A 55,857-nucleotide genomic window follows, 5' to 3' on the forward strand; every position below is an offset into this window, starting at 1 on the left:
CGGCCTCCGACTCCTCACCCACCGGCCGGTCGAGCTCTGCCCCGGCGTCCTCCCCGGCGGCCACGGAGGATGCCGGGGGCCCCGAGCCGGTGGCCCCACCCGCACAGGACGGCCCCACGCTGCGCCGGGGTGACCACGGCCCGGAGGTGGCCGAGCTGCAACGCCGGCTCCAGGAGGTCTGGATGTTCCGCGGCCCCGCCGACTCGGACTTCACGGACCGGGTCGAGCGGGCCGTCAGCGGCTTCCAGTCCTCGATGTACGTCCAGGGCGACCCGAAGGGGGTCTACGGACCCAGCACCCGACGCGCACTGGAGGCGGTCACCACAGGTCAGGGACGCGACTGACCCGCGCCGGGCGACCGCTGCGGGCGGGGATTCGCTTTCCTGGACGGGTTTTTGTATCGTGATGGAACAAAGTGGCCCCCAAACGCACTCCCTGACCGGCGGGCGGGGGCCGCTTGATCTCTTTCCCGCGGCGCCCGCCTTTTCGCGCCTCGCCCCGTCCGACCGCGTTGCCCGCCCGATCGCGTCGCACGCCTCCCCGCGTCGGCGCCTCCCGCGCAATTCGCTTCCCCGCTCTGGAGCCCGCCCATGCCGGCCACCGTCCTCACCGCCCGCGCCCTCCTGCTCGACATGGACGGCACCCTGGTGAATTCCGATGCCGTCGTGGAGCGCTGCTGGCGGCGCTGGGCACTGCGGCACGGTCTGGACCCGGAGGCAGCGCTCAAGGTGGTCCACGGCCGGCAGGGGTACGCCACGATGGCGGTGCTCCTCCCGGACCGCCCGGTGGAGCAGAACCACGCGGACAACCGGGTGATGCTCGCCGAGGAGACCGCCGACACCGAAGGCGTCGTCCCGATCGGTGGCGCCGGCGCCTTCATGGACGCGATCACCGCTCTCCCGCACGCCCTGGTCACGTCGGCCGACCGCGCACTGGCCGAGGCCCGGATGACCGCGGCGGAGCTGCGGATGCCCGACCTGCGGATCACCGCCGAGAGCGTGGGCGCCAGCAAGCCGGACCCGGAGGGCTTCCTCAAGGGTGCGGCCGGACTGGGCTTCGACCCGGCGGACTGCGTCGTCTTCGAGGACTCCGAGGCGGGCATCGCGGCGGGCCGGGCAGCGGGCATGCGCGTCGTGGGCGTGGGCCCGCGCGCGGCCGCGCTCGCCCCGGACGCGCACGTCGCGGACCTGACACAGATCCGGGTCGAGGCGGCGACGGACGGCTCGATCCTGCTGCACATCAACGCCTGACCCAGCCGCTTCCGCGCCCCCTCGGCTCAGCGCCCGGCAGCGGCCGCCGCACCGCGGCGCCCGGTGACGGGCGCGTCCGCCGCCTCGCGGTGGAGCCTCCCCCGCGCCACCAGTTCCAGCACGGTGGCGACGGCCGCCGCCTGTACGGCCATCAGCGCCACCAGCACGAACAGCTGTACGGCACCTGCCTGCACCGGTGAGGCGCCGCCCAGCAGCATGCCGACGAAGGCCCCGGGCAGCGTGACGAGTCCCACCGTCCTGGTCTGGTCGAGCCCCGGCAACAGCGCGTCGGACGCCGCCGGCCGGGCGATCTCCAGCCGCGCGTCACGGTCCGGGAAGCCGAGCGCCATCGCCGCCTCCACCTCCCCGTGCCGGGTCGCCAGTTCGTCGAGCGCCCGACGTCCGCCGAGCACGGTCGCGGTCAGGGCGCCCCCGATGAGGATGCCGGTCACCGGGATCAACGCGATGCCCCGGACCGGCACCAGCCCGGTGAGCAGCAGCACCGCGACCACCGGCACCACCCCCGCCCCGATCGGCAGGGCGACCCATCGCCACGTGCGGTTATCCGTGACGCGGTGACCCGCGGTCCATACCGCGACGCCGAACATCAACGCGATGAACGCGAAGGTCGGCGCGAAGGCGTGCACCACCCAGCCGATGAGCGAGGAGACCGCGGCGAGCTGGGCCGCCGCCCGCAGCCCGGCGAGCACGATCTGTCGCGACCGGCCGAGCGAGGCGAATGCGGCGATGCCCGCGGCCGCCGCGAGCAGCAGGGCGAGGACTATCCCGAGCGTGATGTTGACCGGTAGCAGCACGCCGCCACCTTAGGACGGCCGCGAGCACCGCTCAGTCGCACACCGGGCCTTTCGGACCCCGGGGTTGGCACGCCCCCAACTCGCATCTTTCCGGCCGAAACTGCCGCCGCATCAGTCGCGCACGCCCGCGCACACACTTCCGCACGCCCCCGCACACCGAGCCCCTTCGTCAGACCCCTTGATGTGACGTGCCCATGTCGCCACTCTGTTACCTGGCGCCCACCCCACGGAAACCTGGCGCCGCCACGATGGCCGGGCCGTTTCGGACGACCCGTTCAATATCCCCCCACATCAAGGGAGTTCGCATGTCAGGTGTCTACGCGCGTCGCATAGCCGTCCTCGCCGCCTCTGCCGCCCTCGCCGCAACCACCGGCCTCCTCACCGCCCCCAGCGCCCAGGCGGCCATGCCCACCCCGGTCGCCGCCTCCACGGCGCGCACCTATCTGAGCCAGCTGACCGTGCAGGCGGAAGGTTCCTCCAGCGGATACAGCCGGGACAAGTTCCCGCACTGGATCACGCAGTCGGGTGCCTGCGACACCCGCGAGGTCGTCCTGGAGCGCGACGGCACGAACGTCACACAGGACTCCAGTTGCGCCGCCGTCAGCGGGAGTTGGTACTCGGAGTACGACGGCGCCACCTGGACCGCCTCATCCGACGTGGACATCGACCACATGGTCCCGCTGGCGGAGGCCTGGCGGTCCGGCGCATCCAGCTGGACCAACGACCAACGTCAGGCGTACGCGAACGACCTGACCCGCCCCCAGCTCATCGCGGTCACCGACAACGTCAACCAGTCCAAGGGCGACAAGGACCCGGCGAAGTGGCTCCCCTCGCGCGCCGCCTACCAGTGCACGTACGCACGCGCCTGGGTGCACGTGAAGCACTACTACGACCTGACCGTCGACTCGGCCGAGAAGAGCGCACTGCAGTCCGTGCTGAACGGCTGCTGAACGATCACTGAACGGCGGCCGGGCCTTCCCAGGCCCGGCCGCCGCGGTCTCACCGGGCGCCTCGCTCTCACCGCGCTCACCGCTCCCACGAACGCCTGGCCCTCACCGGACGGTACGGAGTCCCTTATTCCGAGGGCGATTTCTGGTCGATCACATGCCGACGGCGATCACATAGGGCCCCGGATTCCGTTCGGCCGGCCGGGAACAACCTCGTACGCACCCAGCGGAAACGCGTGTGGCTCAACAGCCCCGGATGTTCAGCTGGTGAGCAGGGGACTTCCGGTCACCTCTTGTTAACTCCCGCACAGCCGTGTCATAAATCAGCCGCCGGTGGCGCACACGGCTGGTCTCCGGCTCAGAACGACAGCGGGAAGGTAGCCGTCAAGGACAACAGCAGTGACGGGGACCCGGTGAAGGCGGAGTACTACCGGATCAGCAACGTGGGGACGAAGAAGACCCTGTGGAACCACTCCGGCCCCGGCACCACCTCGTACTCGGCCGACGGCGGGACCATCTACGAGTTCAAGGTCTGTGACGAGAACTACGGCGCGCCGGACGACTGCTCGGGCTGGAAGTTCCCGTAGGCGGAAACCCCGATCCACCACTGCCGCACCAGTCCGGCCGGGCTGGTGCGGCTCCCCCTTTTTCCCAAGACAAGAGGCACGTTTCTGTGGACCGGAAAGACCTGTCAGGGCTTCACGTCAGCGACCTGCGCTACCAGGTCGGCGGGCGGACCCTCCTCGACGGCGTGGAGCTGTCCGTGTCCCGGGGCGAGTCCGTCGCCGTGACCGGCCCGAGCGGGTCGGGCAAGTCGACCCTCCTCATGTGCATTCTGGGCCTGATAAAACCGCAGGCAGGCACCGTGACCGCAGCCGGCAAGGACATCACGGGGCTCGGATCCGCGCGGCTCGCCAAGGCGCGCCGGGAGACGCTGAGCATGGTGTTCCAGTTCGGCGAACTCCTCCCCGAACTGAGCCCCGTGGAGAACGTCGCCCTGCCGGTCCTGCTCGACGGAGGACGTCACAACGACGCGTACCGGCGGGCGGAGGAACTCCTCGCCGAACTCGGGGTCCCCACCGGCTCCACCCCCACCGGGATGCTCTCCGGCGGCGAGCGCCAGCGAACCGCCGTCGCCCGCGCCCTGATCACCGAGCCCGCCGTCCTGCTCGCCGACGAACCGACCGGCGCCCTCGACCCGGAAGCCAAGGAGTCGGTCGCCGCCCACCTGTTCACCGCGGCCCGCGACCGGGGCTGCGCCCTGCTGCTCGTCACCCATGACCTCTCGGTGGCCGACCGTGCCGACCGGCGCCACGAACTGCGCGGCGGCATCCTGGCCGAAGCGCGGGCCCTGTGATGGGGAACCGAATCCGCACCGCGCCCACACTGCTCAGGATCGGCCTCGCGGCAGGCCGCTCCACGCCGGGTGACCGCTTGCGGTGGTGGGGCCTGTTCGGTGCCACGGCCGCCGTCGCCTTCGTCGTCCTGGCGACCGTGGCCACGGTCGCGACCTTCGACGGCCGGGAGGCCAGAGCGGACGCGAGGGGGCCGGTGGTCGCCTTCGGCGAGAACGCCCATGCCCGTCTGCTGTACCGGCAGGGCGGCGACTCCGTCGGCAGCAGGCCCGTCTCCCTCGTGTTCGTCCGGCCGCTCACCGCAGACGCTCCGGTGCCCGCCGGTGTGACCCGCTGGCCCAGGCCGGGCGAGGTCCTGCTCTCGCCCGAACTCATCCGTACCGGGGCCGGGGAGGGGATCCTGACCCGCTACGGAAGGTTCGCCGGCACCATCGGCGCGGAGGGCCTGGTCACTCCGTCCGAGCGGATCGCCTATGTCCGCGTACCGGATGAGTCGCCCACGAACGACCGCAGATGGTGGCCCGTAATCGCCTTCGGCGGCAACGGCGGAGCGACGGGAGAGATGGTCGATCAGCCGGCCGTGACCTCTCCCCTCCTCGCACTGTGGGCCCTGGCCGGGCTGCCCGCCCTCGCTCTGACCATCGTCGCCGCGCGGGTCGGCTCCCGCACCCGCGACCGGCGGAGCGGTCTGCTGCAGGCGCTGGGCGGTACCTGGCGCCACCGCATGATCGTCAACGTCGGCGAAGCGGCCGTCCCCGCCGCACTGGGCACGCTCACCGCACTCGTCCCGTACGCCGTCGCGTCCGCGCACAGCACACGCCTGGCACCCACCGGATACATCCTCGATCACCGCGATGTGGCGGGTGCCTGGCCCATGGCCGTAGCCGCGGCCGTGGCGTGCCTGCTGGTGGTACTGGCCCTCGTGGTGGGCACGCACCGCGTTCACCGGGACGGCACGTCCACCCGCCCCACCTCCTTCGGCGACCGCGTCCCCGCATGGCGCCCGGCCCTGTGCGGTGTCGGCGTCGCCCTGGTCCTGACGAGCCAGTACGTACCCCGCAAGGCGCAGCTCATCGTCTTCACCTCGGGAACCGTCGTGATGTGGGCCTTCCTCTCCTCCGTCGTGGCCCTCCTCACCCGCGGCCTGGGGTCCTGGATCGCCGACAGCGGGAAGCGGAAGGGCCATCCGGGCCGTCTGATCGGCGGACGGTGGACGCACGGGCACCCCGGCGTGATCGTCCGTCTCGCCCTGGCGATGGTGATCGGCATCGGCATCGTCGCCCAGATGCAGGTGTGGACCAGCAGGCTGGGAGTGCGCTCGAAGGCGGCCGTCGCCACGCACCAGCGGATCAAGGACACCGTGATCGAGGTGAATCCCAGCAGCATGACCGCAGGTCAGACGGACCGTTTTCGTTCCTCCCTGCCGGCCGGCTCGATTCTGCTGACCCGTACGTTCCATGATCCGGGATCACCCGGAGAACCGTGGGTCACGGTCGGAGGCACCTGCCGCGACCTGCGCGTGCTGCGCGTGGAGTGCCACGGCGAAACGGCGGCGCCGTCCGGAGGCAACGCCCAGGCGGAGGAAATGCGGCACTGGTACGGCGACTTCAGCTTCGTACCCACGCCCCGGGCCGGCGTGAAGGCGGACGGCACCCAGTCCTTCCTCGTCGTGACCCCCGCCGCCGGGCAGCTCGCCGCGGTGAAACGCGCCGCCTTCACCCTCCCCAACCCTGCTGTCCAGGTGACGGAACTGGGAGGGGGCTGGCTGGGGTCCTCGCGGTCCCGTCTGCCGAACTGGATTCAGCTGTTCGGCATCACGGGCATCCTCTTCGTCCTCCTGGCGGGGGCGGTGAGCGCGGCGGCGGAGTTCGTGCGGATCCGCCACGCTCTCGCCCCGCTGTCCGTCCTGACCGGCCACCGGCACGTGTTCCGCTCAGTGGCCTCGTGGCACCTCACCGTGCCCCTGCTCATCGCGACCGTCGTCACAGGCGTGGTGACCGCATGGCACTCGGTCTTCTTCATCGCCCTGGTGAAGGAAGGCTCCGTGTCCTGGACCGTCCTGGCAGCCGGCGTCTCGGTGTGTGCCGCGGTGTCCCTGACCGTCGGATTCCTCGGTGCACGCGCGGCAGCCCGCGAGGCGGAACGGTGGAAGCCCACCGCCGACTGAGGAGGCGTCCGCCGCCCGGAACCACCCCGAACTCCCCCGTCGTTCCGTACGGTACGAACCCGCCGTACGAATACCGCGTACGGAACCGTCCGTACGGAACGACGCGAGGAGCACCACATGGCTGCCGGGCTGCGCCTGGGACCACTACTGCGGCACGTCGACTGGGAGACCGCGTCCACCGCGACCGTCTGGGTCGAGGCGGACCGGCCGTGCGCGGCCGTGGTCCGGTGCGCGGACGGGGCCTCGGGCTCGTCCCGGACCTTCGCGGTCGCCGGACACCACTACGCCCTGGTGGTGGTGTCCGGTCTGACACCCGGCTCCACCACGGAGTACGAGGTGCTGCTCGACGACCGCCGGGTCTGGCCCCCCGATGACCACCGCTTCCCGCCGAGCACGATCACCGCCCCGCCGGTCGCCGGGAGCGGCGGGGGCGACGAGGAGGGCGCCGAAACCCCTTCGGTCCGGGTCGCGTTCGGATCCTGCCGCTGGGCGGCTCCGCCCGCGGGCGGTCACACGTCCGTCCGGTCCGATCCCGTCGGGCCGGACGCCCTGGACACGCTCGCGGCCCGCCTCGCAGCCGACCCCGACGCCCCACGCCCCGACGTGCTGCTGCTCCTGGGCGACCAGGTGTACGCGGACGAGACCTCGGAGGCGACCCGGCGCAGGCTCTCGGCGCGGCGTGATCTGGACGAGCCACCGGGCGCGGAGGTCGCCGACTACGACGAATACACCTGCCTGTACGACGAGTCGTGGCGCGACCCCGAGGTGCGCTGGCTGCTGTCGACGGTCCCCAGCTGCATGATCTTCGACGATCACGACGTCATCGACGACTGGAACACCAGCTCCGCCTGGCTCACCGAGATCCGCTCGAAGCCCTGGTGGCACGAGCGGATCGTCAGCGGACTGATGTCGTACTGGGTCTATCAGCACCTGGGCAACCTCTCCCCGGCCGAACTGGCGGCGGATCCGCTGTACACAGCGGTGCGCGAAGCCCCGGACGGCACCGAACCGCTCCGCCGGTTCGCGGCGGAGGCAGATGCTGACCCCACCCGTGACCGCTGGAGCTACCGGCGCATTTTCGGCCGAGTACGGCTTCTCATGGTGGACAGCCGCGCGGCCCGGACCCTCGACGAGCAGGAGCGGGCGATGCTCCATCCCGGGGAGGCGCGGTGGCTCCGCGAGGCGGCACTCTCCGGACGCGGTTCCTACGACCATCTCCTGATCGGCACCTCGCTGCCGTGGCTGCTGCCGCCCCTGATACACGACGCGGAGCAGTGGAGCTCCGCCCTGTGCCGGGGTGAACGGGGAGGGCCGGACGGCCGCTGGGCACGCGTCGGCGAGTATCTGCGGCAGCGCGCCGACCTGGAACATTGGGCCGCGTTCCCCGATTCGTTCGGGCAATTGGCTGAGCTGATACGGGAGGTGGGCAGCGGCCCGGATGCTCCGGCGACGGTATGCGTGCTGTCGGGCGATGTGCACCATGCGTACGTCGCGGAACCCGCCTGGCCGACCGCGGTCGCGGGCGGGGCCCCGGATGCCCGTGTCCTGCAACTGACCTGCTCTCCCGTGCACAACTCCGTCCCCGGCCCCGTCAAAGCAGGCTTCCGTTTCGGCTGGAGCCGGGCGGGGCGCCGGCTCGGACGGCTGCTGGCGCGGCACGGGCGCACCGGCACACCGCCGTTGCGGTGGCACAGGACGGGCGGTCCGTGGTTCGGCAATCAGTTGATGACCCTCACACTGCATGGCCGGAAAGCTGCGCTGTCATTGGTTCAGGCCAAGTCGAGGAAGACAGGGCCCCAGCTGGAGACCGTGTTCGATCGCGCATTGACCGACGGTGGACCGTCCAGTTTCAGCCAGTCAACTAAACGTTGAACTTGCAAGTATTGGTGAGGTTTGCCTAACCTGTGGCGCCCAGTCGGTTCACGTCCCCACCAGACCGAAGGAGCCCTCCCCCCATGTACACACGCCTCAACCGGGCCCAGCCCCATGCCCTCGCGCTCTTCCGAATCGTCGTAGGCCTGCTCTTCGCCTGCCACGGTGCCGCCTCGGTCTTCGGCGTCCTGGGCGGTGCCATGGGCGGCGGATCGATACCCGCCGGCACCTGGCCCGGCTGGTACGCGGCGGTCATCCAGCTCGTCGGCGGCAGCCTCGTGATGCTGGGCCTGGGCACCCGGATCGCCGCCTTCGTCTCCTCCGGCTCCATGGCGTACGCCTACTTCAAGGTCCACCAGCCCGAGGCGCTCTTCCCGCTGCAGAACGGCGGCGAGCCCTCGGCCGTCTTCTGCTGGGTGTTCCTGCTGCTCGTCTTCACCGGCCCCGGCTCCCTGGCCCTGGACCGGCTGTTCACGTCCCGCTCGGCCGCCCAGGACGTAGAGGAGGAACGCACCCCCGAGCCGGCGTCTCCGATCGCCGCCTGACCCGTAAGAACCCCGTACGAACCCGGTAAGAACCCCGTACGGACCCCGTGCGGACCCCGTGCGGACCCCGCACGTGGTTCGTACGGACCCCGTCCGAACCGATGCGCCCGCGCCGACCGGGCTCGTCGTGCCACCTCGCGTACTCCGGGCATCCGCTCCCCGGTGTACGCGAGGTGGTCTCAAAGCCCACACAAGTGACCCACGAGCCTCATGTGACATACCCGTGGGGTGCCCAACATCACGCATATATATGGATCTCCAGGTGAACGGCAGGCGTACGCTGTACAGCTGGCCCTGCCGCTCCTGCCGCTCCCCTGCGACGTCGCGGCGTTGTCACGAATCGGGGAGTAGAAGGTGCTTGAGAGTGTGGGTGCGCTGACCGGCAGCCCATGGATCTACGCGGTGGTCGCCCTCTCGGTGCTTCTGGATGTCTTCCTCCCCGTACTGCCCAGCGGTGTCCTCGTGATCACGGCCGCCACGGCAGCCGCCGCGGGCACGACGACCGTGGCCGCCGACGCGGCGGGCGCCGCCCGTCAGGTCACCCAGGTCCCCTCGCTCCTGGCCCTGATCCTCTGCGCGGCCAGCGCCTCCGTGCTCGGCGATCTCGTGGCGTACCGGCTGGCCTGGCGCGGTGGCGCACGCCTGGACCGGGCCATCGCCCGCTCCCGCCGCCTCACCTCGGCGCAGGAACGTCTCGGCGCGGCCCTGAGCCGCGGCGGCGGCGTCCTCGTCGTCATCGCCCGCTTCGCCCCGGCCGGCCGCTCGGTCGTCTCGCTGGGCGCGGGCGCCTCGCACCGCAAGGTGAAGGAATTCCTGCCGTGGTCCGCCGTGGCCGGTGTGGCCTGGGCCGGTTACAGCGTGGGGCTCGGCTACTTCGGCGCACAGTGGCTCGGCGCGAGCTGGCTCGGCACGGCGATCTCGGTGCTCGCGCTGTTCGTCGCCGGCGCCTTCGCCGCACTGCTGATGCGGCGCCCCGCTGCCGCGGCCGCCGCAGCCGCCGCCGCAGCCCCGGCCACGGTCCCTACGGCGTCCTGACACCTCCCCGCACTTCCAGACCGTCCAGCAGCCTGGCGGTCGACGCGGCGATCTCGTCGACGGCACGGTCGAAGACTTCCCTGTTGTGCGCGGCCGGGGCACGGAAGCCGGACACCTTGCGCACGAACTGCAGGGCGGCGGCGCGGATGTCCTCCTCGGTGGCCTCTTCCGGGAGGGCGGGCGGGCGAAGGGTCTTGATACTGCGGCACATATCTCAAGTGTGGACCGTGCCACTGACAACGTCCCGGCCACCGGACCGGGACATCGCAGGACCGCCGACGCGTGCCGGACGCCGCCTTCGAGCGACCGACGCCCGGCGGACGCCACTCCGACCGGCCGGCGGCCGTCGGACCTCGTCTTGAAGCGACCGACGGCCGTCAGGCGACCGTCTTCGAGGGACCGGCGACCCTCAGGCCCCCGTCTTAAGCGACCGACGGCGTCAGGCGACCGCCTACAAGGGACCGGCGGCCCTCAGACGACCGCCTTCGAACGATCCGTGCACAGGGCCCAGATCACGAAGGTGTCGATGGCGAGGGAGACGATCGCCCAGACCGGCTGGTAGGGAAGCCACATGAAGTTGGCGATCATGTTGAGCGCCGCCAGCACCACGCCGATTCCGCGGGCCCAGCCGTTGCCCTTGAGGATTCCCCAGCCGACGACGACGAGGACGACACCGAGGGCGAGGTGGATCCAGCCCCAGGCCGTGACGTCGAACTTGAAGACGTAGTCGTTGATCCGCGTGTAGACCTCGTCGGAGGCGATCCCGGCGATGCCCTTGATCGCCCCCATGACGCCGTCGACCATGAGCAGGACCCCGGCGAACATGACCCCGCCCGCGGCCCACGGGCTGATGTCCGGGTCAGCCGCACGCGACTGGGAGGGGCCCGAGGGGCCCGGCGGGGGCGCTGACTGTGCCATGGGAACTCCTCGGCAGGTGGGACTGCGCATCAGGCCGGCAGGTGGAACTGCACGTCGGACCCGCAGGTGGACTGAACGGTCGGACCCGCAGGTGGAACTGCACAGTCGGGCCGACAGGTGGAACTGCACGTCAGACCGACTCTGCTCGGCACCCTCCGGCGCGGCCACTTGGGCGCAGCCGAACGGGTGAGGCGGCGCCGGCCCCGGCAGCCGCGCCGCCCACGGAAATCCGTTTGGCACGGGCACCCGCCGGACAGCATCCTTTCCGGTCGGAGGTGGTGACGATGACCGACGTCGTACTGAGGCTCACGGCCCGCGATCTGTTCCCCGGCGACCTGGAGTCCTGCGGGTGGTCCGGCTCCCCGCTCCACGTGGAGAACATCGCGGGCCAGCTGGAAAGGGCCCGGCGCGGCGAGGTGGACTACCTGGCGGTGTGTCCCCCGTCCGGTGTCCCCGTGGCGATCGGCGGAGTCGACTACCGCGCCCAGGAGGGCGCGGGCACGCTGTGGCAACTGGCGGTGCACCCCTCGCTCCAGTCCTGCGGGATCGGCACGTTCCTCATCACCGCCGCCGAACAGCGGATCACCTCCCGCGGCCTGCGAAGGGCGGAACTCGGCGTGGAGGAGGAGAACCCGCGCGCCCGCGCCCTGTACGAGCGCCTGGGGTACGTGGCGTACGGCCAAGAGCCTGACGCCTGGGACGAGTTGGCCCCGGACGGCTCGCTCCGCCGCCACGAGACGATCTGCGTACTGATGGCCCGGGACCTCGACGCATCCCCGTCGGCCGGACAGGCGACGAGGCACCACCCGGGCTCGGCCTCATGATCGAGACGGAGCGGCTCGCCTTGCGACCGCTTGCGACCTCGGACGTCGACGCCTTCGTCGATCTGCACGCGGATCCGCAGGTCAGCCGGTTCGTCGGGACCTACTCCCGTCAGCAGGCGCTGGAACGGCTGACCCTGATCGAGCGGCAGTGGGCCGAGCGCGGTCACGGCCTGTGCGCCGTGGAGCTCCGGGCGAGCGGCGAGTTCATCGGCCGGTCCGGTCTGCAGTACTGGCAGCAGTTCGACGAGGTCGAGCTCGGATGGACGTTCCGGGCCGAGCACTGGGGACGCGGATACGCCACCGAGGCGGCCCGGGCCTGCCTGACCTGGGGCTTCGCCACGCTCGACGCCGACTACTTCACCGCGCTCATCCGTCCGGGCAACACGCCGTCGGTGAAGGTGGCCGAGCGCCTCGGCTTCTCTCCGCGGCGCCAGGACGAGCTGAACGGCAACCCCGTCACGGTGTACGCGCTGGACCGCCCCGCCGCCGCCGAAGGGTGACAACCGGCCGGCGGCATTCAGCGTGTGTCCCGGACGTCCAGCGACGGACACACGACTGGCGGCGGACGGGCCGGGCAGACAGAGGGCGGAAGGCAACGGACGGCGGAAGGTGGAAGACAGCAGCATGTCGCTCCCGCCGGAGCAGCCCGGCGCCGGCGGCCGACAACGACACGGACACCAGCACTGGCACTGGCACCGGCACCAGCACTGGCACTGGCACTGGCACTGGCACTGGCACAACCGAACGCCCCCTGAGGAGTTGAGATGCAGCATCGCGGGACACCCGGTCGCCCGAGCGCGCGCTGACGTTGCAGGTCGTGATCGACCCGTCATCGCGTGCTGCCTCCGACTCCGTACGAAGCCGCGGCACAGCGAGCCCTTCTCGCCCGATGCGCCGGTGCACCTCATCGTGCACCGGCCGGCGAGCGTTGTCCGCCGCAGCCCAAAGGGGTCCCCGTGCCACCCATCCTTCCCACCCGCGCCTCCGGACGTGCCAGGACCATCCGGTGAAGGCGGCGGACGACGGCTCCCGGACTCCGCCTGACCTGTGGCGGGACGCCGACTTCCGGCGACTCTGGGCGGGCCAGACCGCCTCCCAGTTCGGCGAGCAGGCGGGACAGGTGATCCTGCCGCTCGTCGCCGTGGTGTCCCTGGACGCGGGACCCGGTCAACTCGGCGCCCTGCGTGCGGCGGAACAGGCGCCGATCCTGCTGCTCTCGCTCTTCGCGGGCGCCTGGGTGGACCGCAGACGCTCCCGCTCGGTGATGGTGGTGGCGGACTGCGGCCGGGCGCTGACGATGGGGGCGGTGGCGGTCGCGTACCTCCTCGGCGTCCTCGGGCTCCCCGCGCTGCTCGTGGCGGCTCTGCTCGTCGGCGCACTGAGTGTGTTCTTCGACGTGGCGTACCAGGCGTCGCTCGTACGGCTGGTGGAGCGCGGCCGACTGGCGCAGGGCAACAGCGCGTTGGAGGGCAGCCGATCAGCGGCGCGCATCGGCGGCCCGGCCCTTGGCGGCACGCTGGTGTCGCTGTTCTCGGCGACGGCAGCCACCCTCACCGGTGCGTTCTTCTTCGCGCTGTCGTCCGTCGCGATCTGCCGGATCCGCAAGCGCGAACCGCTCCCCACACACCCCGACGGCCCCACCCGTATCTGGCGTCAGATCCACGAAGGCCTGCATTTCGTCGCGAGCAACCCCTCCTTGCGCGCGGTGGGCCTGGCCTCGGCGCTCTACCAGTTCTCCTTCGCCGCCCTGATGACCGTCTACCTGCTCTACCTCCCCCGCGAACTGCACCTCTCGGGCACAGCCGTCGGACTGGCGCTCGCGGCGGCGGGTCCGGGGGCGGTGGTGGGCTCACTGCTGTCGGCGAGGCTGCCTGAGCGTCTCGGATACGGCCGGGTGCTGGTGTCGGCGGCGATGCTGGCCGACGGCATGATGCTCGGCGTACCGGCACTGCACGGCTCCGGAACGGCCACGCTCCCCGCGCTCATGGGGCTGAACTTCCTCTTCGGGACGTTCAGTCAGCTGGTCAATGTAACGGTGATGGCCGTACGGCAGGCCGTCACCCCCGTCCGGATACAGGGCCGGGTCGTGGCGACGATCAATTTCGCCGGTATGGGACTGACGCCGCTCGGCTCGTTGCTCGGCGGCCTGCTGGCCGGGGCCTGGGGCCTGCGAACAAGCCTCCTGGTGACCGCCGTCGCCCTGGCCCTGTCCCCGGTGTTCATGGCCCTGTCTCCGCTGGCGCGCCTGGGGAGGTCCCTGCCGGCCGGTCTGCACGACTGAGCGGTGGTCACAGCCGGTTGATCCGGTACAGATCACGTACGCAGGCATTGGCCAGGGTGGCGGCGAGGATGACGCCCGAGCACACCAGCAGAATGTGCTGGCTGGTCCAGTGCTTCGAGGCCACCGCCACCAGCAGATACGCGATCGGGATCGCGATGCGCTCACCCACCGCGTTGAAGGCACCGAGACGCCCCAACTCCGCGTCGGGTACGTGCTGTTGCATGATCGTGGACCAGGCCACGATCGCGACATCCATCCCGACCCCCGCGACAGCGGCAGCGGCCAGTACGCAGACGAGGGGCAGCTCCAGCCCGAGAGCGGCCAGGGGCAGCATGATGCCCGAACTGGTCACCACACAGATCAGCATCAACCGCCGCGGCTTCCAGACCAGACAGACGAACGTACCGACCAACAGCCCTGCGGCAAAAGCGCCTTGCACCAGCCCCCAGGAGCGCGCACCCGCGTAGCTGTCCGCCGCGACCAGCGGCCCGAGCAGCTGGTATCCACCGAGCCATGCCGCGACAACCGCCGTTCCGGCCACGGTGTAACTCCACAGCCAGGTCCGCGAACGGAAGCCGGCCCAGCCGTCCCGCAGCTCACCCACCACGCCGCCGCCGGAGGAGACGGAACCGGCGAGCCGCAGCCCGAGCAGAAGGAGGGCCGCCACGGCGAACGTGGCAGCATCCCACCCGAGCGCCCAGGCAGGCCCCGCCAGCGCCACGACGAACCCGCCCACCACCGGCCCGATGATCTTCACCGCGTTCCCGGGCACCCGGACCAGCGCATTGGCCTGCTGAAGATGCTCCTTCGGCACGAGCCGAGACGCGATCCCCTGGGCGGCAGGCGCGATGAACGCGGCCGACACCCCGGAGAGACACGCACAGACGCTGATCGCGAGTGTCGTCGCCGCACCCACCGCCACCAGCACGGCAACGGCCGCCTGCGCCAGCCCGGCACCGAGGTTCCCGAGGAACAGGATCCGGCTGCGGGACATCCGGTCCGCAAGGACGCCGCCGAGCAGGAGGAAGACCAGGGTCGGCACGGTGTTCGCCGCGAGCACGATCCCGAGCGACTGCGCACCCCCGCCGCGCCCGATCACGGCGAACGCGAGAGCCACTGGCGCCATCGCCGAGCCAGTCGCCGACACGAGATGGGCCAGCAGGAACCGCCGGAAGACGGGTATCCGCAGGGGCGACGCGACGCGAGCCCCAGGCTCCGGCGGAGTGGTGGCGGTGGCGGTGGGGAGGGGACTGTCCATGAAACTCCTGCCGTCGCAGCGCCGGTGAATCCGGGCCGACCGGCGTACTCGGGAACGGGATGACGGCCAGGGGATTGTTGGACGGACCGGCCGCCCGGCCGCCCGGTCGACCAGCCGACCGCCCTCGGCTGACGTGTCGACCGCCGAGTCCGCCGGGTCCGCCGAGTCCGCCGAGTCCGCCGGGTCCGCTGAGTCCGCTGAGTCCGCCGGGTCCGCTGAGTCCGCTGAGTCCGCCGGGTCCGCCGGGTCCGCCGATCGGATCGATCCACAGATCACCCACCCGGCCCGTCTCCGGCAAGGAGTACCGCGAGACTCACAACAGGACAGCCGAGCAGGACCGCCAGCACCCGACGCTGCCGCTCCGTCAGGGAAGAGGGGACCGTGAGGAAGACCGCCACATCCGCATCGGTCCGGGCACAGAGCTCGGCCGCTTCGCGGACCTTCCCGTAACTCATGAGAGTCCGCGAGGAGTAGGGCAGGCCCATCTTCTCGGCCCCACCGCCCGAAACACCCCTCCGTTGCACGATCCGCCCCACGACCCGGCCGCCGAGCGCGGTCACATCGGCGACCGCAGAATCCATGAGGTCGGCGAAGTCCTTCTGCTTGGCGGAGAAGTAGCCGACGACCACCACATCGGCACCCGCGACTGCCGGAGATCCGGTATCCCCCGAGACCGAGCGGCCACGAGCTGCCTGCGCGGACCCCGCCCCGGAAGCGGGACGCGGTTCCTGGCTGCGCCCGCGCATGCGACTGCGTCTGCCGTGCTGATGCATGCCCCACAGGCTAAGCGTCTGCCTCCGACGGCGATAAGAGATATCCCGCTGCCCGCCACCGAACAATGGCCACCGAACAAAGTCCACCGGCCAAAAGCCACCAGCCGCAGGCCACCAAACGCAGGGCCCCAAACGCAGGGGCACCAAACGCAGCCGGGCGGAGCTACCGCCGGTCAGAATGGCCCGGTGAAGAAGGAGATCCCCCTGCCCGGCGGCCGTATCACCCAGGGCGTCGTGCGGGTCGGAGACACGGTCCGGCGCCCCGTCGGCGCATCCTCGGCGTTTGCCGCCGCACTGCTCGAACACCTGAAGACCCAGGGCTTCACCGGCGCCCCGCACCACCTGGGCCACGACAGTGCGGGCCGCGATGTCCTCACGTACGTTCCCGGCTGGGTGCCGGCCCGGTTCCAACGGTGGACCGACCCGCAAGTGGTGGCGGCCGGAGCCTTGTTACGGGGACTGCACGACGCCACCCGCTCCAGCGCACTGGCCGGAGCACACCAGGTGGTGTGCCACCACGATCCGGGCCCCAACAACACGGTGTTCCGCGAGGACCTCCCCGTCGCCTTCATCGACTTCGACACCGCCGCCCCGGGCGACCCGCTCGAAGACCTCGGCTACATGGCCTGGACATGGTGCATCACGTCCAAGCCCGATGCCCCGCACGCCGCCGCACAGGCCGCCCAGGTGCGAGTTCTCGCCGACGCCTACGGGCTCCCGGACCAGGCGCGTGCGGGCCTCCTCGACGCGGTCCTCGCCCGTCAGGCCGGCAACGCCGGCTGGTGGCACGCGCAACGGCACGCACCGGGACCCAGGATCGCCACGGTGGATCAGATCGCCGAACGAGTCGCCTGGTCCCACCGCGAGCACACATTCACAGCCGCCCACCGCCCGGAGTTCATGGCAGCTCTGCGCTGAGCCGCCCACCGTCGGCCCGCAGCAGGCTCCGCAGCACGCAGACGACTCTCCCGGGTTCGCTGACGAACGGCGAGTGACTCGTGTCCCAGGTCAGCACGGTGGAACAACGCCTGCTCATCGCCAGTTGCACACCGGGATCGACCGCACGGTCCCGAGTGCAGACGACGTAGGTGGAGGGCGTGCTCCGCCACGCTTGACGCAGCGGCACACCACGGCCGCACCCGGGCCCCTGCACCCGCAGCAGGGACGCCGCCCAGGCCGCGCGCTCACCGGAGGCATCGCCGTAGAACACCGCCACGGCGAGCGCCGGATCCACATGCGTGGCGCCGCGCGCTTCCCCACCCCCTCCCCCGTTCCTCACGACCGCGGAGACGAGGAGGTCGGTCGAACCGCCGAGCGAGGCAGCACTCTCACCTTCCGCTGGCACGAACGCAGCCAGATACACCAGGTGCCCCACGCCCGTCAGACCGGTGATGACCGAGCCGCCGTAGGAGTGGCCCAGAACCAACGGCGGCTCGCTCATGGAGTCGACGACCGCCTGCACGGCTTCGGTATCGGCATGAAGCGACCCGCGATGCAGCTCAGGCACGGAGACTTCGACTCCGGCAGCTCGCAACGCCCCCGAGACCAGATCGAAGTGGCGCGGTTCGTGGTAGAGACCGTGCACCAGAACCACGCTGTTCATGAGGATCCCCGGGCGCGGGACCATCCACGCGCACGCCCGTCGCGCACTGGGCTGTCGCGCACTGGGCTGAGGAGCACTCGGCTATCGCGCACTCTCGGTGAACCGTACGGACCAGGCGTAACCGCTGAGGTTGTCGTGCGAAACGCGCCGGACCTCTCTGACCTGGCATCCGTCATGCGCGTACTTATGGGCGAACCGGTCGAGGCGCTGCGCGTCGGTCAGATCTTCCATGGACAGTGGCGCTCCGACTACAAGGTCTTCGTGAAGGACTGGATCCGGCGCATCGACGTCCGCGCAGGCCGGGCAGTGGTGCGTTTTCGGTAGGGCCATGGGCCCAGTGTGCTCCCTACTCGGCCGACCTGACGCCACGAGCCGGATCGGCAGCTCGGCAGGGCGCCGTCGCCCGGCTTTCAGTTTCCCGATGCGCGCAGCTGTTCTCTGAGGCGCGAAGCATCCGCGGCGGGCGTTTCTCCGTAGAGGAGCCGGTAGTCGCGAGAGAAGTGGGGGGCGCTCCGGTAGCCGACCGCGGAGGCGGCCTGCACTGCGGACTCTCCGAACACGACCATACGGTGGCGGGCCTCACCGAGCCGAAGGCGCTTGAGGTACTGCATGGGAGTCATGGACGTCGCCTCCCTGAACCGCCTGAACAGCGTCGCTTGGCTGGTCCGGACCGCCGCGGCGAGCGTGCTCATCGACCATGGTTCGGCCATCCGGTCCGTGAGGAGGCGCACGACGCGTGGTGCGACGGGGTCGTGGTCGTCGACCGCGGTGAGGACCCTGGGCGCCTGATCCGTCTGCAGGAGACGAAGGACGATCTCCCGTGCGACCAACGGGCCGAGGATCGGGATGTGTTCGGGTTCGTCGAGCAGGGCGACCAGGCGGGCGAACGCGTCGGCCAGGGCGGGTGACCATCTGCCGAGTCGATCCACCGCCTGCGACGGACGATCGCCGCGCGGCATCGCGGCGGCGACTTCCGCGACGAGGGCCGGAGCGAGTTCCCACCTGGCCGCCAGAAAACCGCGCTGCCCGTCCGCCTCCACGACACCGGAGACGACAGGGAGATCGACCGGCGTGATGATGAACCGGTCGCTGCCCCAGACCTGGTCGTCGTCGCCGACGATTGAGCGCTTCCGTCCGGCGAGGACGACCGACAAGGACGGTGTGTAGCGCTGGTACCCGAGCCCGGTCGGGGCGGTGACGTGGCTGAGCCGAAGCCCGAGCTTTTCCGCCCGTGCCCGGTCTTCCGTACGCCGCAACACAACATCGGCCGCACGGTCGAGGGCTTGGGCAGTCGCTTCGTCCATATGGCCATCCAACCTCATCCCGTCCGACAGGGCCCTGCGCGATCCGGCAAGGGAATGACCGTTTCAGGCAAGAGAAACGATGACCTGGAGTACGAGCATGGAGGCATGCGAACGAATGAAGAACTCCTCTCCTCCCTCCCCGCCGACAACGCGCTCGCCGGGCGCACAGCACTGGTCACCGGGTCATCGGGCGGGATCGGTGAGGCCATCGCCCGGGTCCTCGCCGCTTCCGGCGCCGAGGTCGTCGTCAGCGGCCGCGACACCGGTCGGGCACAAGGCGTCGTGACCGCGATCGGCAAGGCCGGTGGGCGGGCGCACGCCCTCACCGCAGACCTCGGCGCCGAACCGGCCGAGATCCGCGCCTTCGCCCAGCGGGCCGAGGACGCACTCGGCGGAACCGTCGACATCCTCGTCAACAATGCGGGCGTGTACCCCGGCTCCCGGAGCGAGACGGTCACCGACGACGAGATGCAGGCACTCTGGGCAACCAACATCCGCGCTCCTCACGTTCTCGTCGCGAGCCTCGCACCGCGCATGGCGGAACGCGGATCCGGCGTCATCGTGAACATCGGCTCATGGATGGCCCGTGTGGGCGTCCCGTACAAGGCTCTGTACCCGGCGACCAAGGCGGCGGTCGAGCAACTGACCCGGGCATGGGCGGCGGAGTACGGCACGCGCGGCGTCCGGGTGAACACCGTCGCGCCGGGCGCCACTGCCACGCGGGGCACCTCGAAGAGCGCGGATCAGCTCGCAGAAATGGCGAAGGGGACCCCCGCGGGCGCCCCCGTGCGCCCCATCGACATCGCATACGCGGTGCGGTATCTCGCTTCCGACGAAGCGCAGTTCATCCACGGGGCGACGCTCGACGTGGACGGCGGGATCGCGGCAACCCGGCTGCGATGACCCCTCGCCGGCCTCGTACCGCCGCCGGGACGCGTACCGAGTCGCGCCCGCAGGACAGAAACGGCGACGGCCGACCGGAGCGTTACCGAGACCCGCGCCCTGCTCACCCGTATACCCGGCGAAACCCAGCGGCCGGTCGCGCGATCACGCACGCCCGAGCGACCCGTCGAACACTCCGTAATGGAACTGTCACAGCCCTGCACGTCGCTCTCACCTGCGCTGCAATGCCCTCACGGCATTTCGTCCACCGGGAGAGACCATGAGCAACCCGTATCAGCCCGCCGGGCAGGGCCCGAGCCCGTACATCACCACCCCGCTTCCAAATGCGCGACCTCGCATGTTCGGCTCCACCCTCGCCAAGGTCGTCTGGATCCTGCTCCCGCTCGTGACGATCGGCATCGGTGCGGCGATCCCCTTCGTCGTCGCCACGGTCAAAGGGGTCATCAAGCCCTGGGTGGCCATCACTTACGTCGTCGTCGAGGTGGCCGTCCTCGGCATCGCTACGGCGGTGGATTCCGATGGCGACAACTCGTTCACAGGCCTGCTGCTCATCCTGTTGATCGCCACATCGGCCACGCACACAGCCCTCCTCGACAACGAGAAGGTGACCATCGGCAAGTAGCCTCAGCCGGAGGCAAACAGCACGTCCAACCTGCCGGCGCTACCGGGGATTCGGCACGTAGCCAAGACCAACCGGCCTCGGCACGCAGCCGAGGCCAACCGGCACCTCAGGCGGCCCGTCCCTCCGTACACCGGCAAGCAGCTCTGGCAGCTGCGGCGGCGGCCACAACGGCTCCGCGGCACCAGTCAGATCATCCGGCGTCCACCATCGCCGGCGCAGAATACTGTCTGCCGCATCAGCGGCAGCAAGGTCACCGGCCGGATCTCGGTGAGGAGCATGCGCGAGGAAAATGTGCTCATGCTGCCGGACGGGGACTCCGGCTCGGGTGAACCGTGCTCCCAGACGCAGAACACGGTACCGATTTCGACATCGACGCACCCGGTCTCCCCGCGCAACTCATGCTGAGCTGTCTACAGCGGCGTCTCACCCGGCTCCATGCCACCGCCCGGCATCGCCCAGTGGACACGGACCTCCTCGTTGTCATAGCGGAACACGAAAACCGCTCCGGCGGAGTCCAACACCGCGACTCCCGCCGCCTGTCTGGGTATCCGCATCGGCACACCCTGCCAGAGCGATCACACCCGAGCCGACGCAGACGCCGAAGGCCCCCAACCATGATCGGTTGGGGGCCTCTGCACTGGTGGGCGCGGGCAGTTTCGAACTGCCGACATCTGCTTTGAAAGCCTGGCAGCAGTCCCTAAATCGTTTGAGCTGGTCGAGAGGCACACGACGGCACTGCGCCCGACGCGTATGCCTGAGCCCTTACGCACTCCGATTGGCCGGGGCTGACCGCTCGTTCTGGCACGGATCTGGCACGCAGGCCCCCGCTGGCCCATGCAAGGATCGCAAGCATGCTCACCATCGACGTCAGTTCTGTGACCGACGAGCGCGGACTCCATGCAGCACTCGCGCGGGCACTGCACTTCCCTGGCTTCTACGGCATGAACTGGGCCGCATTCTGGGATGCGATCACCGGCCTGGTCGAGATCCCAGACCACCTGCGCTTCGTAGGCTGGGAACACCTGAGCAACCGTGTTCCGGGCGGGGCCACCATGCTGCGACAGGCGATAGACCGCTATCAGCAGCAGTACCGGCCGCAGTTCCTCGCCGAGTACACGTAGAGCACTGTAAGCCCCTCGATTCGAACCATCGGCGTGACGGTCACTGAGGTCTGTCGGCCTGCCCACGCGGGGGCTGGGGACCAGCAACGGTTGCTGATAGTCGCTGTGGTTGCGTACTTCTCTGCTGTACCGCTGGCCGTGGGGATGGACCAATACGGGATGGTGGAACTGTGAGTGCAGGCAGCCGCGGAGTGCTGGGGGCCGTGGGCTCGGCAGCCGATGGAGTCGAGCAACTACGCACCGGCCTGGTCGAGCCAGCCATCGCCCTCGGCTGGCAGGTAGCCGTGCCCCTGACGCCCACTGCCGGCCGATGGCTTAGGGCGAACGGCGAGTTGGAACTCCTGGAGACACTGACCGGCCTGCCCGTGCGGGATACACAACGCCTGCCGACTGAGCCTCGCCCACAGCGTGAGCTGATGCAGCGGATGGGCCACTCGTCTGTGCGCGCCGCGCTGATCTACCAACACCTGGTGAACGGCCGCGACCACGCGATCGCCGCTCACGTCGACGAGCAGATCAGAAAGGCCCGGCCAGCAGAGCCCGACGACGTATCTGGCACGTAAGTGGCACGACTCCCACTCCCTCGCCGGAATCACGGAGGAACGAACAAGGCCCAGGCTCTCGGCTTACCGCCGATGACCTGGGCCTTTTCTGTATGTCCTGCTGGTGGGCGCGGGCAGTTTCGAACTGCCGACATCTGCTTTGTAAGAGCAGCGCTCTACCCCTGAGCTACGCACCCGTGGATGAGGCAACAGCGTACATGGACTACGGCCCCTGGTCACAAACGGTTGCCGGCCCCAGCAGCCGGGGTGGGCGGGGGTGTGTGGGAGGCGGGGGATATCCCTACCCCGCATACGGTAGCCGTCCCGATTCCGCCGGGAGTCGGTGCCCGCATACCTTGAGCGAGAGCGCAGAGCAGTGAAGCGACCGGCGCACGACCTGGGGGAACGATCACCGTGGCATTCCGAACCGGCACCCGCACCCGCACCCGAAGCCGCACACTCGTCGCGACCGGCGGGGCGCTGATTGCCGCCGTCGTTCTTACGGGCTGCGGCAGTACGGACGCCGATGACGCACCCGTCGAGCACAAGGCGTTCGCCTTCAGCGGGAAGAAGCTGACCATCGATACGGACAACACGAGTCTGGAGCTCGTGCCTGCCGATGTGAAGGAGGTCGAGGTGACCCGGCAGGTCGATGGGTGGGTGGTGCTCGGGAGCGGGCCCGAGGCCCGGTGGAAGCTGGAGGGCGACACGCTGACGCTGAAGGTGAAGTGCGATGCCATGATCAGTAACTGCGCGTCCAGGCACCAGGTGAAGGTGCCGCGCGGGGTGGCGGTCACCGCGCGGGGGGACAACGGGAAGATCGAGGCGTCCGGGTTCGACACCCCGCTCGTCCTGCGATCCGACAACGGCAAGGTGACCGTGCGTGACTCCAGCGGGGCCCTGAAGCTGGGAAGCGACAACGGCGCCATCGTTGCCGAGGGGATCTCCGGTTCGTCCGTGACGGCCGACTCGAACAACGGGTCCGTGCGGCTCGGGTTCACTGCCGTACCGACGTTGGTGGACACCGTCAGTAACAACGGGAAGGTCACCATCGAGCTGCCGGGTGACAGCACCACGTACGCGGTGAGTGCCAGGACCGACAACGGGAACACCTCGGTGGAGGTACCCCGCAGCGACGACAGTCCTCATGTGGTGAAGGCCCGGAGCAACAACGGGGAAGTCACAGTGCGAAGCGCGAACTAACCGGCCCGTGTGTTCGTCCTTACCTGGTGGGAGAATGTACCGGGCAGGGCGAATCGGCACGGGAGAGGGATGTGACGGCGACACACGCGAAGCCGCAGGCGAGAGCGGGTGCGAGTTCCGCCGTCAGAGACGTCCGAGATGTCCTCGTGCTGATGCTGCTGCCGGTGCCACTACTCGTCCGCGCGCTGCCGGCGGCCTTCGCCGGTGGCGGTACGCGGCGCTGGTTCGGCGGGCGCGGCGAGGGGCAGCGGGCCGAGGCGCAGGCGGCGAAGGATGCCGCCGCCGAGGCTTTCTACGAGCTGGACACGGCCCAGCGCGATCTGCAGATCTCGATAGAGACGATCACCGCGGTGGACAGCTCACCGGCCGCGCGCAAAGCCGTCGACGACTTCGCCGCCCTGGGGCGACGCATCGACGAGGCCAGTCACGCCTACATCACCGCCGTCGACGCGCACGATCTGGACCGCGACGATCTTGAGCCGTCGATCGCCACGCAGGCCAGGAGCCAGCTGTCCTCCGCCAAGGACGATCTCGTACGGGTCAAGGGCGAGCTGGACCGTTTCGCGGCCGGTCTGGGGCCGCTGCTGGGCAGTGCCGAGACCCAGCTCGCCCGGCTCGCGCCCGCTGTGGAGCGGGCGCGACAGGCGCTCCTGTCCGCGAGCAATGCTCTCGACAAGGTGCGGGAGTCCGGACTGCGAGCGGATGATCTCGCGGCGCGGCTCGCCGCCCTCGCCCCCGAGCTGACCAAGCTCAACCAGGGCGCCGGCCGGCACGGCGTGGCCGAGACCATCCAGCGCGCCGATCAGGTGCTCCGGGATGCGGAGGCCGTGCGGGCCGAAGCGGACCAGTTGCCCGAGCGGGCCGCCGAGATCGATCGTCGGCTGGTGTCGCTTCGTACGCGCGCTCAGGCTCTGACCACGCGGTCGGCTTCCGTCGAGCCCGTGCTCAGCGAGTTGCGGCGCCGGTTCTCCGCCGCGTGCTGGCAGGATCTTCAGCCGGTGCCCGAGCAGGCGGCGGTCAATGTGCGCCAGGCCGAGGAGAAGCTGAAGGAAGCCGTGAAGGCGCGTGACGAACAGCGCTGGGCCGATGCGACCTCCCGGCTGAGCACCGTACGGGCCCTGCTCAACGCCACGGACGAGGCGGTGTCCGCGGCCGGTGACCGGCTGCAGCGGCTTGACGCCGTCGCCAAGGACCCGCAGCAGGAGATCCAGCGGACCCGGTTCGCGATCCGGGACGCCCAGCGGCTGGCCATGGCCGGGCGCAACACCCCCGATCCGCGCCACGCCCGCCCCCTGGACGACGCGGTGGCCCGGCTCGACCAAGCCGTCACCGGTCTCGAAGGGCGTCATCCCGACTACTGGCACTTCCTGACCGTGACGGAAGGCGTACGGCAGAGCGCCTCTCGCGTCGTCTCCGAGATCCGCGGGGAACTGGGAGCCGGGACCTGATCAGTCCCCCTGAGCCTCGCCACTGAGCCTCCCCCGTGGGCCGCCCCCCCTGGCCTCCCCTTTGGGCCGTCCGCCTGTGCCCCCTCGGGCCGCCCCTTGGGGTGGTCTTCTTGTGCCGTCCCCTTGTGTCGTCCCCTTGATCCGTTCGTCCGGCGCTGACGTGCGCCTCGCCTCCCCCGGAGCCATCCTGGTATTACCCGAAGGAGGCCCACTCCATGGCCAGTCACGTACTGCGTCCCGCTCGAAGGCCGGCTGCTCACCGTAAGACCAAGGTCGCCCGGATCGATGAGCACCTGCCCGTCGACCACCGGCTCAGCCGCGTCTACCGGGGCGGGGCGGGGCTGATGGGTCTGGTCCTGCTCGCCTTCGGCATTCTCGGGCTGATCGACAAGATCGGCTTCTTCGACACCGGCGGCGACACCGTCGCCGGTCTCAGCACCAATGGCGCCCTCAGCGTCCTGTCCATCTGTGTGGGGCTGCTGCTCTTCGTCGGCATGATGGTCAGCGGCAACTTCGCCTCGACGCTCAACATGGTGCTGGGCATCCTCTTCATCCTCAGCGGATTCGTGAATCTCGCGCTGCTGGACACCGGGCTCAACTTCCTCGCGTTCAAGATCCAGAACGTGCTGTTCAGCTTCGTCGTCGGTCTGCTGCTGATGATGTTCGGGATGTACGGGCGGGTCAGTGGCGGGCTCCCCCACGACAATCCGTACTGGCGGAGCCGCCATCCCGAGGAAGCCGCGGACGAGGAGCGCCTCGAACGGCGACGGAGGCCGGTCGAAAGGATGCCCGTCGTGGTCCGGGCGTCCTCCACGCCGCCGTCCTCCACGCCCTCGGCCTCCGCTCCCCCGTCCTCCACACCTCGTCCTCGGAGCGCCAGGCTCAGGGCCTTTCTGGCCCGCGGCCGATAGCCTGAGCACATGCCTCGTTACGAGTACCGCTGCCGCTCCTGCGGACACACGTTCGAACTCCGTCGCCCGATGGCCCAGTCCTCGGCACCCGCCCCCTGCCCCGCCGGGCACGAGGACACCGTGAAGCTCCTCTCCACCGTCGCCGTCGCTGTGGGCGGCTCGGCGGGTTCCGCGCCCGCACCCGCGCCGTCGGACGGTGGAGGCGGTGGCGGTGGCTGCTGCGGTGGGGGCTGCTGCGGCTGAGCCGACGTCGGCGGGCCGCGCCCCACGGCCCGCGTTCGCTCGTTCGCTCGTTCGCTCGCTCGCTCGTCAATGCTTGCGCGAGGATCAGGAACGCTTGCGCCCGAGCGTCAGGAACGCTTGCGCGAAATCGTCAGGCCGTCCGAGACCGTGAGCAGCACGCTGTCCATCCGCGGGTCGGCGGACACGTGGTCGTTGAACTCCTTGATGGCCGCTGCTCCGCCGGTCGCCTGCGGCTCGGTCACGCGCCCGTGGAAGAGCACGTTGTCCGTGGCGATGACGCCGCCCTGGCGCATCCGGGGCACCAGTTCCTCCCAGTACGGGATGTAGTTGCCCTTGTCCGCGTCGAGGTAGGCGAAGTCGATGTGGGGTTCGGTGGGCATCGCGCGCAGTGTGTCCAGGGCCGGGGCGATCCGCAGCTCGATGCGGTCGGCGACGCCCGCCTTCTCCCAGGCCTCGCGACCGTAGGCCGTCCACTCCTCGGAGACGTCGCAGGCGATCAGCCGTCCGTCGGCGGGCATGGCCTGCGCCATGGACAGGGCGGAGAAGCCGGTGAAGGTCCCGACCTCCACGATGTGGCGGGCCCCGGTCAGCCGGACGAGGAAGGCCAGCAGTGGGCCCTGTTCCTCCGCCGACTGCATGCCCGCGTGGTCCGGCAGCTTGGCGTACGTGGTCTCGACGAGCTCGCGCTGAACCGCGTCCAGCGGCGGGTTGTGCGCCAGCATGTACGCGTACAGCTCGTCAGTGATCTTGGTTTCGTTTCCCTTGGTCATCGCTCAACTTCCTGGTCGGCCGAGTTCCCCCCGGCGGGCGAGAACGCGGTGACTGTAGCCGCCGGATGCAGCCGGCTCGAGTGAATTCGGCGGCGTGGCGGGCGGGATGGCGTTCCTGTCGCAGCCGCGTGGCACGGCGTTCCCGTCTCACGCGGCCCGGCGTTCCCCTGTCACGCGGCCCGGCGCAGTCCCGACGTCAGAAGGAGGCGTCGCAGGATCTCCTCGCCCGCGGCCACGCCCCGCTCGGCGGTCGCCTCCACGTGCGGGGCGCTCCAGTCGGCCTCGGCCAGTTCACCATGGCCCGGGCGCCAGCCGTGGTCGGCGGCGAGCAACAGGTCGGCGTCAAGGAGGGAGTCACCGGCGGCGAGGGTGAGCGTTGCGCCCGTGCGGCGGGCGACCTCGCGCATCGCCGCGCTCTTGGTAAGCGGGCGCGGTACGGCGTAGATCTTGCGTCCCTGGAGCGAGACGGTCCAGCCGCGCGGCTCCGCCCACTCGGCCAGCTCCTGCCTCCAGTCCGGCGGGAGCAGCGCACGGTCGACGACGAGGTAGGCGAAGAGGTCCTCGGCGACCCGTTCCTTGAGCAGCCAGGCGGGATCGGCGGCGGACACGAGGTGGGCGCGGACCTCCGCCAGCGAGGCGCACTCGTCGGCCAGCCGGCCGGCCACGGTCCGCTGCCAGTCCCGGTCGGACTCGCCGTCCACCAGGATGTGGCCGCCGTTGGCACAGATCGCGAACCGGGCCGCGGGTCCCGGTAGGTGAATGCGGTGGTACTGCTCGCGGGTCCGGGTGGTGGTCGGTACGAAGACCGTGGTGCGGGCCAGTTCGGCGAGGAGTTCGGCGGCCGTCTCCGTGACGTACGAGAGCGGCTTGTGGTCGTACACCTCGACACAGAGCAGCCGGGGGGCCTCCGCGTCCGGCATCGGGAGTTGGAGGGCCGCCGCCGAGTAGATGAGCGTGCGGTCGAGGTCGCTGGCGACCAACGTCACCGGGGAGGCCGGGCGGACGATCGGCTGGTCGGATGGCTGAGCCGGTGGCTGGACGGTCGGCCGAGAGGGTGATTGAGGGGATGGCTGGACGGCCGGCCGAGCAGGTGGCTGAGGGGATGGCTGGACGGCCGGCCGACCAGGTGACTGAGGGGATGGCTGGGCAGTCGGCTGCGCGGTCGTCGGGGAGACCATGGGGGAGGTCACTTGGAGTCCACCGCCTTGCCGTCCGCGCCGGTCGCCCCGCGCGTGTACTTGGGGTGGATCAAGCCGACGCATGTGTACGGGAGTTCGTCGACCTCCTCGACCGGTACGCCGCGCTGCTCGGCCAGCAGCCTGATGTGTTCCAGGTCCGAGCCCGCGCCCCGCTTGGCGAGGATCTTCCACGGGACCCGGCGCAGCAGCACCCGGGTCGTCTCGCCGACGCCCGGCTTGACCAGGTTCACGTCGTGGATGCCGTACTCCTCGCTGATCCGCTCCACCGCCGCCCAGCCCTCCCAGGTGGGTGCGCGGTCGGCGGTGAGCAGCTCCTTCACCTCGGCGTCCACGGCATCGACGACCTCGTCGAAGCGGTCGGTGACGGTGTCGAGGAAGTGGCCGGACACATCGGATCCGGCGAGCTCGCGGTAGAACTTCGCACCGTGGAAGTCGTCCGGACCGACCAGGTCGGAACGCAGGACCGTACGGGAGATCAGCCCGGAAACCGTGGAGTTGAGGCAGGCTGACGGGATCAGGAAGTCCTCGCGGGTGCCGTACGTGCGGACGCAGCCGCCTGGGTCGGCCAGGACCGCGATCTCCGGGTCGAAGCCCTCGGTCCCGGCGGCCTCTTCGAACTCGGCGATGGCTGCGGCCAGTTCGCGCGTGATGGCACCCTTCCCGGTCCAGCCGTCGACGAAGACGACGTCGGCCGGGTTGTGGTGGGCGGCCAGCCAGCGCAGGGCGTTGGCGTCGATGCCCCGGCCGCGCACGATCGACACGGCGTAGTGCGGCAGCTCGACGCCGTGCCGGTGCTGGGCCCAGCGGCGCATCAGTACGCCGACGGGGGTACCGGCCCTGGCCAGCGAGACCAGCACGGGCCGCGGGCCGCGCTCCGCCAGGACCGTCTCGGTGACGGTGCCGACGGCGCGGGCGATACGGGCGGCCGACAGGTCCAGGGCCGCCTTGAACAGGTCCTGGTACTGGTCGGACGGCTGGTACTCGACGGGCAGCGACTCGGCGTAGTGCGCGCCGCCGCTCTGTATCGCCTCCTCGCGCTCCTCGGTGGGCGCCTCCAGCTCGGTGCCCGAGAGGTCCTGGAGCAGCCAGCCGACCTCGTCCGGCGCGTATGAGGAGAAGGCGGGACCGCGGAGGGGCTCGGGCAGCATGCGGGGTTCTTCCTGGCGTTCGGGGGCGTACGACGGAGTGGGGGCCGCGGGCGGGGCGGGGACGGCGGACGTCTCGTCGGCCGGTACGTACGAGGGGACGACCGCGAGCAGGACCTGGGCGGTGTGCGGGGCGAGCTGCGCCAGCAGGCCATCGGGGGCGTGCAGTTCGGGTGTGTCGGCGGTGGAGTCGACGACGACCACGACGGCGTCGAAGCCGGCGCCCGCGACGTTGTACGCGTACCGGTCACCGGGGCCGTCGGCCGGGTCGTCGTGGGCCGGGAAGACCAGCCGGGTGCGTATCGCGTAGCCCGGGTCGTCCACCGCGAGGACCGGCGAGCGGGTCGTCGTGGAGTAGCGGACCTCGGCGGCCATGCGGTCCTCCAGGGCGGTGCCCAGGCGCAGCGGCGCGTACATCAGCTCCTCGAAGCCCAGGACCAGTACGCGGCGCGCCCCGTCGTCCAGCGTCGCGGCGATGCGGTCCGCCATGGCGGGGAGCGCCGGTTCAAGAATCGCCCGGTGCGCGGGCGTGAAGCCGTGCCGGCCGCCGTCGGGGACGCCTTCGGGCCAGCGCAGGTCCACGCGGGCGGCCGGGCGGGGGGCTGGGCCGGGAGCTGGGCTGAGGGCCAGGAGTGGGGCTTCGGACGTCTGCTGCGCAGCCTCCTCGGCCGTGACCAGCGCCTGCCCCTTCTCCAGGACGCCTTCCGGAAGGCGGACCGTGCCGGAGTTCCTCGCCACCAGGTCGACGCGGGCGCCGATCTCCGCGGCGAACTCGGCCAGTCGCCCGCGGTCCTCCGGCGAGCGCATGTCGACCAGGGCCACGATGACGTAGCGGTTGCGGGGGTAGCGCTCGTGCAGGGCCCGGATGGTGTTGAGGACGGTGTTGCCGGTGGAGAACTCGTCGTCGACCAGCACGAGTACCGCGTCGGACGAGTGCGTATCCCCGGAGCGGGCGGAGAAGCCGACGTCAGTGGAAGCACCTGTGGAAGCACCTGTGGAAGCACCCACATCAGTGGCACCATCAGAAACACCCGCACCACCGGAAACACCCGCACCACCGGATGCGCTCACATCGGCGGCACCACCACAGACTCCCGCACCACCGGAACCGCCTCTGCCGCCCCCGTCTCCCGCCAGCAGCTCCGGGTCCTCCGGGAGCAGCAGGTGCGAGGTGGCGTGGGAGTGCGACTCCTCGAAGCCGCCCGCCCGGGCCACGCCCTCGACGGGGCGCCGGGTCGAGTGGAGGTACGGTGCGGTGCCCAGACCGTCGGCGACCGCGTGGCCCAGGCCGGTGGCCGTCTCCGCGTAGCCGAGCACGACCGCGCGGCCGGCCCCCGTCTCGCCGAGCAGCTCCCGTACCCGGCGGCCGAGCTCGAATCCGGCGCCGTAGACCACCGAGGGGTACTGCGGCACGTGCTTGCCGAGTACGTGGGACACCAGCAGATGCGCCCGCTTGGGGTTGCGCCGCAGGGCGAGGCCCAGCAGTTCACGCAGCTCACCGTCGCCCACGAGCTCGACGCCCAGCCGCTCCGCGACCCAGCTACCCGACCACACCACGTTCGCCGTCTCTTTCCTCGCTGCGCGACCCGCTCATCAGGGCGCGCTCGGTGTCGTACTCCGTGCCGTATCCAGATCCAGTGTCCTACTCAGGTTCGCACGCGCGTTCATATTCGTTCGCGCCCGTTCATGCCTGTTCGCGCCCGTTCTCCACCTGCCCGGAACACCGCCACCGCGCGGCACGCTCACTCCGCGAGGCTCGCGGCCAGCAGCTCCACGAAGCCGACGTCCTCCCGCGCCACTCCGAAGACCTCGGCCCGCTGAAGGGTGCGCTCGGCCCAGGCCCGGTGCGGTTTCACTTCGTTCATCTTGTTCGTGTACGCGGAACGCAGCACGCCGCCGCCCCCGCGCTCCGGCCGCAGGATGTCCTGGGCGTCGCTGAATTCCTCGTGACTGACCACCGACAGCGCGTGCACGGGCGCGACGTGCGACGGGTGGATGCAGGTCTTGCCGAGCAGGCCGTTCGCCCGGTCGAGCTCGATCTCCCGCAGCAGGCCGTCCAGGTCGTGCTCGATCAGAGCCGTGCGCAGCTCTTCGGCCCGGCCCTCCAGGAAGGGGCTGCGGCGCAGCTGTGGCTTGAACATGCGCTCCTGGAGTCGGAAGTACTCCCACACGGGCCCTGTGATCGTGAAACCGGTGCCGTCCGCCCGGCCCAGCACGTTGACCACGTCGGCGATGACGTCACCGACGATCCGGACGTCGTACGCCGTCATGTCGGGCGCCCTGCGCAGTCCGTACGCCGAGCAGAAGTCGGTGACGCCGAGTCGCAGCGCAAGCACCCTGTCCCGGTACGAGTCCACCGTGGCGGCGATCTTCTGGAGGGCCGCCTGGCGGGTCTCCAGGTGGAGCAGCTCAGGCGATTCGAGCACGGGCATGGCGAAGAGCCGGTGGCCGCCGACGGATTCCGCCTTGGTCAGCGCTTCCATGAACGGCGCGCCGCGCTCTTGCGTGAACTTCGGAAGTACAAAACCGGACAACAAGCGGACGGTGTCGCCGAGCCTGCGCACCAGGTCGGTGATCTGGTGCGGCTCACGGACCCGGATGAAGAGGAGTGGCAGTTCACCGCCGCGCGCGTCCAGTTCGGCGAACTGCGCGACCAGGTTCTCCTCGGCGCCGGCCACCTCGGAGTCGTCGATCGAATCCTCCAGGCACAACACCATCGAGACGACCCCGCGCGCGACCTGCTTGATGACGTCGTCGGCGAGTCTCGGCCGGGTGGCGGGACTGTAGAGGGTGGCTCCCAGAGCGGCCGAGAGCAGGCGGGCCGGCGCGTCGGCGTCGAAGGTGCACGGCTGCTGGAAGAACAGGTCGCCTCTGACAGTGGGTGCGATATGCCCGAAATGACGCATGTGATTCCCCCCGTACTACCTGACCGACCGGACAACGTGTGGCCGGTAATAGTACGTACGGACGGGTGCCGGCAGTTCCCTGGCCACATGAATTCCGGGTAACTCGTCCATTTCACGACGGTTCCGAAGGGTGCGGACGGGGTGGTTCCGACATTCCACGGAGACACGGCTCGCGACCCCGCGTTGTCCGCAGGGGCAGCCAGCAGGCAGGATGACCGCCATGACGCACGCGATGGTGAAAGGCTCGAACGTCCCACTCGACGCCATGGCCGTACGGGCCGTGCTGCGCTGGACCCCGGGCGCCGGGGTTCCCGACGTGGACGCCTCGGCCCTGCTGCTCGGCGCCGGCGGCCGCGTGCGCTCGGACGAGGACTTCGTCTTCTACAACCAGCCCCGCCACCCCTCCGGCCTGGTACGGAGGCTCCCGAAGCGGAGCCTCGCCGAGGGGCTGACGGACACTATCGAGGCCGATCTCAACGCGCTCGACCCCTCGGTCGACCAGGTGGTCATCGCCGCGTCTTCCGACGGAGCCGCCTTCGAACGGGTGCGCGACCTGTGCATCATGCTCTACGACGCCACGGCGACGGGCGGCGAGCCGCTCGCCGTGTTCGAGGTACGGCCGGAGACCGGCGAGGAGACCGCGATCATCTGCGGCGAGCTGTACCGGCGCGGCGATGGCTGGAAGTTCCGTGCCGTCGGACAGGGCTACCCGACGGGGCTGGTCGGCCTCGCTACCGCCTTCGGTATCTCCGTCGACGAGGCGGAGGCCGCGGCCGAGCCCGATCAGACGCCCCTGCCGCCCGCCCCGGCCTTTCCGCCCGCTCCGGCCGCCGGACCGGACGCGCAGGTCACGGTGCAGCACCAGCAGCCCGCATACGGCTATCCACAGCCCGCGGCGGCCCCGCCCGCCCCGGCTCCGCAGCCGGCGGCCTACGGCTATCCCCAGCCGGCCTCCGCACAGCCCGCGTACGGCTATCCGCAGCCCGCCGCGGCGGCAGCGCACGCCCCGGACCCGAATTTTGTCCTGCCGCCGCAGGGCCCGCAGTTCATACGGCCCTGACAGCAGTTCCCAGAGCTCCGACGCGGCGCCCGCCCCGGCCGAGCCCTGACAGCAGTTCCCAGGGCTCCGACGCGGCGCCCGCCCCGGCCGTGATCCGTCCCGATCCAGACGCAGAGCCCAAGGCTGTCCCGTAATCCGTCGTGCGCCCGCCAGAGGGTATGGAACAGACCCCAGGCCCTGTTCCGGAAGCCCCCACCTGCGCCGCGGGCGGACGACGGCACTTCCGAAACGGCATCCTAGGCGCGGGACTTGTACCCGCGTCCCCACTGCATCCCGTAGCCGTACAGCCGGTCCAGCTCCGACTGGAAGCCGTACACGAATTTCACCTCGCGCCGCACGATCAGTTCGTCCTTGACGTTCTCCACGGTGAACACGGCGCACGAGCGGGCCTGCGGGGCCCGTTCGTCGAGTTCGATCTCGATGCGGGGCCCGTTGCCGGGGTAGAGCGTCACCTTGGCGTGCGTACGGTCGAAGGCCGGCGTCTGGTCGTAGATGTAGACGAAGAACAGCAGCCGCTTGATCTGGTCGCGCTGGTCGAGGTTGACGTAGACGGTCTCCCCGGACGGCGCCCCGAAGCGGTCGTCTCCGCTGAGCCTGATGTACGGCGGCGCGTTCAGATCGCCGATCAGGTTGCCGAGCGGCTGCACCACGCCCTTGGTGCCGTCCGCCAGCTCGTACATGCAGCCCAGGTCCAGGTCGACGTTGACCACGCCCTGGGTGTGCGCCTGGACCACATCGGGCTTGAAGAGCTTGAAGGGCCGCAGCAGCCGGCCGCTCTGTCCCGACCGGCCCTCGATGTCCGATGTCCGCATCCGCCACGAGAGGTTGACCCGGAGGTTTCCGGTCAGCGCGCCCTGTTTGGTCAGGGAGACCGTGGCGTGCCGCCTGGAGAGCACGATGGAGTTGGTGGCCGCGCTGCCCGACTCGAACTGTGCTTCCCGCCCCGGCCACAGGCTGTCCCAGAACGCCATCTCCAACCCCCACACATCTCGGCCCGACACCCGTCGCATGCGACACATGCGACGCACACACCGCTGCGGGGCGGCTCCGGTCCGGGTCCGGGTGTTCCCCGATAACCCTCGCCGTACGAGCCGCCCCGCAGAGAGCGTTCCTCAATCCCTACCGGGTCACACCCCGGCGGTGACTTCAGCTTTTCCCTCGCCCTCCTCAGCCTCGAGCGCCTTGTTGCGCCGGACCGACGACCAGAAGGACCAGGCGATCAGGACGACGCCCACGAGACCGGTGATGATCTCGTTGATCTCGTGCTGGATCGTGACGAGCAGGATGACAGCCAGCGCGCCGATCGCGTAGTGGGCGCCGTGCTCCAGGTAGACGTAGTCGTCCAGGGTGCCCTGGCGGACCAGGTAGACCGTGAGCGAACGGACGTACATGGCGCCGATACCGAGACCGAGCGCCATCAGCACGATCTCGTTGGTGATGGCGAACGCACCGATCACGCCGTCGAACGAGAAGGACGCGTCGAGCACTTCCAGGTAGAGGAACATGAAGAACGCGGCCTTGCCGGAGAGTACGACCGCGGACAGCTTCTTCCCCGTGCGCTCGGCTTCCTCCTCCGCCTCGTGCTCGCGTTCCTCCTCTTCCTCGAGCTTGTTCTCGAAGTGGCCGGAGAGCCCGCCGACGATGAGATACGTGATCAGGCCCGCGATGCCGGCGAGCAGGACCGTCTGACCCTTGTCGGCGTGTACGCCGCCGTGCTGGTGCGCGTGCGTCGCGAACGTCATGGCCGTGACGAGCAGGACCACCAGCGCGATGCAGACCGACAGCATGTCGACCTTGCCGAGCTTGGCGAGCGGGCGCTCGATCCAGCGCAGCCACTGGATGTCACGGTCCTCGAAGATGAAGTCGAGGAAGATCATCAACAGGAACATGCCACCGAAGGCGGCAATGGCCGGGTGCGCGTCGGTGACCAGTTCCTTGTAGCGGTCCGGGTCGTTGAACGAAAGATCGACAGCCTCGATCGGCCCCAGCTTGGCGGTGATGGCCACGATGACGACGGGGAACACCAGCCGCATGCCGAAGACCGCGATGAGCACGCCGACCGTGAGGAAGATCTTCTGCCAGAAGGCACTCATCTTCTTCAGGATTCCGGCGTTGACGACCGCGTTGTCGAAGGACAGCGAGATCTCCAGGACGGAAAGGATCGCGACCACCCCGAAGGCTTGCCACCCCCCGTAGAACAGGGCTGCGACCAGGCCGAGCGCGGTAATCGCGAACGACCAGCCGAAGGTTTTCAGAAGCACTGGCTACCCCATCATCTGTGTAACAGGTCTCCCCCGAGGTGTACGGGGCTCCCCCGCGCCGTGCGCGGCTTTACGAAACGTTGACCCCGAAGTCTAGAGCGATGCCTCGCAGTCCTGACGCGTACCCCTGCCCCACTGCACGGAACTTCCACTCGCCGTTATAACGGTAGAGCTCGCCGAAGATCATCGCGGTCTCCGTCGAGGCGTCCTCACTGAGGTCGTAACGCGCGAGTTCCTGGCCGTCCGCCTGGTTCACCACCCGGATGAACGCATTGCTGACCTGGCCGAACGTCTGGCCGCGGTTGTCGGCCTCATGGATCGAGACCGGGAACACGATCTTGTCGCAATGGGCCGGCACCTGCGTGAGGTTCACGATGACCGACTCGTCGTCGCCCTCACCCTCACCCGTGAGGTTGTCACCGGTGTGCTCCACGGAGCCGTCGGGGCTCGTGAGGTTGTTGTAGAACACGAACCATTCGTCGCCGAGCACCCGGCCCGACTGGCACAGCAGCGCGCTGGCGTCGAGGTCGAAGTCGGCCCCCGTGGTGGCTCGTGCGTCCCAGCCGAGCCCGACCAGCACCTGGGTGAGATTGGGTGCGGCCTTGGAGAGGGAGACATTGCCTCCCTTGGCGAGCGTGACGCCCATGGTGTGTGTCCTCCCCGAGTCGATGAACCGTCTGTTGAGCGCGTCCGGCGCCGCACAGGGTGCGGCGCCGGACGGGACGTGCTGGTGCCTGCCCGGTGCGGCGCCCGTGCAGGCGCGGCCCCGGATCGGCTGTCTAGACGTTGACGCCGAAGTCCTGCGCGATGCCGCGCAGACCCGAGGCGTAGCCCTGACCGATGGCGCGGAACTTCCACTCGGCGCCGTTGCGGTACAGCTCGCCGAAGACCATGGCGGTCTCCGTCGAGGCGTCCTCGCTCAGGTCGTAGCGGGCGAGCTCGCTGTTGTCGGCCTGGTTGACCACGCGGATGTACGCGTTGCGCACCTGGCCGAAGCTCTGCTGCCGCGACTCGGCCTCGTAGATCGAGACCGGGAAGACGATCTTGTCGACATCGGCCGGGACACCGGCCAGGTTCACGTTGATGACCTCGTCGTCGCCCTCGCCCTCACCGGTGAGGTTGTCACCGGTGTGCTCGACGGAGCCGTCGGGGCTCTTGAGGTTGTTGAAGAAGACGAAATTGCCGTCGTTGCCGACCTTGCCCTCGGCGTTCGTCAGCAGGGCGCTGGCGTCCAGGTCGAAATCTCCGCCGGTGGTGGTACGAGCGTCCCAGCCCAGACCCACGATGACCGCGGTCAGGTTGGGCGCGGCCTTGGTCAGCGAGACGTTGCCGCCCTTGCTGAGGCTGACTCCCACGAGTCCTCCCATTGGTTTATTGGGGGCCGGCCGGTGCCGGCGCCTCCACGTTGCGTTGGCATCCGATCAACGAGTGGATCCTAGTGACCGGTTCCCGGCCGAAGCAGGCTTTAGACCGGGGGTCGCCCGGAGATCCCCCGGATCTCGGATCAGAGCGAGCCGAGCGCCTTGATGTAGTCGTTGAGGTCGCGCGCGTCGGGCAGGCCGTTGACGACGGTCCAGCGCACCACGCCCTCCTTGTCGATGATGAAGGTGCCGCGCACCGCGCAGCCCTTCTCCTCGTCGAAGACGCCGTACGCCCGCGACGTCTCGCCGTGCGGCCAGAAGTCCGAGAGCAGCGGGTATTCGAGGCCCTCCTGCTCGGCGAAGACGCGCAGGGTGTGGATGGAGTCGTTGGAGACGGCGAGCAGCTGCGTGTCGTCGTTCTCGAACGTGGGCAGCTCGTCGCGCAGCGCGCAGAGCTCGCCCGTGCAGACGCCGGTGAAGGCGAAGGGGTAGAACAGCAGCACCACGTTCTTGGCGCCTCGGAAGTCGGAGAGCTTCACGGTCCGGCCGTGGTTGTCCTTCAGCTCGAAATCCGGGGCCTTGGTGCCGACCTCGATCGCCATGGAGCGCGTCCCTTCACTACGTCGCCGGGCTGGGCTGTCCGGGTGACTCCCCACCCTACGCAGAGGCCCCTGGCGGCCGTGCAGCACCCGCAGAAGGTCACCCCGCGGGTACCGGCGGGGGCGACGGACGTGCGAAGGCAGGGGGGCGACGGACGCACGAAGACAGCGAGGGCGGTGCGCCACGGACGTGCGAAGACAGCAGGGAGGGCGACGGACGTACGAAGGCCCCCGGGCGGCGTGCTGCCGTCGGGGGCCTTCAGGGGCGAAATGCGGTTCAGCGCTTGGCCTTGGCCGCCTTCGGTGTGGCCAGACGGCTACCCGTCCAGTCCTTGCCCGCACTGATGCTCTTGGTCTGGGCGAGACCGGCTGTCTGGGCAGCCTCGTTGATGTCGCTCGGCTCGACGTATCCGTCACGGCCGGTCTTCGGCGTCATCAGCCAGACCGTGCCGCCTTCCTCGAGCAGACCAATGGCATCCACCAGCGCGTCCGTAAGGTCGCCGTCCTCGTCGCGGAACCAGAGCAGGACGACGTCAGCGACGTCGTCGTAGTCCTCGTCGACGAGTTCCTGGCCGATAGTGGCCTCAATGCCCTCACGGAGCTCCAGCTCGACGTCGTCGTCGTAGCCGATCTCCTGGACCACCTGTCCGGGCTCGAACCCCAGGCGTGCTGCCGGGTTGGTCCGCTCCTCCGCGTGGTCCGCGGTCGCGCTCACGGGTTGCCTCCTGATCATGTTTCGGAAAATGCTTCAGCCACGCGCGTACGCGGGGCGCTGGCCGTAGTCCACACGGGAGCGGCGGATCGCGCAAGTACCCAGCGCACGAGACCGCCTAAACGGTGACGTTTCGTGCCACGTCGCCGCACTGTCGGCGGGTCCGCTGCTGGAGCCTGTGCGGCCCTCCACACCCTTTACGTCCTTGAACAGCTTATGCCGTTTCGGTCCGGCATTCGGAGTCGAACAGCGTTTGGGAACACTTGGACGCCTTGGGCGTATGGTTGCGGTTTCGCCCGACCCATCCTGCCCGACGCGCCTCGGTTCTCCGATACCCGCCCTGCCGCGGCCCATCCGGACCTCAGGGATCCGGTCTGCCGGCAGCCGCTGGTTACCTCTCGGTAGAGGTGACGTTTGCGCCCTCGCGGTACACGATGGGACGGCGTACGTGTACACAACCCGGGGGCGTGACTCCCTCAACCAGGCCCCGAAGCGCAGCACCGAACAGCGAAGGAACAGCGTGGCTTCCGGATCCGATCGCAACCCGATCATCATTGGCGGCCTTCCGAGTCAGGTCCCGGATTTCGATCCCGAAGAGACCCAGGAATGGCTCGACTCCCTCGACGCCGCCGTCGACGAGCGGGGCCGTGAGCGGGCCCGCTATCTCATGCTCCGGCTCATCGAGCGTGCCCGCGAGAAGCGCGTCGCCGTGCCGGAGATGCGCAGCACGGACTATGTGAACACCATCGCCACGAAGGACGAGCCGTTCTTCCCGGGCGACGAGGAGATCGAGCGCAAGGTCCTCAACGCGACCCGCTGGAACGCGGCAGTGATGGTGTCGCGGGCGCAGCGTCCGGGGATCGGCGTCGGTGGCCACATCGCCACGTTCGCCTCCTCCGCCTCGCTCTACGACGTGGGCTTCAACCACTTCTTCCGCGGCAAGGACGACGGTCTGGGCGGTGACCAGATCTTCTTCCAGGGGCACGCCTCCCCCGGGATCTACGCCCGCGCGTTCCTGCTGGACCGGCTGAGCGAGGCGCAGCTCGACGCCTTCCGCCAGGAGAAGTCGAAGGCGCCGAACGGCCTGTCCAGCTACCCGCACCCGCGGCTGATGCCGGACTTCTGGGAGTTCCCGACCGTCTCGATGGGTCTCGGCCCGCTCGGTGCGATCTACCAGGCGCGGATGAACCGCTACATGGAGGCGCGCGATATCGCGGACACCTCCGGTTCGCACGTGTGGGCGTATCTGGGTGACGGCGAGATGGACGAGCCGGAGTCGCTCGGCCAGCTCTCGATCGCCGCCCGCGAGGGTCTGGACAACCTGACCTTCGTCGTCAACTGCAACCTCCAGCGCCTCGACGGCCCGGTGCGCGGCAACGGCAAGATCATCCAGGAGCTGGAGTCGCAGTTCCGCGGTGCCGGCTGGAACGTCATCAAGCTGGTCTGGGACCGCTCCTGGGACCCGCTGCTCGCGCAGGACCGCACGGGCATCCTGGTCAACAAGCTGAACACCACACCGGACGGCCAGTTCCAGACGTACGCCACCGAGACGGGCGCGTACATCCGTGATCACTTCTTCGGTGACGACGCCCGGCTGCGGGACATGGTCAAGGACATGTCCGACCAGCAGATCCTGCACCTGGGCCGCGGCGGTCACGACCACCGCAAGGTCTACGCGGCGTACGCGGCGGCCAAGGCCCACAAGGGCCAGCCGACGGTGATCCTGGCGCAGACGGTCAAGGGCTGGACGCTGGGGCCGAACTTCGAGGGCCGCAACGCGACCCACCAGATGAAGAAGCTCACGGCCGAGGACCTGAAGCGCTTCCGGGACCGGCTGCACATCCCGATCGCGGACAAGGATCTGGAGGACGGCAACCCGCCGTACTACCACCCGGGCCGCGACTCGGAGGAGATCCAGTACATGCACGACCGCCGCAAGGGTCTGGGCGGTTACGTCCCGACGCGTGTGGTGCGTGCGAAGCCGCTGGTACTGCCCGAGGACAAGACGTACGCGACTGCGAAGAAGGGCTCGGGTCAGCAGTCGATCGCCACCACCATGGCGTTCGTCCGCATCCTGAAGGACCTCATGCGGGACAAGGAGATCGGCAAGCGCTTCGTGCTGATCGCACCCGATGAATACCGCACCTTCGGCATGGACGCGTTCTTCCCGAGCGCGAAGATCTACAACCCGCTCGGTCAGCAGTACGAGTCGGTGGACCGCGATCTGCTGCTCGCCTACAAGGAGTCGCCGACCGGCCAGCTGCTGCACGACGGCATCTCCGAGGCCGGCTGTACCGCCTCGCTGGTCGCGGCGGGTTCGGCCTACGCCACACACGGCGAGCCGCTGATCCCGGTGTACGTCTTCTACTCGATGTTCGGTTTCCAGCGGACCGGCGACCAGTTCTGGCAGATGGCCGACCAGCTCGCGCGAGGCTTCGTGCTGGGCGCCACCGCCGGCCGTACGACCCTGACCGGTGAGGGCCTCCAGCACGCGGACGGCCACTCGCAGCTGCTCGCCTCGACCAACCCGGCCTGTGTCGCCTACGACCCGGCGTTCGGGTACGAGATCGCGCACATCGTCAAGGACGGTCTGCGCAGGATGTACGGCGGGACGCCCGAGGAGAACGAGGACGTCTTCTACTACCTCACGGTCTACAACGAGCCGATCCAGCACCCGGCCGAGCCCGCCGACGTGGACGTCGAGGGCATCCTGAAGGGCGTGTACCGCTACAGCAGCGGCGAGAAGGGCGAGATCCCCGCCCAGATCATGGCGTCCGGTGTGGCGGTCCCGTGGGCGGTCGAGGCGCAGCGCATCCTCGCCGACGAGTGGAACGTCAGGGCGGACGTCTGGTCGACGACCTCCTGGAACGAGCTGCGGCGCGAGGCCGTGGACGTGGAGCGGTACAACCTGCTGCACCCGGAGGAGGAGCAGCGCGTGCCGTATGTGACGCGCAAGCTGTCCGGGGCGCAGGGGCCGTTCGTGGCGGTCTCGGACTGGATGCGGTCGGTACCGGACCAGATCGCGCGCTGGGTGCCCGGTGCGTACCAGTCACTGGGTGCGGACGGCTTCGGCTTCGCGGACACCCGCGGGGCGGCCCGCCGGTTCTTCCACATCGACGCCCAGTCGATCGTCCTGGCGGTGCTCACCGAGCTCGCCAAGGACGGGAAGATCGACCGTTCGGTGCTCAAGACGGCGGTCGACCGCTACGACCTGCTGGACGTGGCCGCGGCCGATCCTGGGGCCGCGGGCGGCGACGCGTAGTTCACGGGGACGCGGGGCGGCTGGACCGGAAGGGTCCCGCCGCCCCGCGGCGTTCCGTGGGCCGGACCACCCGGTCTCAGTTCTCCCAGACCTTGAAGGCCCGTACCTGGTACGGGGACTGCGGCACCCAGGTCCCGCTGCCCGGGTAGGTCTCGAACTCGCCGGTCTCGGCGCACTCGGCGGACTGGTAGGTGGTGACGGGCCGGCCGGTGCGGTTGACCAGGGCCTGGGCGGTGGTGCCGGCCTTCAGCGGTACGCAGCTGTCGATGTCGATCGTGGACAGTTCATGGACCTGCCGGGCGCCGGTGAAATCCGGTTTCGCCCAGAGGCAGAGCTGGCCGCTGCGGCAGTCCTCGGTCCGGCCAGGTGCCGCCTGGGCCGCCGGTGCCTGTGGGATCAGCGCGGTAGCGGCCAGAGCGGCCGCGATCACGGTCGTACGCATGTGCATCAACCCCCGTGGTGATGTGGATCTTCCACAGCCACCCTGAGCCGGGCGAAAGCCGTACGGGAAGGGGCCGGGGCCCGGACCACCCTGATAGGCGACAGCCCCGCCGGAACGTTCCGGCGGGGCTGTCGTACGCGGTGTGTTGACGCCGTGGGGCGCCGGGGCGGGTCAGGTCAGATGTGACCGGCGCCCGCACCCGCCTCGGCGTTCTCGCCGCGCTTGGTCAGGGTGGCGACCAGTGCCGCGATGACGGCGACGATGCCGGCGACCATGAACGCGGTGCTCATGCCCGACACAAACGTGTCGTGGGCGACGCCCGCGATCTTGCCGGCGACCTCCGGCGGGGTGCCCGGGGCGATCGGCGGGATGCCGACCTTGACGGCCGAGGACGCCTGGTCCAGCTGCTCGGGCGACAGCGGCGGAAGCTGCGCCGCCTTCCAGTTCCCGGCCAGTTCGGCGTCGACCCTGGAGGCCATGATCGCGCCCAGGACTGCCGTACCGAGGCTGCCACCGACCTGCATGGCGGCCTGCTGGAGACCGCCCGCGACGCCGGAGAGCTCCATCGGGGCGTTGCCCACGATGACCTCCGTGGCGCCGACCATGACCGGCGCGAGGCCGAGGCCGAGCAGCGCGAACCAGATCGACATGGTGACGGTGCCGGTGCCGACGGTCAGCTGGGACATCCCGAAGCATGCGACGGCGGTGCAGACCATGCCGCCCACCAGCGGGACCCGCGGGCCGAACTTGGTGATCAGCAGGCCCGCCAGCGGCGAGGCGACGATCATCATCGCGGTCAGCGGCAGCAGGTGCAGACCCGCATCGACGGCCTTCATGCCGTGCACGTTCTGGAGGTAGAAGGTGACGAAGAACAGCCCGCCCATGAAGGCGAAGGCCATCAGCACCATCAGGACCGTACCGGCGGAGAGCGGCACGGAGCGGAACATCCCCAGCGGGATCAGCGGTTCCCGGACACGCTGCTGGACGAGCGCGAACGCCACGAAAAGCAGGACGGCGCCGAGCAGGAAGCCGACCGTCTTGGGGTCGCCCCAGCCCCACTCCGAGCCCTTGATGAGCGCCCAGATCAGGCAGAACATCGCGGTCGACAGCAGCACGATGCCGGCGATGTCGAAGGAGCGCGGAGCGTTCTCGGCCCGGTGGTCCTTGAGGATCAGCACGCCCAGCACGAGCGCGATCACGCCGACCGGCACGTTGATGAAGAAGACGGACTGCCAGCTGACGTGCTCGACGAGGACGCCGCCCAGGATCGGGCCACCGGCGGTCGAGGCGCCGATCACCATGCCCCAGATGCCGATCGCCATGTTCAGCCTCTCGGCGGGGAACGTGGCGCGCAGCAGGCCGAGCGCGGCCGGCATCAGCAGGGCACCGAAGAGGCCCTGCAGCACCCGGAAGGTGATCACCAGGACGACGCTGCTGGAGAGGCCGATGGCCCCGGATGCCGCGGCGAAGCCGACGACACCGATGAGGAAGGTCTGGCGGTGACCGAACCGGTCACCGAGCTTGCCCGCGGTGATCAGGGAGACGGCGAGTGCGAGCATGTAGCCGTTGGTGATCCACTGGACGTCGGCGAGCGAGGCGCCCAGGTCCTTCTGGATCGCGGGGTTGGCGATCGCGACGATCGTGCCGTCGAGCGCGACCATCATCACGCCGATGGCCACGGAGAAGAGCGTCAGCCAGGGGTGGCCGCGCAATCCTTTGGCAGATGCGGGAACTGGGGCGTCCTGAGGCTCCCGCGGTGCCTTTTCGACGGTGGTCTGACTAGTCATACCCGGAGATTAGTGTCAGTCACTGACAGTTGACAAACCTTTTCACAAGCCGGTAACTGTCACGTAGCTCACACGCACGCTGGGCAGGACAAAGCAGGAGAAAGAGGGACCAGCTCAGTGACCGATCGGCAACCAGCCGCCGAGCATCCGGCCGGGCTGCGCGAGCGCAAGAAGCGACGCACCCGGGACGCCCTGCTCCATGCCGCCCTCGATCTCTTCACCACCCAGGGGTACGAGGAGACCACCGTCGACGAGATCGTGGACGCGGTGGAGGTCTCCCAGCGCACCTTCTTCCGCTACTTCGCGGGCAAGGAGTCGGCCGCCTTCGCCGTCCAGGAGATGGTGGAGTCGCGCTTCATCGCCGAACTGCGCCAACGGCCCGCGCCCGAAGCCCCCTTCGAGGCCATGCGACGCGCGGTCCTGTGCGCCTGGAGCAGTATCGGTGAGGCCATCGAGGCCATCGTCCCGGTCGAACTCCACATGCGTACGTACCAAATGATCGAGTCCACACCCTCGCTGCTCGCCGCCCATCTGCGGCGCAGCACCGAGCTGGAGAACCAGATCGCCCGGGTGATCGCCGAGCGTGAGGGCCTGGATGTGGAGCGCGACCCCCGGCCGAGGGTCGCCGTCGCCGCGTTCTCCGGGGTGATGCGGGTGGCCGGTCAGCTGTGGGGACAGGGGCCGGAGACCAGCGTGGACTCGCTGCGGGCGCTGACCGAGGCGCATCTGGACCAGCTGGGGCCGGCCCTGGCCGGGGACTGGCGCGCGCCCGCCCCGGAGGGGCGCGCCCACCCGTCCGGGACGGTGTGCCGTACGCCTCAGACCTGACATATGGCCGAGGTCACAACAGGCGAACCGGCGCGGCCGGATGAGAGACTCGAGGGACGCGAAGCTCGGCGGAGCGTGCGGGAGGCCCGTACGGAGCGTGAGGGAAGCGGCGTTCCATTCCCGAAAGCCGGGTGATGTGCGTCACCCGCTTAACGGCCTCCGGCACGCGTCTCCTAGTGTGGGCGGAAGTGACTTCCTTCGATTCCTCCCCGACGCTCACCGCATGGCGCACTCTGCTCGCCATCGCGGTTGTGTTCGTGATGCTGGCGACCACCGGCTGGACCGCGGTGCGTCATCAACGCTCCGACGAGCCACGCACTGTCGCACTCGCTTCCTGGGCCAAGGGTTCGATAGCGGGACACGCGCTCCCGCCGGCCGACGCCCAGCCGTACAAGCTGGCGCACTTCTTCGCCACGCTCACGGCCGCGCAGCGCACCGGTCTCGCGGACAAGTACCCGCTGGTGGTGGGGAATCTGAACGGCGCACCGGTCACCCTGCGCTACCGGGCCAACCGGCTCGCGCTCGTGCAGGCGCGCACGGCCGAGCAGGAACGGGCGCACGACACCAGGCTCTCCCCGGACGGCCGAGCCGCCGCGCTGCGCCGGGCGGACCGCTTCCGGTCGATGCTCGCCGACGGGCGGCACTTCCTCTCGTTCGACCCGTCCGGCCAGGGCCACGCCGCCGAGGTCTTCGGCGATCTGGACCGGGCCGAGCGGGTCTCGGTGGTCGTCCCCGGCGTCGACACGAACCTGCTCACGCTGGAGCGGACGGGGGCCAAGACCAACGCCGCGCCGGTGGGCATGGCCAAGTCCCTGTACGCGGCCGAGCGGTCCGCGGGCTCCGGTGTACGGACCGCCGTGATCGCCTGGGCCGACTACACCGCGCCCGCCGGCCTGGGCATGGACGCCGCCCTGGGCAGACTCGCCGAACGCGGGGCCGTCCGGCTCGACGCGCTCGTCGGCGCGCTCCCCGGCACCGCACCCGTCTCGCTGTTCTGCCACAGCTACGGCTCCGTCCTGTGCGGGGTGGCCGCGGACGAACTGCCCGGCCGGGTGACCGACATCGCGGTCGCGGGCAGTCCCGGGATGCGGGTCGACAACGCCGGCCAGCTGCACACCAGGGCCAATGTGTGGGCGATGCGGGACCGCGACGACTGGATCGAGGACGTGCCGAACCTGGAGCTCGGCGGGCTCGGCCACGGAGCCGATCCCGTCGATCCGGGCTTCGGCGCACGGGTCGCGTCGGCAGGTGGCGCGATCGGTCACAGCGGCTATTTCGAGCCGGGTACCGAGAGTCTGGACAACTTCGCCGCGATCGGTGTCGGCACCTACGGCGCGGTGACGTGTGCCCAGGCCGACGACGCCTGCCACCAACGAATTTCCGGCGGCGAGACAGCCTGACGCGCGTAGAAAGCCGCGCGCGATCCGCGACCGATCACTGATTGCGGTGTACGCCGAGGGGCGACGTGCGGGCAAGTGCCGCATACGATGAGGCACATGGGTGATGTGCTGGCCGGAATTCAAGCCACCTGGGAGTTCGACACCGACTCCGTGCTCATCCGCTTCGAACGGGGTATCCGCACGCCGAGACTCTTCCAGAGCCTCCGTGAGCGCCGCGTCCCGCATACGGCGCTGTCGTCGGTGACGCTCACTCCGGGCAAGCGGGGCACGGTGGTGCTGCGTGCCGTGCCGAGACCCGGTGCCGATCCACTGCTGGAGGCCGCGGCCGGACAGCTGGGGGACGGCTGCGACCCGTACCGTCTGGTGCTCCCCGCCGAACGCGAGACGCTCGCCGAGTACTACGCGGACGAGCTGCGGGCCAGGCTGGGACCCGACGCCGGGGAACCCGCCGACCGCTTCCTGGTCGCCGCGCCGGAGGCACCGATGCGCTTCAAGGCGTACGACGGCCGGGCCAGCTTCGACGGGGACCGGATCTCCTTCCGGTGGTTCTGGACGGGCGCCTCGTCGGAGAAGTGGAAGGCGGGCGACCAGACGTTCCCGGTCACCGAACTGAGCGGCGTCGAGTGGCGCTCACCCGAGGCCTTCGAGGGCTATCTGAGGCTGGTCCCGCGAGGGCTGGAGGCCGCCGGACCGGCCGCGGCCACCGGCGCGGGCCTCGCGGGAGGGGCATTGTGTACGGGCACCGCCCGGAGCGCGCAGCCTCTGGCCGCGCGCCCCACCCGGGTGGACGAGGACCCCGCCGCAGTGATCTTCGGCCTCGGCTACGGCCCCGTGCACGAATCGCTGCCGTTCGCCGCGGCCGTACTTGAGTCTGTGCGCCGCAAGCAGTCGTCCCCCGCCCCGACAGCGCCCCTGGCCTCCGCCGGACGCCGCGACCCCGCCGACATCGCGGAGCGGATCCGCCACCTCGGGGAGCTGCACCAGGCGGGTCTGGTGACGGACGACGAGTTCCGCACGAAGAAGGCCCAGCTGCTCGCCGAGCTGTAGGGCCTGCTCCCCGGGCCCCGGTGGCGCCCCGGCCGTACGGCCGGGGTCATACGCCCGTACGGCCGGGGTCATACGCCCGTACGACCCCGGCCGCCCCGGAACCGGAACCCCGGGATGACGCGGGCGGACGGTTTCGCTGCCTACCCTGATCACGCCATGGCCACTTCCTCCCCGCCCCCGTCCCCGCCGTCCCCGCCGGCGGACGGTCTGCTGAGCGCCGCCCGCCGCAACCTGCGCGAGATCGCCCACGGACTGTCCCACCCCTCCCATCCGCCGACCCCGCCGCTGGCCGGCGCCCGGAAGCGGTGGCAGCGGCTCCTGCCGTACGTGGTCGTCCTCGCGCTCGCCACGATCCTCATCCCGGTCACGATCACGGTCCTGACCGATCAGTACGCGCTGAACGGCGGTGCGGCGGCCGTGCTGGCCGTCGCGCAGGCCGCCCCGCTGCTGATGCTGGCGCACCGGCCGCTCCAGGCCTGGTGGATCGTCTTCCCGGCCAACATCCTGGGCGCGGTCGTGCTGCTCGGACAGGACGCCGGGCAGCGCGACGCCTGGCCGTGGACACCACCCGGCCAGGTCGGCTACCTCTTCCTGCTCCTGGCCCTGGGCCTGCGAGAACGCCGGCAGACCCTGGTCGGCGTCTGGCTGGCGACCGGCGCCGCGGGACTCCTCCTGTACCCGCTCTCCTCCGACCACAGCACCGACAACTCGCTCCTGGTGTTCATCCTCGGCGCCGTGGCACTGGTGATCGGCGCGGCGGTACGGGAACGGGGCGTCGCACAGCGCCGGCTGGCCGAGCAGGAGACCATCAGCGAGGCCGAACGGGCACAGCGGACGCTGCTGGAGGAACGCACCAGGATCGCCCGCGAGCTGCACGACGTGGTCGCGCACCACATGTCGGTGATCACGGTCCAGGCGGACTCCGCCCCGTACCGGCTGAGCGGCCTGTCGGACGAGGTCCGGGACGAGTTCGACTCGATCGCCGCGAGTGCGCGGGAGTCCCTCGGGGAGATGCGGCGGCTGCTGCAGGTGCTGCGCAGCGAGGGCACCGAGGCCGAACGGACACCGCAGCCGGGGCTCGACCGGCTGCAACAGCTGGTCGAGGCGACGGTACGGGCGGGGCTCCCGGCCGAACTGTCGCTGGCCACGGGGCTGAAGGGCGTACCGCAGACGGTCGACCTGTCCGCGTACCGGATCGTGCAGGAGGCCCTCGCCAACGTGGTCCGGCACGCACCGGGTGCCAGGACCCGGGTGTCGGTCGGCTCCGACGGCACGCATCTGACGGTGCTGGTCGTCAACGAACCGCCGGAGCAAACGGGTTCGTCGCTCGCACCACTGGAGACGACGGGGACGGGACACGGACTGGTCGGCATGCGTGAACGCGTACGGTTGACCGGCGGCACGCTGGACACCGGCCCACTGCCGGACGGTGGCTTCCGGGTCGCCGCACGCCTGCCGCTGCCACCGCCCCTGCCACCGAATCCGGAGAACGCGTGACCATCCGTGTGATCATCGTCGACGACCAGGCCATGGTGCGGGCGGGGTTCGCGGCGCTGCTCGCGGCGCAGAGCGACATCGATGTGGTCGGTGAGGCGCCGGACGGGCGCCAGGGCGTCGACGTCAGCCGCCGGGTCCATCCGGACGTGGTGCTGATGGATGTCCGGATGCCCGAGCTGGACGGACTGGCCGCGGCGCGCGAGCTGTTGAACCCGCCGGTGGGCGTGGCGCACGTACCGAAGGTGCTGATGCTCACCACGTTCGACGTGGACGACTACGTGTACGAGGCGCTGCGCGCCGGGGCGTCCGGCTTCCTGCTGAAGGACGCCCCGCCGGCGGATCTGATCTCGGCGGTACGCGTGGTGGCGGCGGGCGACGCACTGCTCGCCCCGTCGGTGACCCGCCGCCTGATCGCGGACTTCGCCCGGCAGCGCCCGTCCGGAGCGAGCCCCAACGGGCCCGCGCTGCGGCTGAACGGGCTGACGCCGCGCGAGACGGAGGTGCTCGGGCTGATCGCCCGGGGGCTGTCGAACCAGGAGATCGCCGGACGGCTGGTGCTGGCGGAACAGACGGTGAAGACGCACTTCGGCCGGGTGCTGGCCAAGCTGGACCTGCGGGACCGTGCCCAGGCGGTGGTCTTCGCATACGAGGCGGGCCTGGTGGTGCCGGGCGAGGGTTGAGGCGGGCGGGTTCGCCGGGCGTCGTCCGGCGATCGAGGACCGGGGTCCGTGTACGGAGCCCCCGGGCCGGCCCCGTACACCCCCTACCCCGGTACCACTCCCCGGTTGGCACCCGGGTGTGACGCCCCGGCCCACATCCCCTCCCTACCTTCCCTCCATCGCGCCGGACAGCGCGCAGAGGCCGGCTCAGCCGGAGAGGGAGGGTTCACGGTCGCATGCGCCGTTACGCAAGGACCTTGGTCGCGGTCGCACTGGCCACCACCGTCGTGGCGGGGACAGCCGGCTGGGCCTCCGGAAACGCCCAGCAGGCGCTGACCGGCCCGCCCCCCGGCACCGCCGCCTGGCGAACGGACCACGTACTGGGACGGGAGCTGCCCGACCCGGAACGGGACACGCCCGCCGAAGTCAGCGCGTTCTTCGACGGGTTGAGCGACAAGGACCGGCAGACGCTGGTCACCCGGCACCCACTCGTCGTCGGAAACCTCGACGGCGTACCGATCGAACTGCGGTACCGGGCCAACGCCCTTGCCCTGAAGGCCGGTCACGATCCCCGGTACGCCCACCTCACGACCGGCGGCCACCGCCGGATCCTCGCGTTCGATCCGCGTGGCCGGGGCCAAGTGGCCGAGGTGTTCGGTGATTTGAGGACCGCGCGACGGGTGTCCGTCGTGGTGCCGGGTTCGGACATCGACGCCGGGACCTTCGACCGCACGAACGACGTGTACGGCACCCCGGCGGGCATGGCCAAGTCCCTCTACTCGCGGACCGGTCCGGGCAGCGCCGTCATCGCCTGGGCCGGGTACACCACCCCCGTCGGCCTCGGCGTGGACGCCGCGACCGGCTCGCTCGCCGAGGCCGGGGCCGACCGGCTGACCCGGTTCGACGACGGCCTGGCCGCCGACGGTGTGCCCACGCCCGCCGTGTTCTGCCACAGCTACGGCTCGGTCGTCTGCGGCCTCGCCGCGTCCCGGCTGCGCGCCACCGACCTGGTCGTCCTCGGATCGCCCGGCATGCGCGCCGACAACGTCCGCGCCCTGCACACCGATGCCCGGGTATGGGCCGCCAAGGACCCCAGCGACTGGATCGACAAGGTGCCGCACGTCGAGTTCGCCGGGCTGGGCCACGGCGCCGACCCGGCCTCCCCCGCGTTCGGTGCCCGCCGGGTGCCCGCCGACGATGCCCACGGGCACACCGGTTACTTCGCACCCGGCACCGAATCGCTGCGGGCCTTCGCCGCCATCGCCGACGGCGTCCCCGCGCAGGCCCGTTGAAACTGGACAAGCAGCCGGTACTACGAACACGATGAACGCTCATGATTGCACCTGTGCGGGGGCAAACCACGAGTGCCGTGGGACGGACCCCGCTCAGGTGCTTCGCACCCTCACCGGCACGGAAGAGACTTCGCCATGAGCTTCGGGGACCCGAACAACCCCTACGGCCAACAGCCTTCGCACGAGCAGCCCGGTCATCCGCAGCAGGCACCGCAGGACGTACCCCCGCAGTACGGCTACCAGCAGCCGCAGTTCGGCCATCAACAGCCGCAGTACGGCTATCAGCAGCCTCCTTACGGGGCATACCCGCCGCCGGGGATGTACGGCATGCCCGGGTCGGGTCTGCCGCCACTGGCCCACTGGGGCGAGCGCGTGGGCGCGTGGCTGCTGGACCTGCTGATCATCGTGGCTCCGATGTACGCGCTGGGCTTCATCGACCTCGCCAGGAGCGACGGTCCGATGGCCGAGGCAGAGCCCGGGCCCTTCTTCGCGGTCGGCCTGCTCTACCTCTTCGCCATGGGCTTCTACCAGCTCTACCGGGAGGGCAAGACCGGTCAGACGACCGGCAAGAAGGTCCTCCGCATCAGCGTGCGCCGGGAGACCGACGGCAGCACGCTGGGCTTCGGCATGGCGTTCGCGCGCAAGCTCGCGCACATACTGGACGGCGTTCCCTGCTACCTCGGCTGGCTGTGGCCACTGTGGGACGCCAAGAGGCAGACCTTCTCGGACAAGGTGTGCAGCACCGTGGTCATCCGGGTCCCCAAGGACTGACCTGGCAAGGCCCGTTGTCCGCTACTCGCGGGCCGCGGAGGTCGAGCTCATGTCCGGGTAGCGGTCGCCCGCCACCCGGCCGGCGATCGGCTCCAGCAGGGCCAGTTCGTCGGCGGTCAGCGTGATCCGGGTCGCGCCGACGTTCTCCAGCAGACGGCTGCTCCTGCGGGTGCCCGGGATCGGCACCACGGTCAGGCCGTGCACCTGTGCGCGCTGCTGCACCCAGGCGAGCGCCACCTGGGCGGCCGAGGCGCCGTGCGCTGCGGCGATCTTGTGGACCGGTTCGAGCAGGGCGACGTTCGTCTTCGCGTTGTCGCCGGTGAACCGCGGCTGGAACTGCCGGAAGTCGTTCTTCGCCAGGTCCTTGCCCGCGTCCGTGAACGCCCCGGTCAGGAAACCCCGGCCGAGCGGCGAGTACGGCACGAAGGTCACGCCGAGCTCCGCGGCGACGGGCACCGCACTGCGCTCGACGTCCCGGCTGAAGAGCGACCACTCGGACTGGAGCGCGGCGATCGGGTGCACGGAGTGCGCCTCGCGCAGCTCGGGGCCGGTCACCTCGCTCAGCCCGAGCTGCTTGACCTTGCCCTGCTGCACCAGCTCGGCCATCGCGCCGACGGACTCGGCCAGCGGCACGGCCGGGTCGCGGCGGTGCATGTAGTACAGGTCGATGACGTCGGTGTTCAGCCGGCGCAGGCTGTTCTCGACGGCCTGCCGGATGTACGCGGGGTCGTTGCGCACGCCCCGGTAGTGCGGGTCCTCGTCGCGCCGCTCGATGGCGAACTTCGTGGCGAGGGTGATCTCGTCGCGGTGCGCCCCGACGAAGGGTGCGATGAACGTCTCGTTGGCGCCGCTGCCGTAGATGTCGGCGGTGTCGAAGAGCGTGACGCCCGCCGCGAGGGCCGTCTCCAGCGTTTCGCGCGCGGACGACTCGTCGGTGTCGCCGTAGAACTCGCTCATGCCCATGCAGCCGAGCCCCTGGACGCCGACCTGCGGGCCGCCGATGCCGAGCTCCACTGTGGCGATCTTGTTGTCAGTCATCAGGTACTGGGCCTTTCCGGCGCCGTGCGGGCGCCCGCATAAAAGTCGATCTTGTAGTCGAGGACGGCCAGGGTGTCCTGGAGCTCCGCTATCCGCGTCCGCACGTCGCGGCGGGTCGCCTCCAGCAGTTCCTGCCGCTCCTCGAAGGTGTGGTCGCCCTCGCGCAGCAACTCCGCGTAACGGACCATGTGGGCGACCGGCATACCGGTCAGCCGCAGCTTGCCGACGAAGGTCAGCCAGTCCAGGTCACGGTTGGTGAAGCGGCGCTGGCCGGTGTGCGACCGGTCGACGTGCGGCATCAGCCCGATCCGCTCGTACCAGCGCAGGGTGTGCGCGGTGAGCCCGGTGAACGCGACCACCTCGCTGATCGTGTACTGGTCCTGCCCCTCGGGGCGCGGGTGCGCCTCCGGGGCCGTCACGCAGATGTCGGTCCTCGTCGAATCGGTCTCCATCACCGTCATGCCCTCCACGCTAGAACCTTGGAGTGCACTCGAAGCAAGCGCAACCGGGTGCGGGTTTCTACGGGGACCGGACAGAACCTACCCTCGTACGCATGCAGAGCCTGGCGATGATCGAGAACTGGCCCGTCCCCACCGCGGCAGCAGCCGTCGTACGAGCGGACGGCACCGTCCTCGGCCGGCACGGTCCGACCGCGCACCGCTTCCCGCTCGCCTCCGTCACCAAGCCCCTCGCCGCCTACGCGGCCCTGGTGGCCTACGAGGAGGGCGCGGTCGAGCTCGACGAACCGGCGGGGCCCGAGGGTTCCACGGTCCGGCACCTGCTCGCCCACACCAGCGGCCTCGCCTTCGACGAGCACCGGGTGACGGCACCGCCCGGAACCCGGCGGCTGTACTCCAACGCGGGCTTCGAGGTGCTCGGCGACCACATCGCCAAGGCCGCCGACATCCCGTTCCCGGAATACGTTCGACAGGCGGTCCTGGACCCCCTGGGCATGACGGCGACCACGCTGGACGGCTCGCCCGCCCGCGACGGCGTCTCCACCGTCGACGACCTGGTGCGGTTCGCGGCCGAGGTCCAGTCCCCGCGCCTGCTCGACCCGCGCACGGTCCTGGAGGCGCAGACCGTCGTCCATCCCGGACTGAAGGGCGTACTGCCGGGCTACGGCCACCAGAACCCCAACGACTGGGGCCTCGGCTTCGAGATCCGGGACTCCAAGTCGCCGCACTGGACCGGCGCGAACTCCTCCCCCGCGACCTTCGGCCACTTCGGTCAGTCGGGCACGTTCCTGTGGATCGATCCGGTGGCGGGAGCGGCCTGCGTGGCACTGACCGACCGGGCCTTCGGCCCGTGGGCCGCCGAGGTCTGGACGCCGTTCACGGACGCGGTACTGGCGGAGCTGGCCGCGTAACGGCCGCGTAACGGCCGCGTCGCGCCGTACGGGGGCCGGGGCGCGGGACGGTCCGCGGTCCCCGGCCCCGCCTGTCCCCTCTCCCGTCTCCTCTTCCGTCGCCTCTTCCGTCGCCTCGGGCCGTTTCTGTCGCCTCAGACCGTCGACACGCGGCCGGCGTACCGCTGCGTCCAGCCGGTCCCGGTACCCGCGGTGAGCACCACGTCGTAGTAGCCGTGCTCCGTGGGCCAGTGCACGACGGTCGAGAAGCCGCCGGGCACGATGTACTTCCGGGTGCCGCCGAGGTAGTCGTTGGCCGTCAGGGTGTAACGGACGGGCTGCCTTCCGTCGTTGTGCAGCCTCAGCCTGACCATGGCGTGCCTGCCCCCGACGAGCTCCGCCTCGACACGCGGGATGCCGATGTGCCTCTTGCTCTCGCGCTCGGGCATCACCTGTCCGGCGAAGGAGCGCAGGAAGCCGTCGGGCCCGTAGACGGAGAAGGCGTACCTGCCGTCGGTCTCCGTGGCATCCCAGGTGTACGAACGAGGGGCCGCCTCCGTCACCGTGTACGGCGTGTTGTCGAAGGCGAGGTACCGGTCGGGGAAGACCTGGAGGCTCACCGCCTTGCCCGCCGGACCGCCTGCCAGCGTCATGGACGCGGTCACCGTGCCGGCGGACCGGTCCTCGGTGAGGGTGGTGTGCGGGTGGAAGGAGAGGCCGCGCGGCGTCATCCGGTTCCGTGACGGCTTGGGCGGTGTCCCGGTGACCGGGTCGGCGATGACGACCGGACCGGGCCGCGGGTGCGCGAAGTCGATCGCACTGGTCAGGTCGCCGGCGATGGAGCGGCGCCAGTCGGTGATGTTCGGGCAGGTGAAGGGCTTGCCCAGATGGGAGGCCCAGGTCTCCAGGAACTTCACCGTCGAGGTGTGGTCGAACACTTCCGAGGCGACGTAGCCGCCTCGTGTCCACGGCGAGACCAGCAGCATCGGCACCCGGGGGCCGAACCCGTACGGAGTGGTGCCGGAGAACTCACCGGCCGTGCCCGCCTCCGGGCGCGGGGGCAGTACGTGGTCGAACTTTCCGTCGTTCTCGTCGTAGGTGATGATCACCAGGGTGTGGTTCCAGATGTCCTGGTTGCTCTGGAGCGTCCGGAGGACCTTGTTCATGTAGCGCTCGCCGTGGACGGTGTCGAAGCCCGGGTGCTCGCTCCACGCGGCGGGCATCACCACCCAGGAGACCTCGGGGAGCGGGTGCTCGGCCCCCGGCTCGCAGGCCGCGACGAGATCGCGGAGCACCGCGTCGAGGTTCGCGTCCGAATCGTCGTTGGGGGTGGTGGCGCCCTCGTAGACGAAGGAGTTGGCCTTCCAGATCTTGCCGGTGCCGGGTTCGAGGTCGGCCGCGTCCGCCGTGCGGGGGTCGAAGGACTTGAAGCTGTTGGTGACGTTGCAGCCGTACTCGCCGACGTAACCGCTCTGGAGGCTGCCCCCGACTCCGTTGCCGCTGTTGTCGGAGTAGACCCGCCAGTCGATGCCGGCCTGCTGGAGCTGCTCGGGGACCGTGGTCCAGCTTCGGCTGTAGTCGTTCTGCTTGGCGTTGGTGACCTCCCCGCCGCCCGAACCGCTCATCAGGTAGTAGCGGTTGGGGATGGTCGGCCCGTGCAGTGAGCAGAAGTTCATGTCGCAGACGGTGTACTGGGAGGCGAGCGAGTACATCCACGGCATGTAGTCGGGCGTGTAGTACCACATGCAGTGGTCGCCCTTGTCCTTCACCCAGGTGTTCCACCGCCCCTCGTTGGCACCGTAGAAGTTGTGGTTGTCGCTCCAGGTGGCGGTCGACTCGGCGGGTCTCACGATGGCGCCGGTGGCGTCGCGCTGCTGGAAGACGTCGGTGCCGTCCTGGAATCTCAGGACCTGCTTGTCGTGGTGCCCGCGCACGCCCGGCAGCTGACCGAGGTAGTGGTCGAAGGAACGGTTCTCCTGCATCAGGATCACCACGTGCTTGAGGTCGGAGATGTCGCCCTTGAAGCCCTTGGGCAGGACGTATTCGGCCGCACCGGCCTGCGCCCCGCCGATCGCTTCGGCTACCGGGCCGACGGCCATCGCGCCGAGGGCGACGGCGCCCGTCTGGAGCATCCGGCGCCGGGTGATGCGGAATTCGTTGGGGTTCGCGCTGCTTTGGCTGTTCGCGCTGGTCTCGCTGGTCTCGCTGGTCTCGCTGGTCTCGCTGTCGAGACAGGGGGGCTCAATGGTGTGGAGAGACATCAGGGGCACCTCCGGGGGAGCGATTCGGGGGGAGGGACGTCGGCGCGTGCCTGCGAAAACTAGGCCGCCGGAGCGAACGGCGGGCGAACCAAGGACGTATTCCTGAGGCACCGGCAGATTTCCACGGCCCTCGGCTCCGGGTCGAGACGCTTCACGGCGATAGCCGAAATTCGCGCCCGGTTGGCCGGTTGTCGGGTCGGCGGACCACTCACGCCGACCTGGTCGTGGTGACGGGCAATCAGCCCGGCAGCTCCCAGACCAGCACCTCGGAC

At 70.0% G+C, this 55,857-nt stretch carries 56 protein-coding genes and 2 tRNA genes (2 of these 58 running past the window's edge); 32 read left to right on the forward strand and 26 right to left on the reverse strand.

All coding sequences use genetic code 11. The annotated features are described in order from the left end of the window. On the forward strand, positions 1-344 hold the 3' end of the coding sequence (locus ACFVJX_RS03770) for a peptidoglycan-binding protein (protein ID WP_384124296.1). The gene continues 958 nt to the left of window position 1, outside the view; the window shows 344 of its 1,302 coding nt (coding positions 959-1,302); its start codon lies beyond the left edge, outside the window; the stop codon is at positions 342-344. 246 nt (positions 345-590) lie between these two features. Continuing rightward, on the forward strand, positions 591-1,250 hold the full coding sequence (locus tag ACFVJX_RS03775) for an HAD-IA family hydrolase (RefSeq protein ID WP_384124294.1): 660 nt from the start codon (positions 591-593) through the stop codon (positions 1,248-1,250). Between the two features lie 26 nt (positions 1,251-1,276). Here the strand turns inward: ACFVJX_RS03775 and ACFVJX_RS03780 are convergent, their stop codons facing one another. Further along, the gene (locus ACFVJX_RS03780) at positions 1,277-2,065 is read right to left on the reverse strand and encodes an ABC transporter permease (protein ID WP_384124293.1); all 789 of its coding nucleotides are present in this window, start codon (positions 2,063-2,065) and stop codon (positions 1,277-1,279) included. 305 nt (positions 2,066-2,370) lie between these two features. Between ACFVJX_RS03780 and ACFVJX_RS03785 the strand changes: the two genes are divergently transcribed. The 7 genes from ACFVJX_RS03785 (at position 2,371) to ACFVJX_RS03815 (ending at position 9,986) form a co-directional block, all read left to right on the forward strand. Next, entirely contained in the window at positions 2,371-3,015 is a 645-nt protein-coding gene (locus ACFVJX_RS03785; RefSeq protein ID WP_384124291.1) for an HNH endonuclease family protein, read from the forward strand. Positions 3,016-3,305: 290 nt separating this feature from the next. Then, a complete protein-coding gene (locus tag ACFVJX_RS03790; protein WP_384124290.1) occupies positions 3,306-3,599 on the forward strand; it encodes a hypothetical protein in 294 nt (97 codons plus the stop codon). Positions 3,600-3,685: 86 nt separating this feature from the next. Further along, positions 3,686-4,369, forward strand: a complete 684-nt coding sequence (locus ACFVJX_RS03795; RefSeq protein ID WP_384124289.1) for an ABC transporter ATP-binding protein — start codon at positions 3,686-3,688, stop codon at positions 4,367-4,369. Beyond that, a complete protein-coding gene (locus tag ACFVJX_RS03800) occupies positions 4,369-6,534 on the forward strand; it encodes a permease (RefSeq protein WP_384124287.1) in 2,166 nt (721 codons plus the stop codon). Before ACFVJX_RS03795 ends, ACFVJX_RS03800 begins: the two co-directional genes overlap by 1 nt. 117 nt (positions 6,535-6,651) lie before the next feature. Further along, on the forward strand, positions 6,652-8,406 hold the full coding sequence (locus ACFVJX_RS03805; RefSeq protein WP_384124285.1) for an alkaline phosphatase D family protein: 1,755 nt from the start codon (positions 6,652-6,654) through the stop codon (positions 8,404-8,406). A gap of 83 nt (positions 8,407-8,489) precedes the next feature. Further along, positions 8,490-8,951: a DoxX family protein gene (locus ACFVJX_RS03810; RefSeq protein ID WP_384124284.1), complete on the forward strand. Its 462-nt coding sequence runs from the start codon at positions 8,490-8,492 to the stop codon at positions 8,949-8,951. A gap of 354 nt (positions 8,952-9,305) precedes the next feature. Next, positions 9,306-9,986 (forward strand): DedA family protein, encoded by a 681-nt coding sequence (locus ACFVJX_RS03815; RefSeq protein WP_384124282.1) that lies wholly within the window; start codon positions 9,306-9,308, stop codon positions 9,984-9,986. On the opposite strand, the gene ACFVJX_RS03820 is transcribed toward ACFVJX_RS03815, so the two are convergent. Both ACFVJX_RS03820 and ACFVJX_RS03825 read right to left on the reverse strand, forming a co-directional pair. Further along, positions 9,973-10,197, reverse strand: coding sequence for a DUF2277 domain-containing protein (locus ACFVJX_RS03820; RefSeq protein ID WP_362958731.1), 225 nt, complete (start codon positions 10,195-10,197; stop codon positions 9,973-9,975). The genes ACFVJX_RS03815 and ACFVJX_RS03820 overlap by 14 nt on opposite strands. Positions 10,198-10,457: 260 nt before the next feature. After that, positions 10,458-10,904, reverse strand: coding sequence for a hypothetical protein (locus ACFVJX_RS03825; protein ID WP_384124280.1), 447 nt, complete (start codon positions 10,902-10,904; stop codon positions 10,458-10,460). 284 nt (positions 10,905-11,188) lie between these two features. On the opposite strand from ACFVJX_RS03825, the gene ACFVJX_RS03830 reads away from it, so the two are divergent. The 3 genes from ACFVJX_RS03830 (at position 11,189) to ACFVJX_RS03840 (ending at position 14,009) form a co-directional block, all read left to right on the forward strand. Then, complete coding sequence (locus tag ACFVJX_RS03830; protein ID WP_384124278.1) at positions 11,189-11,728, forward strand: GNAT family N-acetyltransferase; 540 nt, start codon at positions 11,189-11,191, stop codon at positions 11,726-11,728. Continuing rightward, positions 11,725-12,228, forward strand: a complete 504-nt coding sequence (locus ACFVJX_RS03835) for a GNAT family N-acetyltransferase (protein ID WP_384124276.1) — start codon at positions 11,725-11,727, stop codon at positions 12,226-12,228. The genes ACFVJX_RS03830 and ACFVJX_RS03835 overlap by 4 nt, the downstream gene beginning before the upstream one ends. 506 nt (positions 12,229-12,734) lie before the next feature. Beyond that, positions 12,735-14,009: an MFS transporter gene (locus ACFVJX_RS03840; protein WP_384124274.1), complete on the forward strand. Its 1,275-nt coding sequence runs from the start codon at positions 12,735-12,737 to the stop codon at positions 14,007-14,009. Between the two features lie 7 nt (positions 14,010-14,016). On the opposite strand, the gene ACFVJX_RS03845 is transcribed toward ACFVJX_RS03840, so the two are convergent. Together ACFVJX_RS03845 and ACFVJX_RS03850 are read right to left on the reverse strand one after the other, a co-directional pair. Beyond that, a complete protein-coding gene (locus ACFVJX_RS03845) occupies positions 14,017-15,198 on the reverse strand; it encodes an MFS transporter (protein ID WP_384124396.1) in 1,182 nt (393 codons plus the stop codon). 341 nt (positions 15,199-15,539) lie between these two features. After that, on the reverse strand, positions 15,540-16,040 hold the full coding sequence (locus ACFVJX_RS03850; RefSeq protein ID WP_384124272.1) for a hypothetical protein: 501 nt from the start codon (positions 16,038-16,040) through the stop codon (positions 15,540-15,542). Between the two features lie 186 nt (positions 16,041-16,226). Here ACFVJX_RS03850 and ACFVJX_RS03855 point away from each other — a divergent pair, with 186 nt between their 5' ends. Next, complete coding sequence (locus tag ACFVJX_RS03855) at positions 16,227-16,958, forward strand: phosphotransferase family protein (RefSeq protein WP_384124270.1); 732 nt, start codon at positions 16,227-16,229, stop codon at positions 16,956-16,958. Here the strand turns inward: ACFVJX_RS03855 and ACFVJX_RS03860 are convergent. Further along, positions 16,939-17,643: an alpha/beta hydrolase gene (locus tag ACFVJX_RS03860; protein ID WP_384124268.1), complete on the reverse strand. Its 705-nt coding sequence runs from the start codon at positions 17,641-17,643 to the stop codon at positions 16,939-16,941. The two genes, ACFVJX_RS03855 and ACFVJX_RS03860, sit on opposite strands and share 20 nt — an antisense overlap. A 135-nt stretch (positions 17,644-17,778) precedes the next feature. Here ACFVJX_RS03860 and ACFVJX_RS03865 point away from each other — a divergent pair, with 135 nt between their 5' ends. After that, complete coding sequence (locus ACFVJX_RS03865) at positions 17,779-17,967, forward strand: hypothetical protein (RefSeq protein ID WP_384124266.1); 189 nt, start codon at positions 17,779-17,781, stop codon at positions 17,965-17,967. An 86-nt stretch (positions 17,968-18,053) separates the two neighbouring features. Here ACFVJX_RS03865 and ACFVJX_RS03870 read toward each other — a convergent pair whose 3' ends face one another. Then, complete coding sequence (locus ACFVJX_RS03870; RefSeq protein ID WP_384124264.1) at positions 18,054-18,947, reverse strand: AraC family transcriptional regulator N-terminal domain-containing protein; 894 nt, start codon at positions 18,945-18,947, stop codon at positions 18,054-18,056. Positions 18,948-19,052: 105 nt separating this feature from the next. Here ACFVJX_RS03870 and ACFVJX_RS03875 point away from each other — a divergent pair, with 105 nt between their 5' ends. Beyond that, entirely contained in the window at positions 19,053-19,850 is a 798-nt protein-coding gene (locus ACFVJX_RS03875; RefSeq protein WP_384124262.1) for an SDR family NAD(P)-dependent oxidoreductase, read from the forward strand. Between the two features lie 337 nt (positions 19,851-20,187). Then, entirely contained in the window at positions 20,188-20,472 is a 285-nt protein-coding gene (locus tag ACFVJX_RS03880) for a hypothetical protein (protein ID WP_384124260.1), read from the forward strand. A 410-nt stretch (positions 20,473-20,882) separates the two neighbouring features. Here the strand turns inward: ACFVJX_RS03880 and ACFVJX_RS03885 are convergent, their stop codons facing one another. Together ACFVJX_RS03885 and ACFVJX_RS03890 are read right to left on the reverse strand one after the other, a co-directional pair. After that, complete coding sequence (locus ACFVJX_RS03885) at positions 20,883-21,026, reverse strand: NUDIX domain-containing protein (RefSeq protein WP_384124259.1); 144 nt, start codon at positions 21,024-21,026, stop codon at positions 20,883-20,885. An 84-nt stretch (positions 21,027-21,110) separates the two neighbouring features. Then, positions 21,111-21,215 (reverse strand) — tRNA-OTHER (locus ACFVJX_RS03890). A gap of 108 nt (positions 21,216-21,323) precedes the next feature. On the opposite strand from ACFVJX_RS03890, the gene ACFVJX_RS03895 reads away from it, so the two are divergent. Then, entirely contained in the window at positions 21,324-21,593 is a 270-nt protein-coding gene (locus ACFVJX_RS03895; RefSeq protein ID WP_384124257.1) for a barstar family protein, read from the forward strand. Positions 21,594-21,763: 170 nt separating this feature from the next. Next, the gene (locus ACFVJX_RS03900; protein WP_384124255.1) at positions 21,764-22,156 is read left to right on the forward strand and encodes a hypothetical protein; all 393 of its coding nucleotides are present in this window, start codon (positions 21,764-21,766) and stop codon (positions 22,154-22,156) included. Between the two features lie 101 nt (positions 22,157-22,257). On the opposite strand, the gene ACFVJX_RS03905 is transcribed toward ACFVJX_RS03900, so the two are convergent. Then, positions 22,258-22,332, reverse strand: a tRNA-Val gene (locus ACFVJX_RS03905). A 217-nt stretch (positions 22,333-22,549) separates the two neighbouring features. Between ACFVJX_RS03905 and ACFVJX_RS03910 the strand changes: the two genes are divergently transcribed. From ACFVJX_RS03910 to ACFVJX_RS03925, 4 genes are all read left to right on the forward strand, one after another. Then, the gene (locus tag ACFVJX_RS03910) at positions 22,550-23,338 is read left to right on the forward strand and encodes a DUF4097 family beta strand repeat-containing protein (RefSeq protein WP_384124253.1); all 789 of its coding nucleotides are present in this window, start codon (positions 22,550-22,552) and stop codon (positions 23,336-23,338) included. Positions 23,339-23,409: 71 nt separating this feature from the next. Continuing rightward, positions 23,410-24,786, forward strand: coding sequence for a hypothetical protein (locus tag ACFVJX_RS03915; protein WP_384124251.1), 1,377 nt, complete (start codon positions 23,410-23,412; stop codon positions 24,784-24,786). Between the two features lie 215 nt (positions 24,787-25,001). Beyond that, complete coding sequence (locus tag ACFVJX_RS03920) at positions 25,002-25,697, forward strand: DUF4383 domain-containing protein (protein ID WP_384124249.1); 696 nt, start codon at positions 25,002-25,004, stop codon at positions 25,695-25,697. Between the two features lie 9 nt (positions 25,698-25,706). Continuing rightward, positions 25,707-25,940: a zinc ribbon domain-containing protein gene (locus ACFVJX_RS03925; RefSeq protein WP_384124247.1), complete on the forward strand. Its 234-nt coding sequence runs from the start codon at positions 25,707-25,709 to the stop codon at positions 25,938-25,940. A gap of 107 nt (positions 25,941-26,047) precedes the next feature. On the opposite strand, the gene ACFVJX_RS03930 is transcribed toward ACFVJX_RS03925, so the two are convergent. From ACFVJX_RS03930 to ACFVJX_RS03945, 4 genes are all read right to left on the reverse strand, one after another. Beyond that, positions 26,048-26,710 carry an O-methyltransferase gene (locus ACFVJX_RS03930; protein ID WP_384124245.1) on the reverse strand — a complete coding sequence of 221 codons (663 nt, stop codon included), beginning with the start codon at positions 26,708-26,710 and terminating at the stop codon, positions 26,048-26,050. Positions 26,711-26,880: 170 nt separating this feature from the next. Then, a complete protein-coding gene (locus ACFVJX_RS03935) occupies positions 26,881-27,717 on the reverse strand; it encodes an HAD family hydrolase (RefSeq protein WP_384124394.1) in 837 nt (278 codons plus the stop codon). 179 nt (positions 27,718-27,896) lie between these two features. Continuing rightward, on the reverse strand, positions 27,897-30,611 hold the full coding sequence (locus tag ACFVJX_RS03940) for a phosphoribosyltransferase (protein ID WP_384124243.1): 2,715 nt from the start codon (positions 30,609-30,611) through the stop codon (positions 27,897-27,899). Between the two features lie 185 nt (positions 30,612-30,796). Continuing rightward, positions 30,797-31,960, reverse strand: coding sequence for an HpcH/HpaI aldolase/citrate lyase family protein (locus ACFVJX_RS03945; RefSeq protein WP_384124241.1), 1,164 nt, complete (start codon positions 31,958-31,960; stop codon positions 30,797-30,799). A 220-nt stretch (positions 31,961-32,180) separates the two neighbouring features. Between ACFVJX_RS03945 and ACFVJX_RS03950 the strand changes: the two genes are divergently transcribed. Further along, positions 32,181-33,020 (forward strand): TerD family protein, encoded by an 840-nt coding sequence (locus ACFVJX_RS03950; protein ID WP_384124239.1) that lies wholly within the window; start codon positions 32,181-32,183, stop codon positions 33,018-33,020. 236 nt (positions 33,021-33,256) lie between these two features. Here ACFVJX_RS03950 and ACFVJX_RS03955 read toward each other — a convergent pair whose 3' ends face one another. The 6 genes from ACFVJX_RS03955 to ACFVJX_RS03980 all read right to left on the reverse strand — a co-directional run bounded on the left by ACFVJX_RS03955 (position 33,257) and on the right by ACFVJX_RS03980 (position 37,956). Beyond that, positions 33,257-33,991: a Tellurium resistance gene (locus tag ACFVJX_RS03955; RefSeq protein ID WP_384124237.1), complete on the reverse strand. Its 735-nt coding sequence runs from the start codon at positions 33,989-33,991 to the stop codon at positions 33,257-33,259. Between the two features lie 156 nt (positions 33,992-34,147). Beyond that, the gene (locus ACFVJX_RS03960; protein WP_384124235.1) at positions 34,148-35,281 is read right to left on the reverse strand and encodes a DUF475 domain-containing protein; all 1,134 of its coding nucleotides are present in this window, start codon (positions 35,279-35,281) and stop codon (positions 34,148-34,150) included. A 70-nt stretch (positions 35,282-35,351) separates the two neighbouring features. Beyond that, on the reverse strand, positions 35,352-35,927 hold the full coding sequence (locus tag ACFVJX_RS03965) for a TerD family protein (RefSeq protein WP_384124233.1): 576 nt from the start codon (positions 35,925-35,927) through the stop codon (positions 35,352-35,354). A gap of 133 nt (positions 35,928-36,060) precedes the next feature. Further along, the gene (locus ACFVJX_RS03970; protein ID WP_384124392.1) at positions 36,061-36,636 is read right to left on the reverse strand and encodes a TerD family protein; all 576 of its coding nucleotides are present in this window, start codon (positions 36,634-36,636) and stop codon (positions 36,061-36,063) included. A gap of 149 nt (positions 36,637-36,785) precedes the next feature. Next, positions 36,786-37,244, reverse strand: coding sequence for a peroxiredoxin (locus ACFVJX_RS03975; RefSeq protein WP_384124231.1), 459 nt, complete (start codon positions 37,242-37,244; stop codon positions 36,786-36,788). Between the two features lie 274 nt (positions 37,245-37,518). Then, positions 37,519-37,956, reverse strand: a complete 438-nt coding sequence (locus tag ACFVJX_RS03980; protein WP_384124229.1) for a DUF3052 domain-containing protein — start codon at positions 37,954-37,956, stop codon at positions 37,519-37,521. A 517-nt stretch (positions 37,957-38,473) separates the two neighbouring features. Between ACFVJX_RS03980 and aceE the strand changes: the two genes are divergently transcribed. Then, the gene (gene aceE, locus ACFVJX_RS03985; protein WP_384124227.1) at positions 38,474-41,215 is read left to right on the forward strand and encodes a pyruvate dehydrogenase (acetyl-transferring), homodimeric type; all 2,742 of its coding nucleotides are present in this window, start codon (positions 38,474-38,476) and stop codon (positions 41,213-41,215) included. 76 nt (positions 41,216-41,291) lie between these two features. Here the strand turns inward: aceE and ACFVJX_RS03990 are convergent, their stop codons facing one another. Together ACFVJX_RS03990 and ACFVJX_RS03995 are read right to left on the reverse strand one after the other, a co-directional pair. Next, positions 41,292-41,657: a peptidase inhibitor family I36 protein gene (locus tag ACFVJX_RS03990; protein WP_384124225.1), complete on the reverse strand. Its 366-nt coding sequence runs from the start codon at positions 41,655-41,657 to the stop codon at positions 41,292-41,294. 176 nt (positions 41,658-41,833) lie between these two features. Beyond that, positions 41,834-43,444 carry an MFS transporter gene (locus ACFVJX_RS03995; RefSeq protein WP_384124223.1) on the reverse strand — a complete coding sequence of 537 codons (1,611 nt, stop codon included), beginning with the start codon at positions 43,442-43,444 and terminating at the stop codon, positions 41,834-41,836. A gap of 117 nt (positions 43,445-43,561) precedes the next feature. Here ACFVJX_RS03995 and ACFVJX_RS04000 point away from each other — a divergent pair, with 117 nt between their 5' ends. From ACFVJX_RS04000 to ACFVJX_RS04030, 7 genes are all read left to right on the forward strand, one after another. After that, positions 43,562-44,272, forward strand: a complete 711-nt coding sequence (locus ACFVJX_RS04000) for a TetR/AcrR family transcriptional regulator (RefSeq protein ID WP_384124222.1) — start codon at positions 43,562-43,564, stop codon at positions 44,270-44,272. A 188-nt stretch (positions 44,273-44,460) separates the two neighbouring features. Next, positions 44,461-45,672: an alpha/beta hydrolase gene (locus tag ACFVJX_RS04005; RefSeq protein ID WP_384124220.1), complete on the forward strand. Its 1,212-nt coding sequence runs from the start codon at positions 44,461-44,463 to the stop codon at positions 45,670-45,672. 96 nt (positions 45,673-45,768) lie between these two features. Further along, positions 45,769-46,719 carry a DUF4429 domain-containing protein gene (locus ACFVJX_RS04010; RefSeq protein WP_384124218.1) on the forward strand — a complete coding sequence of 317 codons (951 nt, stop codon included), beginning with the start codon at positions 45,769-45,771 and terminating at the stop codon, positions 46,717-46,719. Between the two features lie 156 nt (positions 46,720-46,875). Then, positions 46,876-48,216, forward strand: coding sequence for a sensor histidine kinase (locus ACFVJX_RS04015; protein WP_384124216.1), 1,341 nt, complete (start codon positions 46,876-46,878; stop codon positions 48,214-48,216). Continuing rightward, positions 48,213-48,896 (forward strand): response regulator, encoded by a 684-nt coding sequence (locus ACFVJX_RS04020; RefSeq protein ID WP_384124214.1) that lies wholly within the window; start codon positions 48,213-48,215, stop codon positions 48,894-48,896. Before ACFVJX_RS04015 ends, ACFVJX_RS04020 begins: the two co-directional genes overlap by 4 nt. 215 nt (positions 48,897-49,111) lie before the next feature. After that, positions 49,112-50,167, forward strand: a complete 1,056-nt coding sequence (locus ACFVJX_RS04025) for an alpha/beta hydrolase (protein WP_384124212.1) — start codon at positions 49,112-49,114, stop codon at positions 50,165-50,167. A 135-nt stretch (positions 50,168-50,302) separates the two neighbouring features. Then, on the forward strand, positions 50,303-50,938 hold the full coding sequence (locus ACFVJX_RS04030) for an RDD family protein (RefSeq protein ID WP_384124210.1): 636 nt from the start codon (positions 50,303-50,305) through the stop codon (positions 50,936-50,938). Between the two features lie 21 nt (positions 50,939-50,959). On the opposite strand, the gene ACFVJX_RS04035 is transcribed toward ACFVJX_RS04030, so the two are convergent. Continuing rightward, positions 50,960-51,976 carry an aldo/keto reductase gene (locus ACFVJX_RS04035; RefSeq protein ID WP_384124208.1) on the reverse strand — a complete coding sequence of 339 codons (1,017 nt, stop codon included), beginning with the start codon at positions 51,974-51,976 and terminating at the stop codon, positions 50,960-50,962. Further along, the gene (locus tag ACFVJX_RS04040) at positions 51,976-52,437 is read right to left on the reverse strand and encodes a MerR family transcriptional regulator (protein WP_384124206.1); all 462 of its coding nucleotides are present in this window, start codon (positions 52,435-52,437) and stop codon (positions 51,976-51,978) included. Before ACFVJX_RS04040 ends, ACFVJX_RS04035 begins: the two co-directional genes overlap by 1 nt. A gap of 92 nt (positions 52,438-52,529) precedes the next feature. Here ACFVJX_RS04040 and ACFVJX_RS04045 point away from each other — a divergent pair, with 92 nt between their 5' ends. Next, entirely contained in the window at positions 52,530-53,345 is an 816-nt protein-coding gene (locus ACFVJX_RS04045) for a serine hydrolase domain-containing protein (RefSeq protein ID WP_384124204.1), read from the forward strand. Positions 53,346-53,479: 134 nt separating this feature from the next. Here the strand turns inward: ACFVJX_RS04045 and ACFVJX_RS04050 are convergent, their stop codons facing one another. After that, positions 53,480-55,585 carry an alkaline phosphatase family protein gene (locus tag ACFVJX_RS04050; protein WP_384124202.1) on the reverse strand — a complete coding sequence of 702 codons (2,106 nt, stop codon included), beginning with the start codon at positions 55,583-55,585 and terminating at the stop codon, positions 53,480-53,482. A 238-nt stretch (positions 55,586-55,823) separates the two neighbouring features. Further along, positions 55,824-55,857, reverse strand: the 3' end of a protein-coding gene (locus ACFVJX_RS04055; protein ID WP_384124200.1) for a pirin family protein. Its footprint extends 626 nt past the window's final position; 34 of the gene's 660 nt are visible here — the last part of the coding sequence; its start codon lies off the right edge, out of view; the stop codon is at positions 55,824-55,826.

The sequence above is a fragment of the Streptomyces sp. NPDC127177 genome, assembly GCF_042672475.1.
In the GTDB taxonomy this organism is placed as follows: domain Bacteria; phylum Actinomycetota; class Actinomycetes; order Streptomycetales; family Streptomycetaceae; genus Streptomyces.

What these genes read in the sequence shown, in the direction of transcription:
- ACFVJX_RS03995 (WP_384124223.1), bottom strand. Translation starts at nt 43,444, where the DNA reads ATGACTAGTCAGACCACCGTCGAAAAGGCACCGCGGGAGCCTCAGGAC.
- ACFVJX_RS04015 (WP_384124216.1), top strand. Translation starts at nt 46,876, where the DNA reads ATGGCCACTTCCTCCCCGCCCCCGTCCCCGCCGTCCCCGCCGGCGGAC.
- ACFVJX_RS04045 (WP_384124204.1), top strand. Translation starts at nt 52,530, where the DNA reads ATGCAGAGCCTGGCGATGATCGAGAACTGGCCCGTCCCCACCGCGGCA.
- ACFVJX_RS04010 (WP_384124218.1), top strand. Translation starts at nt 45,769, where the DNA reads ATGGGTGATGTGCTGGCCGGAATTCAAGCCACCTGGGAGTTCGACACC.
- ACFVJX_RS03785 (WP_384124291.1), top strand. Translation starts at nt 2,371, where the DNA reads ATGTCAGGTGTCTACGCGCGTCGCATAGCCGTCCTCGCCGCCTCTGCC.
- ACFVJX_RS04040 (WP_384124206.1), bottom strand. Translation starts at nt 52,437, where the DNA reads ATGACGGTGATGGAGACCGATTCGACGAGGACCGACATCTGCGTGACG.
- ACFVJX_RS03875 (WP_384124262.1), top strand. Translation starts at nt 19,053, where the DNA reads ATGCGAACGAATGAAGAACTCCTCTCCTCCCTCCCCGCCGACAACGCG.
- ACFVJX_RS03805 (WP_384124285.1), top strand. Translation starts at nt 6,652, where the DNA reads ATGGCTGCCGGGCTGCGCCTGGGACCACTACTGCGGCACGTCGACTGG.
- ACFVJX_RS03925 (WP_384124247.1), top strand. Translation starts at nt 25,707, where the DNA reads ATGCCTCGTTACGAGTACCGCTGCCGCTCCTGCGGACACACGTTCGAA.
- ACFVJX_RS03825 (WP_384124280.1), bottom strand. Translation starts at nt 10,904, where the DNA reads ATGGCACAGTCAGCGCCCCCGCCGGGCCCCTCGGGCCCCTCCCAGTCG.
- ACFVJX_RS03955 (WP_384124237.1), bottom strand. Translation starts at nt 33,991, where the DNA reads ATGGCGTTCTGGGACAGCCTGTGGCCGGGGCGGGAAGCACAGTTCGAG.
- ACFVJX_RS04035 (WP_384124208.1), bottom strand. Translation starts at nt 51,976, where the DNA reads ATGACTGACAACAAGATCGCCACAGTGGAGCTCGGCATCGGCGGCCCG.
- ACFVJX_RS03895 (WP_384124257.1), top strand. Translation starts at nt 21,324, where the DNA reads ATGCTCACCATCGACGTCAGTTCTGTGACCGACGAGCGCGGACTCCAT.
- ACFVJX_RS03965 (WP_384124233.1), bottom strand. Translation starts at nt 35,927, where the DNA reads ATGGGCGTCACGCTCGCCAAGGGAGGCAATGTCTCCCTCTCCAAGGCC.
- ACFVJX_RS03775 (WP_384124294.1), top strand. Translation starts at nt 591, where the DNA reads ATGCCGGCCACCGTCCTCACCGCCCGCGCCCTCCTGCTCGACATGGAC.
- ACFVJX_RS03870 (WP_384124264.1), bottom strand. Translation starts at nt 18,947, where the DNA reads ATGGACGAAGCGACTGCCCAAGCCCTCGACCGTGCGGCCGATGTTGTG.
- ACFVJX_RS03820 (WP_362958731.1), bottom strand. Translation starts at nt 10,197, where the DNA reads ATGTGCCGCAGTATCAAGACCCTTCGCCCGCCCGCCCTCCCGGAAGAG.
- ACFVJX_RS03930 (WP_384124245.1), bottom strand. Translation starts at nt 26,710, where the DNA reads ATGACCAAGGGAAACGAAACCAAGATCACTGACGAGCTGTACGCGTAC.
- ACFVJX_RS03850 (WP_384124272.1), bottom strand. Translation starts at nt 16,040, where the DNA reads ATGCATCAGCACGGCAGACGCAGTCGCATGCGCGGGCGCAGCCAGGAA.
- ACFVJX_RS03920 (WP_384124249.1), top strand. Translation starts at nt 25,002, where the DNA reads ATGGCCAGTCACGTACTGCGTCCCGCTCGAAGGCCGGCTGCTCACCGT.
- ACFVJX_RS03810 (WP_384124284.1), top strand. Translation starts at nt 8,490, where the DNA reads ATGTACACACGCCTCAACCGGGCCCAGCCCCATGCCCTCGCGCTCTTC.
- ACFVJX_RS03990 (WP_384124225.1), bottom strand. Translation starts at nt 41,657, where the DNA reads ATGCGTACGACCGTGATCGCGGCCGCTCTGGCCGCTACCGCGCTGATC.
- ACFVJX_RS03975 (WP_384124231.1), bottom strand. Translation starts at nt 37,244, where the DNA reads ATGGCGATCGAGGTCGGCACCAAGGCCCCGGATTTCGAGCTGAAGGAC.
- ACFVJX_RS03800 (WP_384124287.1), top strand. Translation starts at nt 4,369, where the DNA reads ATGGGGAACCGAATCCGCACCGCGCCCACACTGCTCAGGATCGGCCTC.
- ACFVJX_RS04050 (WP_384124202.1), bottom strand. Translation starts at nt 55,585, where the DNA reads ATGTCTCTCCACACCATTGAGCCCCCCTGTCTCGACAGCGAGACCAGC.
- ACFVJX_RS03860 (WP_384124268.1), bottom strand. Translation starts at nt 17,643, where the DNA reads ATGAACAGCGTGGTTCTGGTGCACGGTCTCTACCACGAACCGCGCCAC.
- ACFVJX_RS03945 (WP_384124241.1), bottom strand. Translation starts at nt 31,960, where the DNA reads ATGCGTCATTTCGGGCATATCGCACCCACTGTCAGAGGCGACCTGTTC.
- ACFVJX_RS03885 (WP_384124259.1), bottom strand. Translation starts at nt 21,026, where the DNA reads ATGCGGATACCCAGACAGGCGGCGGGAGTCGCGGTGTTGGACTCCGCC.
- ACFVJX_RS03830 (WP_384124278.1), top strand. Translation starts at nt 11,189, where the DNA reads ATGACCGACGTCGTACTGAGGCTCACGGCCCGCGATCTGTTCCCCGGC.
- ACFVJX_RS04030 (WP_384124210.1), top strand. Translation starts at nt 50,303, where the DNA reads ATGAGCTTCGGGGACCCGAACAACCCCTACGGCCAACAGCCTTCGCAC.
- ACFVJX_RS03880 (WP_384124260.1), top strand. Translation starts at nt 20,188, where the DNA reads ATGTTCGGCTCCACCCTCGCCAAGGTCGTCTGGATCCTGCTCCCGCTC.
- ACFVJX_RS03950 (WP_384124239.1), top strand. Translation starts at nt 32,181, where the DNA reads ATGACGCACGCGATGGTGAAAGGCTCGAACGTCCCACTCGACGCCATG.
- ACFVJX_RS04025 (WP_384124212.1), top strand. Translation starts at nt 49,112, where the DNA reads ATGCGCCGTTACGCAAGGACCTTGGTCGCGGTCGCACTGGCCACCACC.
- ACFVJX_RS03835 (WP_384124276.1), top strand. Translation starts at nt 11,725, where the DNA reads ATGATCGAGACGGAGCGGCTCGCCTTGCGACCGCTTGCGACCTCGGAC.